56 protein-coding genes (2 of these 56 only partly in view) are annotated in these 55961 nt (G+C 70.1%); 32 read left to right on the forward strand and 24 right to left on the reverse strand.

Translation table 11 applies throughout. The features are described from left to right. Positions 1-211 carry the end of a 2'-5' RNA ligase family protein gene (locus ASE44_RS09200; protein ID WP_056779144.1) on the forward strand. Its footprint begins 290 nt before the window's first position, so only the last 211 of its 501 coding nucleotides appear in the window; its start codon lies off the left edge, out of view; the stop codon is at positions 209-211. A gap of 27 nt (positions 212-238) precedes the next feature. Here the strand turns inward: ASE44_RS09200 and ASE44_RS09205 are convergent, their stop codons facing one another. Beyond that, positions 239-1810, reverse strand: coding sequence for a DHA2 family efflux MFS transporter permease subunit (locus ASE44_RS09205; RefSeq protein WP_056779146.1), 1572 nt, complete (start codon positions 1808-1810; stop codon positions 239-241). Positions 1811-1959: 149 nt separating this feature from the next. Here ASE44_RS09205 and ASE44_RS09210 point away from each other — a divergent pair, with 149 nt between their 5' ends. Next, positions 1960-2904: a phosphoribosylaminoimidazolesuccinocarboxamide synthase gene (locus ASE44_RS09210; protein WP_056781008.1), complete on the forward strand. Its 945-nt coding sequence runs from the start codon at positions 1960-1962 to the stop codon at positions 2902-2904. A gap of 47 nt (positions 2905-2951) precedes the next feature. On the opposite strand, the gene ASE44_RS09215 is transcribed toward ASE44_RS09210, so the two are convergent. After that, positions 2952-3656: a hypothetical protein gene (locus tag ASE44_RS09215; protein WP_056008731.1), complete on the reverse strand. Its 705-nt coding sequence runs from the start codon at positions 3654-3656 to the stop codon at positions 2952-2954. Between the two features lie 181 nt (positions 3657-3837). Beyond that, on the reverse strand, positions 3838-4965 hold the full coding sequence (locus ASE44_RS09220; RefSeq protein ID WP_056779148.1) for an alcohol dehydrogenase catalytic domain-containing protein: 1128 nt from the start codon (positions 4963-4965) through the stop codon (positions 3838-3840). Between the two features lie 188 nt (positions 4966-5153). On the opposite strand from ASE44_RS09220, the gene ASE44_RS09225 reads away from it, so the two are divergent. Beyond that, on the forward strand, positions 5154-6290 hold the full coding sequence (locus tag ASE44_RS09225; RefSeq protein ID WP_056779152.1) for an alpha/beta hydrolase: 1137 nt from the start codon (positions 5154-5156) through the stop codon (positions 6288-6290). A gap of 19 nt (positions 6291-6309) precedes the next feature. Here ASE44_RS09225 and ASE44_RS09230 read toward each other — a convergent pair whose 3' ends face one another. Continuing rightward, positions 6310-7893 carry a PucR family transcriptional regulator gene (locus ASE44_RS09230; protein ID WP_056779156.1) on the reverse strand — a complete coding sequence of 528 codons (1584 nt, stop codon included), beginning with the start codon at positions 7891-7893 and terminating at the stop codon, positions 6310-6312. Positions 7894-8051: 158 nt separating this feature from the next. Here ASE44_RS09230 and gabT point away from each other — a divergent pair, with 158 nt between their 5' ends. The 13 genes from gabT (at position 8052) to ASE44_RS09295 (ending at position 22788) form a co-directional block, all read left to right on the forward strand. Further along, positions 8052-9416: a 4-aminobutyrate--2-oxoglutarate transaminase gene (gabT, locus tag ASE44_RS09235; RefSeq protein ID WP_056779159.1), complete on the forward strand. Its 1365-nt coding sequence runs from the start codon at positions 8052-8054 to the stop codon at positions 9414-9416. A 178-nt stretch (positions 9417-9594) separates the two neighbouring features. Further along, entirely contained in the window at positions 9595-11061 is a 1467-nt protein-coding gene (locus ASE44_RS09240) for an NAD-dependent succinate-semialdehyde dehydrogenase (RefSeq protein WP_056779165.1), read from the forward strand. A gap of 255 nt (positions 11062-11316) precedes the next feature. Next, the gene (locus ASE44_RS09245; protein WP_056779169.1) at positions 11317-12675 is read left to right on the forward strand and encodes an NAD(P)/FAD-dependent oxidoreductase; all 1359 of its coding nucleotides are present in this window, start codon (positions 11317-11319) and stop codon (positions 12673-12675) included. A 119-nt stretch (positions 12676-12794) separates the two neighbouring features. Next, positions 12795-13691: a universal stress protein gene (locus tag ASE44_RS09250; protein ID WP_056008746.1), complete on the forward strand. Its 897-nt coding sequence runs from the start codon at positions 12795-12797 to the stop codon at positions 13689-13691. Further along, positions 13688-15265 (forward strand): APC family permease, encoded by a 1578-nt coding sequence (locus tag ASE44_RS09255; RefSeq protein ID WP_056779171.1) that lies wholly within the window; start codon positions 13688-13690, stop codon positions 15263-15265. The genes ASE44_RS09250 and ASE44_RS09255 overlap by 4 nt, the downstream gene beginning before the upstream one ends. A gap of 104 nt (positions 15266-15369) precedes the next feature. Beyond that, positions 15370-15630, forward strand: a complete 261-nt coding sequence (purS, locus tag ASE44_RS09260; RefSeq protein ID WP_056779175.1) for a phosphoribosylformylglycinamidine synthase subunit PurS — start codon at positions 15370-15372, stop codon at positions 15628-15630. Then, positions 15627-16328, forward strand: coding sequence for a phosphoribosylformylglycinamidine synthase subunit PurQ (gene purQ / locus ASE44_RS09265; protein WP_056008754.1), 702 nt, complete (start codon positions 15627-15629; stop codon positions 16326-16328). Before purS ends, purQ begins: the two co-directional genes overlap by 4 nt. 109 nt (positions 16329-16437) lie before the next feature. Next, positions 16438-17139 (forward strand): FadR/GntR family transcriptional regulator, encoded by a 702-nt coding sequence (locus tag ASE44_RS09270; protein WP_056779177.1) that lies wholly within the window; start codon positions 16438-16440, stop codon positions 17137-17139. Positions 17140-17287: 148 nt separating this feature from the next. Beyond that, a complete protein-coding gene (locus tag ASE44_RS09275) occupies positions 17288-18172 on the forward strand; it encodes an NAD(P)-dependent oxidoreductase (RefSeq protein ID WP_157579837.1) in 885 nt (294 codons plus the stop codon). Positions 18173-18220: 48 nt separating this feature from the next. Next, a complete protein-coding gene (locus ASE44_RS09280) occupies positions 18221-19555 on the forward strand; it encodes an MFS transporter (RefSeq protein ID WP_056779180.1) in 1335 nt (444 codons plus the stop codon). Positions 19556-19627: 72 nt separating this feature from the next. Next, positions 19628-20521, forward strand: coding sequence for a transketolase (locus ASE44_RS09285; protein WP_056779182.1), 894 nt, complete (start codon positions 19628-19630; stop codon positions 20519-20521). Further along, a complete protein-coding gene (locus tag ASE44_RS09290; RefSeq protein WP_056779183.1) occupies positions 20518-21528 on the forward strand; it encodes a transketolase family protein in 1011 nt (336 codons plus the stop codon). The genes ASE44_RS09285 and ASE44_RS09290 overlap by 4 nt, the downstream gene beginning before the upstream one ends. Positions 21529-21534: 6 nt before the next feature. Continuing rightward, positions 21535-22788, forward strand: a complete 1254-nt coding sequence (locus tag ASE44_RS09295; protein ID WP_056779185.1) for a four-carbon acid sugar kinase family protein — start codon at positions 21535-21537, stop codon at positions 22786-22788. Here ASE44_RS09295 and ASE44_RS09300 read toward each other — a convergent pair. Further along, on the reverse strand, positions 22785-23156 hold the full coding sequence (locus tag ASE44_RS09300) for a helix-turn-helix domain-containing protein (RefSeq protein WP_056779186.1): 372 nt from the start codon (positions 23154-23156) through the stop codon (positions 22785-22787). The two genes, ASE44_RS09295 and ASE44_RS09300, sit on opposite strands and share 4 nt — an antisense overlap. 114 nt (positions 23157-23270) lie before the next feature. Here ASE44_RS09300 and ASE44_RS09305 point away from each other — a divergent pair, with 114 nt between their 5' ends. Beyond that, positions 23271-24128 carry an SDR family oxidoreductase gene (locus ASE44_RS09305; protein ID WP_056779187.1) on the forward strand — a complete coding sequence of 286 codons (858 nt, stop codon included), beginning with the start codon at positions 23271-23273 and terminating at the stop codon, positions 24126-24128. Positions 24129-24263: 135 nt separating this feature from the next. Here the strand turns inward: ASE44_RS09305 and ASE44_RS09310 are convergent, their stop codons facing one another. The 6 genes from ASE44_RS09310 to ASE44_RS09335 all read right to left on the reverse strand — a co-directional run bounded on the left by ASE44_RS09310 (position 24264) and on the right by ASE44_RS09335 (position 26916). Next, positions 24264-24482, reverse strand: coding sequence for a hypothetical protein (locus tag ASE44_RS09310; protein WP_056008777.1), 219 nt, complete (start codon positions 24480-24482; stop codon positions 24264-24266). 152 nt (positions 24483-24634) lie between these two features. After that, the gene (locus ASE44_RS09315; protein ID WP_056779188.1) at positions 24635-25258 is read right to left on the reverse strand and encodes a hypothetical protein; all 624 of its coding nucleotides are present in this window, start codon (positions 25256-25258) and stop codon (positions 24635-24637) included. Beyond that, positions 25255-25863 (reverse strand): DUF6286 domain-containing protein, encoded by a 609-nt coding sequence (locus ASE44_RS09320; protein ID WP_056008783.1) that lies wholly within the window; start codon positions 25861-25863, stop codon positions 25255-25257. The genes ASE44_RS09315 and ASE44_RS09320 overlap by 4 nt, the downstream gene beginning before the upstream one ends. Then, a complete protein-coding gene (locus tag ASE44_RS09325; protein WP_056008787.1) occupies positions 25860-26273 on the reverse strand; it encodes a hypothetical protein in 414 nt (137 codons plus the stop codon). Before ASE44_RS09325 ends, ASE44_RS09320 begins: the two co-directional genes overlap by 4 nt. Further along, entirely contained in the window at positions 26270-26461 is a 192-nt protein-coding gene (locus ASE44_RS09330) for a DUF2273 domain-containing protein (RefSeq protein ID WP_056008790.1), read from the reverse strand. Before ASE44_RS09330 ends, ASE44_RS09325 begins: the two co-directional genes overlap by 4 nt. Beyond that, a complete protein-coding gene (locus ASE44_RS09335) occupies positions 26458-26916 on the reverse strand; it encodes an Asp23/Gls24 family envelope stress response protein (protein WP_056008793.1) in 459 nt (152 codons plus the stop codon). Before ASE44_RS09335 ends, ASE44_RS09330 begins: the two co-directional genes overlap by 4 nt. Before the next feature lie 241 nt (positions 26917-27157). Between ASE44_RS09335 and purL the strand changes: the two genes are divergently transcribed. Then, entirely contained in the window at positions 27158-29491 is a 2334-nt protein-coding gene (gene purL, locus ASE44_RS09340) for a phosphoribosylformylglycinamidine synthase subunit PurL (RefSeq protein ID WP_056008796.1), read from the forward strand. A gap of 232 nt (positions 29492-29723) precedes the next feature. Here the strand turns inward: purL and ASE44_RS09345 are convergent, their stop codons facing one another. Both ASE44_RS09345 and ASE44_RS09350 read right to left on the reverse strand, forming a co-directional pair. Next, positions 29724-30167: an FCD domain-containing protein gene (locus tag ASE44_RS09345; RefSeq protein WP_157579838.1), complete on the reverse strand. Its 444-nt coding sequence runs from the start codon at positions 30165-30167 to the stop codon at positions 29724-29726. Positions 30168-30232: 65 nt separating this feature from the next. Next, positions 30233-30688 (reverse strand): hypothetical protein, encoded by a 456-nt coding sequence (locus ASE44_RS09350; protein ID WP_056779190.1) that lies wholly within the window; start codon positions 30686-30688, stop codon positions 30233-30235. A gap of 257 nt (positions 30689-30945) precedes the next feature. On the opposite strand from ASE44_RS09350, the gene ASE44_RS18675 reads away from it, so the two are divergent. Both ASE44_RS18675 and pnuC read left to right on the forward strand, forming a co-directional pair. Then, the gene (locus ASE44_RS18675) at positions 30946-31632 is read left to right on the forward strand and encodes a GntR family transcriptional regulator (protein WP_056779191.1); all 687 of its coding nucleotides are present in this window, start codon (positions 30946-30948) and stop codon (positions 31630-31632) included. A 107-nt stretch (positions 31633-31739) separates the two neighbouring features. Further along, a complete protein-coding gene (pnuC, locus tag ASE44_RS09360; protein WP_056779192.1) occupies positions 31740-32405 on the forward strand; it encodes a nicotinamide riboside transporter PnuC in 666 nt (221 codons plus the stop codon). Here pnuC and ASE44_RS09365 read toward each other — a convergent pair. After that, complete coding sequence (locus ASE44_RS09365) at positions 32336-33649, reverse strand: cell wall metabolism sensor histidine kinase WalK (protein ID WP_056779193.1); 1314 nt, start codon at positions 33647-33649, stop codon at positions 32336-32338. The two genes, pnuC and ASE44_RS09365, sit on opposite strands and share 70 nt — an antisense overlap. Continuing rightward, positions 33649-34311: a response regulator transcription factor gene (locus ASE44_RS09370; protein WP_056779196.1), complete on the reverse strand. Its 663-nt coding sequence runs from the start codon at positions 34309-34311 to the stop codon at positions 33649-33651. The genes ASE44_RS09365 and ASE44_RS09370 overlap by 1 nt, the downstream gene beginning before the upstream one ends. 195 nt (positions 34312-34506) lie before the next feature. Here ASE44_RS09370 and ASE44_RS09375 point away from each other — a divergent pair, with 195 nt between their 5' ends. From ASE44_RS09375 to ASE44_RS09390, 4 genes are read left to right on the forward strand one after another with little or no spacing between them, the layout of a single operon-like run. Beyond that, the gene (locus tag ASE44_RS09375) at positions 34507-35043 is read left to right on the forward strand and encodes a hypothetical protein (RefSeq protein ID WP_056779197.1); all 537 of its coding nucleotides are present in this window, start codon (positions 34507-34509) and stop codon (positions 35041-35043) included. Further along, positions 35040-36104, forward strand: coding sequence for a peptidoglycan-binding protein (locus ASE44_RS09380; protein WP_056779200.1), 1065 nt, complete (start codon positions 35040-35042; stop codon positions 36102-36104). Before ASE44_RS09375 ends, ASE44_RS09380 begins: the two co-directional genes overlap by 4 nt. Then, positions 36101-36832 carry an ABC transporter ATP-binding protein gene (locus tag ASE44_RS09385; protein ID WP_056779202.1) on the forward strand — a complete coding sequence of 244 codons (732 nt, stop codon included), beginning with the start codon at positions 36101-36103 and terminating at the stop codon, positions 36830-36832. Before ASE44_RS09380 ends, ASE44_RS09385 begins: the two co-directional genes overlap by 4 nt. An 8-nt stretch (positions 36833-36840) precedes the next feature. Next, the gene (locus tag ASE44_RS09390) at positions 36841-38037 is read left to right on the forward strand and encodes an ABC transporter permease (RefSeq protein ID WP_157579839.1); all 1197 of its coding nucleotides are present in this window, start codon (positions 36841-36843) and stop codon (positions 38035-38037) included. 79 nt (positions 38038-38116) lie between these two features. Here ASE44_RS09390 and ASE44_RS09395 read toward each other — a convergent pair whose 3' ends face one another. Further along, positions 38117-38797, reverse strand: coding sequence for a TetR/AcrR family transcriptional regulator (locus ASE44_RS09395; protein WP_162235745.1), 681 nt, complete (start codon positions 38795-38797; stop codon positions 38117-38119). Between the two features lie 159 nt (positions 38798-38956). Here ASE44_RS09395 and ASE44_RS09400 point away from each other — a divergent pair, with 159 nt between their 5' ends. Genes ASE44_RS09400 through ASE44_RS18810 form a run of 3 tightly spaced genes read left to right on the forward strand, consistent with a single transcriptional unit; the run spans position 38957 to position 44064 of the window. Next, positions 38957-41776 carry an MMPL family transporter gene (locus ASE44_RS09400; protein ID WP_056779208.1) on the forward strand — a complete coding sequence of 940 codons (2820 nt, stop codon included), beginning with the start codon at positions 38957-38959 and terminating at the stop codon, positions 41774-41776. After that, the gene (locus ASE44_RS09405) at positions 41773-43887 is read left to right on the forward strand and encodes a YhgE/Pip domain-containing protein (RefSeq protein ID WP_056779211.1); all 2115 of its coding nucleotides are present in this window, start codon (positions 41773-41775) and stop codon (positions 43885-43887) included. The genes ASE44_RS09400 and ASE44_RS09405 overlap by 4 nt, the downstream gene beginning before the upstream one ends. Before the next feature lie 36 nt (positions 43888-43923). Beyond that, on the forward strand, positions 43924-44064 hold the full coding sequence (locus tag ASE44_RS18810) for a hypothetical protein (protein ID WP_164488332.1): 141 nt from the start codon (positions 43924-43926) through the stop codon (positions 44062-44064). A 16-nt stretch (positions 44065-44080) separates the two neighbouring features. Here ASE44_RS18810 and ASE44_RS09410 read toward each other — a convergent pair whose 3' ends face one another. The 5 genes from ASE44_RS09410 to ASE44_RS09430 all read right to left on the reverse strand — a co-directional run bounded on the left by ASE44_RS09410 (position 44081) and on the right by ASE44_RS09430 (position 49594). Further along, a complete protein-coding gene (locus tag ASE44_RS09410; RefSeq protein WP_056008835.1) occupies positions 44081-45073 on the reverse strand; it encodes an NADP-dependent oxidoreductase in 993 nt (330 codons plus the stop codon). A 73-nt stretch (positions 45074-45146) separates the two neighbouring features. Then, positions 45147-45983: a carbohydrate ABC transporter permease gene (locus ASE44_RS09415; protein ID WP_056008838.1), complete on the reverse strand. Its 837-nt coding sequence runs from the start codon at positions 45981-45983 to the stop codon at positions 45147-45149. Next, positions 45980-46960 (reverse strand): carbohydrate ABC transporter permease, encoded by a 981-nt coding sequence (locus tag ASE44_RS09420; protein ID WP_056779213.1) that lies wholly within the window; start codon positions 46958-46960, stop codon positions 45980-45982. The genes ASE44_RS09415 and ASE44_RS09420 overlap by 4 nt, the downstream gene beginning before the upstream one ends. A gap of 6 nt (positions 46961-46966) precedes the next feature. Next, entirely contained in the window at positions 46967-48265 is a 1299-nt protein-coding gene (locus ASE44_RS09425) for a sugar ABC transporter substrate-binding protein (protein WP_056008845.1), read from the reverse strand. Between the two features lie 96 nt (positions 48266-48361). Then, a complete protein-coding gene (locus ASE44_RS09430) occupies positions 48362-49594 on the reverse strand; it encodes an aminotransferase class V-fold PLP-dependent enzyme (RefSeq protein ID WP_235522579.1) in 1233 nt (410 codons plus the stop codon). A 236-nt stretch (positions 49595-49830) separates the two neighbouring features. On the opposite strand from ASE44_RS09430, the gene ASE44_RS09435 reads away from it, so the two are divergent. Next, positions 49831-50523: a FadR/GntR family transcriptional regulator gene (locus ASE44_RS09435; RefSeq protein ID WP_056008848.1), complete on the forward strand. Its 693-nt coding sequence runs from the start codon at positions 49831-49833 to the stop codon at positions 50521-50523. Between the two features lie 21 nt (positions 50524-50544). Here the strand turns inward: ASE44_RS09435 and ASE44_RS09440 are convergent, their stop codons facing one another. From ASE44_RS09440 to aztA, 3 genes are all read right to left on the reverse strand, one after another. Beyond that, positions 50545-51486, reverse strand: coding sequence for an SDR family NAD(P)-dependent oxidoreductase (locus ASE44_RS09440; protein ID WP_056779216.1), 942 nt, complete (start codon positions 51484-51486; stop codon positions 50545-50547). 81 nt (positions 51487-51567) lie between these two features. Then, entirely contained in the window at positions 51568-51909 is a 342-nt protein-coding gene (locus ASE44_RS09445) for a chorismate mutase (RefSeq protein ID WP_056008853.1), read from the reverse strand. A 61-nt stretch (positions 51910-51970) separates the two neighbouring features. Then, positions 51971-52609 (reverse strand): zinc ABC transporter ATP-binding protein AztA, encoded by a 639-nt coding sequence (gene aztA / locus ASE44_RS09450; RefSeq protein ID WP_200921038.1) that lies wholly within the window; start codon positions 52607-52609, stop codon positions 51971-51973. A 104-nt stretch (positions 52610-52713) separates the two neighbouring features. Between aztA and aztB the strand changes: the two genes are divergently transcribed. The 4 genes in view from aztB to aztD are tightly spaced (at most 29 nt apart) and all read left to right on the forward strand, a layout consistent with a single transcriptional unit that may run on beyond the window. Next, on the forward strand, positions 52714-53697 hold the full coding sequence (gene aztB / locus ASE44_RS09455) for a zinc ABC transporter permease AztB (RefSeq protein ID WP_082455925.1): 984 nt from the start codon (positions 52714-52716) through the stop codon (positions 53695-53697). Further along, complete coding sequence (locus ASE44_RS09460) at positions 53592-54914, forward strand: hypothetical protein (RefSeq protein ID WP_056779217.1); 1323 nt, start codon at positions 53592-53594, stop codon at positions 54912-54914. The genes aztB and ASE44_RS09460 overlap by 106 nt, the downstream gene beginning before the upstream one ends. Before the next feature lie 2 nt (positions 54915-54916). Further along, the gene (gene aztC / locus ASE44_RS09465) at positions 54917-55849 is read left to right on the forward strand and encodes a zinc ABC transporter substrate-binding protein AztC (RefSeq protein ID WP_056779220.1); all 933 of its coding nucleotides are present in this window, start codon (positions 54917-54919) and stop codon (positions 55847-55849) included. 29 nt (positions 55850-55878) lie between these two features. Beyond that, positions 55879-55961: the start of a zinc metallochaperone AztD gene (aztD, locus tag ASE44_RS09470; protein WP_056779222.1), read on the forward strand. Its footprint extends 1165 nt past the window's final position; only the first 83 of its 1248 coding nucleotides appear in the window; it begins with the start codon at positions 55879-55881; its stop codon lies beyond the right edge, outside the window.

Below are 55961 nucleotides of genomic sequence, written 5' to 3' on the forward strand. Positions count from 1 at the left end.
GGTCGCCGCCGTGGTCGAGGGTGGGTTCGACCACACGCGACCGGGAGCCTGGACGCCGCACGTCACGCTCTCCCGACGGATCGTCGCCGAGCAGACCGGAGCCGCGCTCGAGGCACTGGCCTCGCTCGGGCCGCTTCCGGACGGTGAGGTCCTCGGCCTCCGGTTCTGGAACGGCGACACCAGGACGGTCATGGAGCTCGTGGGCCCCTGACCCGCCCGGTGCCGCCGCAGCGCTTGGCTACTCCGTCTCGACCCGCGCGGCCTCGGCAGCCGCAGCGGCCTGGCCGTGCTGCGTCTCGGGCGTCGACCACGCCGCAGCCTTCGGCTTCTGGAAGAACAGGACGATGATCGCGCCGAGGAGGGCGAACCCTGCCGGGAGGAGCAGCGACTGCGACATCGCCGCGGTGAAGCCCGCATGCAGGGCCTCGGGGAGCTCCCCGCCGGTCACCTCGCTCACGCCGCCGGTCGCCCCGCCGGGAGCCGCGGGGAGTTCGGCCGCCAGCCGGCCCTGGATGAGGGCGGCGATGGCCGCGCTGCCGAGGACGGCACCGATCTGACGGGTGGTGTTGAAGACACCCGAGCCGGCGCCCGCCTGGTGCTGCGGCAGACCACGGGTGGTGAGGTTCGAGACCGGACCCCACATGAACCCGTTCGCCAGGCCGAGGACGGCGCTCGGGAGCAGCAGCATGAGGATCGGCTGCTCCGGTGTCAGCAGGATCGAGTACCACCCGAGCGACAGCGCCAGCAGCAGGAGCCCGGCGAGCGCGAACCACTTCGGGTTCACGCGGTCGATGGCGCGGCCGACCACCGGTGCCAGCCCGGCGGACAGCACGGCCATCGGGACGAGCATGAGCGCCGACTGCGTCGGGGTCAGCCCACGCACCGTCTGGTAGAAGAACACGAGCGGCAGCGACAGGCTCGTCACCGTGAAGCCGATCGTCGAGATCGCCAGGTTGCCGACCGAGAAGTTGCGGTCGCGGAAGAGCGCCAGCGGGAGCAGGGGCTCGCCCTTCATGACGGCCTGCCAGACGACGAAGAGGGCCAGCACGACGACCCCCGCGATGATGAGGCTCCACACGGTGATCGGGCCGGCGATCGTCCCCCACTCGTAGCTCTGGCCCTCCTGGATGCCGAACACCAGCAGGAACATGCCGAGCCCGCTGAGCACGACGCCGAGGATGTCGAAGCGGTGCGGGTGGGTGGCGAGGGCGGGCACGTTGCGCCAGACCATGATGAAGCCGACGATGCCGACGGGCACGTTGATGAAGAAGATCCACTCCCACCCGAGGCCGTCGACGAGCACCCCGCCGAGGATCGGGCCGACGAGGGTCGCGACACCGGCGGTCGCACCCCAGAGGCCCATGGCCGCACCGCGACGGTCGGGCGGGAAGATGCGCGTGATGACGGCCATCGTCTGCGGGGTCATGAGCGCGGCGCCGAGCCCCTGCACGACGCGCGCGACGATCAGCATCTCGATGGTGCCGGAGAACCCGCACCAGAGAGACGCGAGCGTGAAGACGACGAGGCCGACGAGGTAGAGGTTCTTCGGCCCGAAGCGGTCGCCGAGGCGGCCGGTGATGAGCAACGGCACCGCGTAGGCGAGCAGGTACGCGCTCGTCACCCAGATGACGTTGTTGATGTCGGTGTCGAGGCCGCGCATGATCGCCGGGTTCGCGACCGACACGATGGTGGTGTCGATGAGGATCATGAAGAAGCCGATGACCAGGGACCAGAGGGCCGGCCACGGCCGCACCGCTCCCGGGGCCGGACCGCTGACACCCTGCGGTGGCGTGGACGAGGAGGTGGACATGGTGTCGCTTTCTGCGGGGAGGAGGAGGTCGCACGGGCTGCTCGTGGAGTGGGGCGCGGGCACCCGGCACATGCCAGGCGAGGGCGCGGGTGGAATATACGCCCATGCACCCACCCTCGCAAGCCCGCCGTCGGTCCCGCATGCCGCCGATGCAGGATACTGGTGGGGTGAGCGCATCCTCGGACACCAACGACTGGAACCACGTCTACTCGGGCAAGGTCCGAGATCTGTACGAACCGGCCGAGGGCCCCGAGGACGTCCTGCTCGTCGTGGCGAGCGACCGCGTGAGCGCCTTCGACCACGTGCTCGAACCGGGCATCCCCGGCAAGGGCGAGCTCCTCACGAGCCTGAGCCTCTGGTGGTTCGACCAGCTGCGGGACGTCCCGAACCACCTCGTCCCCGACCACCGACTCGACGCCTCGGGTGTCGCCGTCGCGACGATCCCCGACGCGTTCGCCGGCCGGGCGATGCTCGTCCGGAAGCTCGACATGTTCCCCGTCGAGTGCGTCGTGCGCGGCTACCTGACGGGCTCCGGTTGGAAGGAGTACGTCGCCAGCCGCACCGTCTGCGGCATCCCCCTGCCGGACGGACTGCGCGACGGCGACCAGCTGCCCGAACCACTCTTCACGCCCGCCTACAAGGCACCGCTCGGCGAGCACGACGAGAACATCTCGTTCAGTCGCATGGTCGAGCTCATCGGCGAGGACGACGCGGTCGCCCTGAAGGATCTGTCCCTCGAGATCTACCGGACGGCGTCAATGACCGCCGAGCGCCACGGGGTGATCCTCGCCGACACGAAGTTCGAGTTCGGCCGGAACCCGGAGACCGGCGCCATCACCCTCGGGGACGAGGTGCTCACCTCCGACTCCAGCCGCTACTGGGATCGCGACGTCTACCTCGCCGGCGACGACCCGACCGAGCGGATGGCCAGCTTCGACAAGCAGATCGTGCGCAACTGGCTCGCCCACAACTGGGACCAGCACGACGAGGCGACCCCCACGCCGCCGACGCTGCCGTCCGAGATCGTCACGCAGACCGCGGCACGGTACCGCGAACTCCTCGAGCGCCTCACGGGCCTCCCGCACGCTCGCTGACCACGGCGAGGGTCTCGACGACGCCAGCTCAGCTCAGCGCAGGCCGCTCAGAGCATCCGTCGACGGGCTCGGAGTCGCGCGCCGTCGGCCGCGATGGCCTGTGCGTCGGGCAGCGGCCCCTCCGGCACGATGACGCCCATGAGCTGGGCCGTCTTCTCGAGCGCGTCGCGCGCGTCGTCGGCAGCGAGCTGCGCCTCGACGAGGTCGCACTCGTCGTCGGCTCCCACCTCGCGTCGAGCCGCGCTGCGCTCCATCAGCTCGCGCTGCAACCGTTCGGCGGTGGCGTACATGCGGGTGAGCGTCCAGAGTGACGTCCAGGAGACGTCGTCGCTCAGGCCGATCAGGTGGTCGTTGAGCGGGTCGACCCAGCGCGACGGCTGGTGACCGCCGTCCAGCCGACGATGGTGGTTCCGCCGCTCGGCCCAGACGAGGAGGAGGACGGCGACGAGGATCACGCCGAGCAGTGCGCCGACGACGTCGAGTCCCGGGGCCCATTCCGGGTCGAAGCCGGGGAGTGAGACGGACCGGGTCTCGTCGTGGACGAGCATCCACTCCACGAGCACACCCACGGCCGCACCGACGATGAAGCCGACCAGAAGGAGGAACGTGCCGAGGAGGATGGTGATCCGACGTCGGAGCTGGTGGACGCGCTCCTGACCCGCGGTGAGCTCGCCTCGTTCCGCGAATGGATCCACGATCATGAGGCGGCCACCCACCCGGACCACACCGGGGTGGCGAGTCGTGACCGTCATGGCCCGAGGATACCCCACAAGGTGGGTGATCCGGGGCGTTTCGAGGCCCGGGATCGGCGGGAATCCGCGGAAAAGCCCGTGTGCTGGCCCCCGGAATGGGGGGCGCCCGAAGGGGTCACGTCGTGCGACGGCGATGGCCGGGCGGCGCACCGAGTCATGCGCGGCTCCGAGCGCTGGTGACTCAGGGCCGTACCCCGACCCGCGGGAACGCACCGGACGCGGCGGCGACGAGCGCCTCGTCGACGTCGTCCAGCGTGAACTCGGCACCGACGAGCTCGGCGAAGGGGTAGCGCCGCCAGGCACCGGTCAGGAAGTCGACCGCTCGCTGCAGGTCGCGCGGTCGGGAGTCGTGCACGCCGCGCACGGTCAGGAGACCGCGCACGATGCGTTCGGCGTCGATGCCGAGCGGCGCGCCGGGTGACTCGCTGCCCACGAGCACCGCGGTTCCGCCGATCGACAGCGCCCCGATCGCGGCGTCGATGCCGCTCACCTCACCGGACACCTCGAGGGCGACCGGGAACCCCTCGACACCAGCCGCGAGACGCGCGAGGTCGAGGTGCTCGGCCTCGCCGGCGGCCGGGTCCACGGTGGCGACCGCCCCGAAGCGCCCCGCGAGTGAGCGACGGGCCGGGTCCGGGTCGCTCACCACGACGCGCGCGCCGGCATCCGTCGCGATGGCCGTGACCGTGAGCCCGAGCATCCCCGCGCCGGTGACGAGGACCGCGGTTCCGGTCAGGTCGCGCCCGGCGGCGTCGAGTGCGGCGATCGCGGTGGCCGTTGCACAGGAGGCGGGTGCGAAGACGGCGGCGGGCGGCGTCTCCCCCACGATCACGATGGCCGTGCCCTCCAGGAGCTCGACGTGGGTCGCGAACCCACCGCTCAACTCCCACCCGCGGTGCACGCGGTCGTGTCCGTACGTGGCGCGTCGGCGGCAGGTCTGCTGGAGATCGGCCGAGCACCGGTCGCAGACGCCACAGCTCACGACGACCGACCACACGACGCGCATGCCGGCCACGAGGAGCGTGCCGTCCATCGCCGTCACCGGGCCGCCGACCGCGACGACACGACCGACCTGCTCATGCCCGAGGACGAGGGGCGTCGCCGCTTCACGGTGCCCCAGGACGGTGTGGACGTCGGAGCCGCACACCGTCGCGAGCTCCACCTCCACGAGCACGTCTCCCGACCCGAGGGTGACACCCGGGACCGCCATCGCCTGGTGACGCGTGCCGGGCCCCTGCCAGACCATGGCGACGGGCGACGGCCGGACGAAGACGTCCTTGCCGACGTGAGCGGTGAGCGTCGTGTGCATGGTTCCCCCGTTGCCGTCTCCGCCACGCTATGAGTGGCACCCGAACAGGGCCGGGACGCCCGGTGAACAGCAGGTGAACCAGCGGCGACGGATGCGACCGACCGCCTCAGCGCCACGGCTCGAACGCCTCGGGCCACCAGCCCTAGACTGCTGTGACCCACTGTCCCGATGAGAGCAGGCGAGCTGACATGCCCCTCGATCCGATCTTCGTGGAACGGGCGCGGACGCACCGTGCCTACCTCATCTCGAGTGCGCTCGAGCAGGCGAAGGCGTTCTTCCTCCGGCCGAAGACGACGACCGTGAAGCGGCCGCAGCCGACCCCGGGCACGACGCCGGAACCTGGTCGACCGAAGGCGACGGCGAAGGCGACGGCGTCGGCCACCACGGCGGCCCCTCGCCGGAAGAAGACCCGCAAGCAGCACCGCAAGGCTGCCCTCAACTGGGACAAGAAGGAACTCGCGACGGTCGGTGTGCCCGGCCCGGCCTTGCGCATCGAGGAGCACACCGTCCCCGTCACCGGGTTCCCCGACGTCCGTGTGCGGCTCTACTACCCGCCGGGCTCCGACGCCTGTACACCGGTGCCCGCCGTCCTGTCCTGCTTCGGTGGCGCGTTCCGGATCGGCGGCATCGACTACCCGACGACCGACGCGGGCTTCCGGCGGCGGGCGGCGGACGCGGGCGTCGTGATCGCGGCCGTCGACTACGCGCTCGCGCCGGAACACCGGTACCCGACGCAACTCGAGCAGGCCCACGCGGCGCTCGAGTGGCTCTTCACCGAGGCGACGACGCTCGGGGTCGACGCCGAACGCATCGCCGTGGCCGGGGTGTCGGCCGGCGGCAGCATCGCAGCGGCGCTCACCCTGCTGAATCGCGAGCGCGGCCGGCGCCCGATCCGTCTCCAACTGCTCGAGGTGCCCGTCACCGACCTCACCGGAGGCCACATCGACCTCCGACCCGTCCGGGAGATGGGCATACCGCGGTTCTTCGCGATCAAGGAGCTGCGGTCCGTGGCGAAGACGTACCTCCTCGACCGCCGTCAGGCGAAGGAGCCCCACGCGTCGCCGCTGCTCGCCCGTTCTCACGCCGACCTCCCGCGCGCGGTGATCCTCACGGCCGAATACGACCCGCTGCGCGGCGACGGTGCGGCCTACCTCGCCGCCCTCCGGGCCGACGGCGTCGATGCGAGTGGGGTGCTGTACCTCGGAGCGACCCACGACACGCCCATCTTCGGCGGGGTGCTGCCGGCCGCGCGCCGCTGGCACGACGACGTCGTCACCGCGCTCCGCTCGCTCCACGAGGAGCACCCGCCGGCTTCGGCCGAGTAGCCGACCGGACGTACGCTGGTCAGTCCCGCGCGCTGCCCGAGCCTGAGCCCGAGCCCGCATCGTCGAGACTCACGAGCGCGAGCCAGACCTCCGTCCGCGCCGCGAAGGTGTCGAGCGGGCGCTCCAGCAGCCGCTCCACCCTGGTGATCCGGTTCCGCAGCGTGTGCCGATGGATCCCGAGGCGTTTCGCGGCCGGATCCCACTGCCCGTTGGCCTCAAGCCACTGCCGGAGACTCTCGACGAGTACTGAGCCCTCCTCGCGGTCGGCGAGCATCACGGGCCCCAGGAGGTCCTCCGCGACCGGACGTGACCGTGCGGCGTCGAGGAGGCCGGTCATCCCACCGACCGCGAGCGCCCCGAACCGCTCGATCGACCGCCCCTCGGCCGCCGCCTGCGCGTGGGCCGACACCGCCTGGCCGACACCGAGGGCGAGGTCCGCGAGTCCGACCGCCCGGGACAGCCCGAGGTGACGGCCTGGCGTGCCGCCGAACAGCCCCTCGAGCACGGCGTCCGTGCCGGGCGTGTCGGAAGCGAGCAGGGACAGTCGGCCGTCGTGTTCCGCCACGAACAGGTCCCCGACGGCGAGCGCCGCGGCACGCTCGAGCTCGCTGAGCAACGCCTCCCGGCCGTCGTCGGCGGCGGTGGCCACGCCGACGCGGACGGCGCCCGACGGGAGGGGCGTCGCGAGTTCCTCGGCGACGGTTCTGGCGGCATCGGACTCACCGGCGAGCAGCAACCGCCAGACGCCGAGCCGTAACGCTCGACCGGCCCGTCCGAGCGCCCCGCCCTGTTCCAGGGTGAGGCCGGTGATCGCGACGACGGAGGTCACGACGCCCTGGGCAGCGGCGTCGAGCGGACCGTCGGCGCCGCCGATCGCGAGCACTCCGCGGAGGTCGCCGCGGCGGCCGAGCGTCTGCAGCGAGACCGTCCCGCTCGGGCTCGTGAACGTCGCCCCGGATCGCTGGCCGCGTCGGAGGAGCCCCTGCGCCTCCTCCGCGACCCGCTCGACGAGGCGGTCTCGGCCGCGGAGCCGCCCTCCGTCGGCAGCGGCGTCGGCGATGGTCGCGGCATGGGCGTCGAGCAGCACGACCCAGGCGCCGAGCGCGCGGGCGAGCTCGGTCACGACCGCGTGCGAGGCGTCCGGGCGGAGCGCCGCGAAGGCGATGGACCGCTGGGCGGCGAGGGCCCAGGCGTCCCGTTCCCGGTCGGCTTCGGCGATGAGGTCGGCGGCGTAGCGGATGACCGCGATGAAGGGTGTGCGGTAGGGCACCTCGAACAGCGGGACGCCGTGATCGGCACAGGCCTGGGCGAGTTCCGACGGCGGGCCGGCGGTGATGACCTCGGTGCCGAACCCGAGGGCGGCGACGCCCGCCGCGGCGAGGCGTGCCACGTACGCCTCCACCTGCGTGGCGGACACGGCCGTACCGAACTGGGTGCCGGTCGTCAGGACGATCTGGTCCGCGATCAGGAACGGGGTCGGGTCCGGGAGGTCGGAGCTCGACACCCACGCCACCGGACGCTCGAGCGATCCGGCCGTCCCGGCGACGACGAGTCGGAGACCGAGGGCGTGACGATCGAGGAGGTGCTGCAACGACGGGGCCATGGCGTGAGTCTACGTCGCGGTGCCAGTCCGTCCAATGGCGATGCTCGACATCGACGAACTGTCGAGTGTCCCGGGGATCGGCGCTGCCTAGCATGGCTGCATCACGAGCGGTCGACGTCGAGCAGCGGCGGCCGACCGCCAGATCGAACGGAGCATTGATGACGAGCATGAGCAGCGCCCCCACGACCGACGTCCTCGGCGGACCTGCACTCCCCCAGGAACGTCGTCTCGTCACCGCCATCCCCGGACCGATCTCCGAAGAACTCATGGCCAGGAAGCACGCCGCGGTGGCGTCCGGGGTCGGCACCACGATGCCCGTCTTCGCAGCGGGCGCCGGCGGCGGCGTCCTCGTCGACGTCGACGGCAACTCGCTCATCGACCTCGGATCCGGGATCGCCGTGACGGGTGTCGGCAACAGCAACCCACGCGTGGTCGAAGCGGTGACCCGTCAGCTGCAGGAGTTCACCCACACCTGCTTCACGATCACCCCGTACGACTCCTATGTCGAGGTCGCCGAAGCCCTGAACCGACTGACCCCCGGCGACCACGCGAAGCGCACGGCGCTGTTCAACTCCGGCGCGGAAGCCGTCGAGAACGCCGTGAAGATCGCTCGGAGCCACACGAAGAAGCAGGCGGTCGTCGCGTTCGACCACGCCTACCACGGCCGCACGAACCTCACGATGGCCCTCACCGCGAAGTCCATGCCGTACAAGAGCGGCTTCGGGCCGTTCGCCTCCGAGGTGTACCGCGCGCCACTCTCCTACCCGTTCCGTGACGGCGGGCTGTCCGGTGCCGAGGCGGCGCAGCGGGCGATCACGCAGATCGAGAAGCAGATCGGCGCGGACAACCTGGCCGCGATCATCATCGAACCCATCCAGGGCGAGGGTGGCTTCATCGTCCCGGCGGACGGCTTCCTCCCCGCCCTGCTCGACTGGGCCCGCGCGAACGACGTCGTCTTCATCGCCGACGAGGTGCAGACCGGGTTCGCCCGCACCGGCGCCATGTTCGCGTCCGAGCACTTCGGTGTCGTGCCGGACCTCATCATCACCGCCAAGGGCATCGCGGGCGGGCTGCCGCTCTCGGCCGTGACCGGACGTGCGGACATCATGGATGCCCCGCACGCCGGCGGTCTCGGCGGGACCTACGGCGGGAACCCGCTCGCCTGCGTCGCCGCGCTCGCCACCATCGAAGCGTACGAGGAGGAGGACCTCGCCGCTGCGGCCCGAGCGATCGAGACGCGCATCGTGGACCGGTTCACCGCCGCGCAAGCGACCGACCCGCGCATCGGCGACATCCGCGGACGCGGTGCCATGATGGCCGTCGAGTTCGTCGACCCGGCCACCGGCGAACCGGATGCGACGCTCACCGCGCGCGTCGCGAAAGCTTCGCACCAGGCCGGCGTGATCGTGCTCACCTGCGGCACCTACGGCAACGTGGTCCGGTTCCTCCCGCCGCTCACCATCCCACTCGAGCTGCTCGACGAGGGACTCGACGTCGTGCTTGAGGCACTCGCCACGAGCTGACGCCGCGCCCTTCGGCGAGCGGTCCCTGAGCCGGTCCGAAGGGCGGAACGGCACGAGCCCGCTCCCCAGCACCCCGGCGACTCCACGACATCGCAACCCCGCTCACCGAGCTTGTCGAGGGGCACGCACGCTGAAACACTGTCACCGACGCCATCGACCCCAGCAAGGAGCTCCACCCATGACCGATGCACGCGAAACCGAACTGCTCAGCAAGGTCCCGAGCGGCCTCTTCATCGGCGGCGTCTGGCGCGACGCGTCCGACGGTGGCACCCTCACGGTCACCGACCCGTCCACGGGCGACGTCATCAAGACCATCGCCGACGCCTCGGTCGCCGACGGCACCGCCGCGCTCGACGCCGCCGTCGCCGCGCAGGACGACTGGGCGGCGACCGCACCCCGTACGCGTTCGAACATCCTCAGGAAGGCGTTCGACCTCCTCCAGGAACGCCGGGACGAGTTCGCGCTGCTCATGACGCTCGAGATGGGCAAACCGCTCGCCGAGGCGAACGGCGAGGTCACCTACGGCGGCGAGTTCCTCCGCTGGTTCTCGGAAGAGGCCGTCCGCATCTCGGGCCGCTACGGCTCCAACCCCGAGGGCACCGGCATGATGACCGTCTCGCAGCACCCCGTCGGGCCCTGCTTCCTCATCACACCGTGGAACTTCCCCCTCGCGATGGCGACCCGCAAGATCGCACCGGCGCTCGCCGCCGGGTGCACCGTCGTCGTGAAGCCGGCGGAGCTCACCCCGCTGACGACCCTCTACTTCGTAAAGCTCCTCGAGGACGCCGGTCTCCCGGCGGGGGTCGTGAACGTCATCACCACGGCCAGCTCCTCGACCGTGTCCGCACCGATCATCGCCGACCCGCGCCTCCGGAAGCTCAGCTTCACCGGCTCGACGCCGGTGGGCCAGAAGCTCATCGAGCAGTCGGCGAAGAACGTCCTCCGCACCTCCATGGAACTCGGCGGCAACGCCCCGTTCGTGGTGTTCGAGGACGCCGACCTGGACAAGGCTGTGGACGGCGCGATGGCGGCGAAGTTCCGGAACATCGGACAGGCGTGCACCGCGGCGAACCGCTTCATCGTCCACCGCGACGTCGCCGATGAGTTCGCCAAGCGGGTCACCGAACGGGTGCGCGCGTTCCGTATCGGCCGCGGCACCGAGGACGGCGTGACCATCGGCCCGCTCATCGACGACCGCGCCGTCACGAAGGCGAAGACGCTCGTCGCCGACGCCGTTGGACGTGGCGCCCAGGTGCTCACCGGTGGCGAGGCGGTCGAGGGCGCCGGGACGTTCTTCCAGCCGACCGTCGTCACGGGTGTCGTCCCGGGGTCCGACATTCTCCGCGAGGAGATCTTCGGCCCGGTCCTCGCGATCGTCCCGTTCGACGACGAGGATGACGCCGTGCGCCTCGCGAACGACACCGAGTACGGCCTCGTCTCCTACGTCTTCACCACCGACCTCGCGCGCGGACAGCGCATGATCGGCAGGCTGGAGACCGGCATGATGGGCCTGAACGTCGGCGTCATCTCCAACGCGGCGGCGCCGTTCGGCGGGGTCAAGCAGTCCGGCATCGGCCGAGAGGGCGGGCTCGAGGGCATCCACGAGTACCTGTACCCGAAGTACACCATGACGCCCATCGAGTGACGGTCGCCACCACCCGCCCGGCGGACGACGACCGAAAGCGTCGCCGTCCGTCGGATCGACCGTCGAGATCGACACCGACGGTTCCATCCGACGGCGCGAACCGCCATACTCGACTATCGACGCGGATCCCGACCGGCTGGCCCACCCGAGCGTCCCGGTCCCCGAGCACCACCCCGGTCCACCCGCACCACCCGATCCCCGAGCACCACCCCGGTCCCTGAGCTTGTCGCAGGGCCACGAACAGGAAGACACCTCATGAGTGCTATCGAACGCGACGTCGTCATCATCGGCGCCGGGGCCTCCGGGCTCACCGCCGCCACCAAGCTCCGCGCAGCCGGCCTGTCCGTCGCCGTCCTCGAGGCTCGCGACCGCGTGGGTGGCCGCCTGTGGACGAACCACATCGACGGCGCGATGCTCGAGCTCGGCGGGCAGTGGGTCTCCCCCGACCAGACGGCGCTCCTCGCGACGCTCGACGAGCTGGGACTCGACACCTACTCCCGCTACCGCGAGGGCGACAGCGTCTACGTCAACGCCGACGGCGTGCGCACCCGCTTCACGGGCGACATCTTCCCCGTGGCCGAGTCGACGGCCGCCGAGATGGAGCGACTGATCACCCTCCTCGACGAGCTCGTGGAACAGGTCGGGGTCACCGAGCCGTGGGCGCACGAGCAGGCGACCGAGTACGACCGCATCTCCTGGAGCGCCTGGTTGGCGGAGCAGACGGACGACGTCGAGGCGCGCGACAACATCGCCCTGTTCATCGCGGCTGCGATGCTCACGAAGCCCTCGCACTCCTTCTCGCTGCTGCAGGCACTGCTCATGGCGGCGTCGGCGGGTAGCTTCACCCACCTCGTCGAGGCGGACTTCATCCTCGACAAGCGGGTCGTCGGCGGCCTGCAGCAGGTCCCGATCAAGCTCGCCGAGGCCCTCGGCGACGACGTCCACCTGTCCTCCCCCGTCCGACGACTCGAGTGGTCCGACGCCGGCGTCTCCGCCGAGGCCGACAAGGTGACGGTGAACGCCCGCTACGCCATCGTCGCGGTCCCGCCGAACCTGTACTCGCGGATCGACTTCCAGCCGCCGCTGCCGCGACTCAGCCACCAGATGCACCAGCACATGTCGCTCGGTCTCGTCATCAAGGTGCACGCGGTGTACGAGACGCCGTTCTGGCGCGAGGACGGGCTCTCCGCGACCGCGTTCAGCCCGTACGAGCTCGTCCACGAGGCGTACGACAACACCAACCACGAGGACCCACGCGGCACCCTCGTCGGGTTCGTCTCGGACGAACGCGCAGACGAGGTCTTCAAGCTGAGCGCCGAGGAGCGCCGGGAGCGCATCCTCACCTCGCTCTCCCACTACTACGGCGAGCAGGCACTGTCGCCCGTCGTGTACTACGAGAGCGACTGGGGCAGCGAGGAGTGGACCCGCGGCGCATACGCGGCCAGCTTCGACCTGGGCGGCCTGTCGCGATACGGCGCCATGCAGTCAACGCCCGTCGGACCGATCTTCTGGTCGACGAGCGACCTCGCGGCCGAGGGCTACCAGCACGTCGACGGCGCGATCCGCAAGGGCGCCGACACCGCCGCAGCGATCATCGCCCGGCACCAGGCGTAGCGTCTCCCGGTCCCTGACCTTGTCGAAGGGCCACCCCCGTCGATACCCTGCACCAACGAAACACCCGCACACCGCCGTGCAGTCCGGCACCTTCGCACCCGATCGAAAGCGAACACCAGATGAGATACATCGTCGGCTACACAGACACTCCGGCCGGTCGCGATGCGCTCGCGCTCGGCATCAGGATCGCGAGGACGACGGGCGCCCGTCTCGACATCGTCCTCGTGCTCGCCAACGAGGAGCGGCCGACGATCACACCGGCCGACCCCGGTTATGAGCGGTTCCTGCGCGAGACCGCCGAACGCTGGCTCGCGGAGGCCTTGGCCGCCGTCCCGTCCGACGTCATGGCGAAGACCCACCTGGTCTACGACGAGTCGTTCGCGGAGGGGCTGCTGGAGGCCTCCCGCATCCTCGAGGGCGGTCTCATCATCATCGGTGCGGCTCGCGGCGGGCTCCTCGGGCGCTTCACCCTCGGCAGCGTCGCGAACACGCTCCTCCACTCCGCGGTCGTGCCGGTCGCCCTCGCACCGGTCGGGAGCCGCGACCTCCTCGAGGCGCAGCCCACCGGCGGCACGGTGAGCCGCATCACCTGCGCCATCGGCACCAGGGCCGGCGCACACCAACTGCTCGACGCCGCTATCGTCGTCGCGAAGAACGCGGTCATCCCGCTCCGCCTCGTGTCACTCGTCGCCCTCGACCAGCCGGAGGGCGCCGAGCACCCCGAGGCGACCACCCGGGCCGAGGCCCATGCGGCCGAGGTGCTCGCGTACGCGACCGAGCACCTGCCGTCCGACGTCGACGTCACCACGGAGATCGCCTCGGGCACCCGCATCGAGGACGCCGTCGCCGGTCTCGACTGGAAGCCGGCGGAGATCGTCCTCGTCGGCTCCAGCCGACTCGCCACCCCGAAGCACCTCTTCCTCGGCTCCACCGCAGCGAAGATGCTGCGCGAGCTCCCCGTACCCATGGTGGTCGTGCCCCGCGACTCCGTGCTGACCCTCGGAGACCCGACATGACTCCTCCCGAATCCACCCCGGCGCGCGACGTCGCCCACCCCGAGACGACGGCGACCGGCGCCCTCTCCAAGAAGGGACTCGGCGCCGGGACCGTCGGCCTCGTCGGCGCGATCGTCATCGGCATCTCGTGCATCGCGCCCGCGTACACCCTCACCGGGGCGCTCGGCCCGACGGTCGCGGAGGTCGGCACCCATGTGCCCGCGATCTTCCTCGTCGGCTTCATCCCGATGCTGCTCGTCGCCTTCGGCTATCGCGAACTCAACAGCCGCATGCCGGACTCCGGCACCTCGTTCACGTGGGCGACCCGCGCCTTCGGTCCCTGGGTCGGGTGGATGGCCGGGTGGGGCCTCATCGCAGCGACGATCGTCGTGCTCTCCAACCTCGCCGGCATCGCCGTCGACTTCTTCTACCTGATGCTGTCGCAGATCTTCCAGAACCCCGACATCGCCGGCCTGACGTCGAACCCGTTCATCAACGTGATCACGTGTCTCGCGTTCATGCTCGGGGCGACGCTCATCTCCTACCGCGACATGCAGACGACGCAGAAACTCCAGTACGTGCTCGTCGGCTTCCAGCTCCTCGTCATGGTGCTGTTCGGCATCGTCGCGTTCGCGCACGTCGCGGGCGGCGACGCGTTCGACGCCCTGCCGATCTCGCTCGACTGGTTCAACCCCTTCGCGGTCGGCTCGTTCAGCGCGTTCGCCGCCGGCCTGTCGCTCTCCATCTTCATCTTCTGGGGTTGGGACGTCACCTTGACGATGAGCGAGGAGACGAAGGGGTCGAGCTCGACGCCCGGCAAGGCGGCCACCGCCACCGTCGTCATCATCGTCGTCCTGTACCTGTTCCTGTCGGTCGCCCTCATCAACTACGCGGGTGTCGGCGACGGCGAGTTCGGACTCGGCAACGAGGACATCCAGGGCAACGTGTTCTTCTCGCTCGCCGGTCCCATCCTCGGCCCGTTGGCGGTCCTCGTGTCGATCGCCGTGCTGTCGTCCTCGGCGGCCTCCCTGCAGTCGACCTTCGTCTCGCCGGCGCGTACCCTGCTCGCCATGGGCCACTACGGCGCCCTGTCGCCGAAGTTCTCCAAGGTGCACCCGAAGTTCTTCACGCCCGGCTACGCGACAATCGTCTCGAGTGTCGTCGCGTCGGTGTTCTACGCGGTCATGCGCTTCATCTCGGAGGACGTGCTCTGGGACACGATCACCACGCTCGGCATGATGATCTGCTTCTACTACGGACTCACCGCGTTCGCGTGCGTCTGGTACTTCCGGAAGCAGTGGTTCTCGAGCGTGCGGAACTGCTTCTTCCAGTTCGTCGCCCCGCTCCTCGGTGGACTCATCCTGGGGGTGCTGTTCTTCACGACGATCATCGAGAGCGCCGACCCGTCCTACGGTTCGGGGTCGAACATCGGTGGTGTCGGCCTCGTGTTCATCCTCGGCATGATCATCATCGTGGCGGGCATCGTCATCATGCTCATCCAGGCGAAGCTCCGGCCCGACTTCTTCCGCAACAAGACCCTCGCACGCGGCATCGCGGGCGACGCGAACGAGGCGGACGCCGCACTGCCCGAGTGACCGATCGAGCCCGACACCCGTCCGACGCATCGCATCGGACGGGTGTCGTTCGCTCGACGCTAGACTGTTCGCATCCCCGCCGCGTCGCAACGAAAGAGACCTCCGTGCCGACCATCGTCGTAGAAGTCATGCCGAAAGCCGAACTGCTGGACCCCCAGGGCAAGGCCGTCGCCGGCGCCCTCGCGCGTCTCGGCAAGAGCGAGTTCACCGATGTCCGCATCGGGAAGCGCTTCGAGCTGACGGTCGAGGGCCCCATCACCGACGCGACGCGCGCGACCGTGCAGCAGATCGCCGACGACATCCTGTCGAACGCCGTGATCGAGGACGTCGTGGCGATCCACTACCCCGAGGGCTCCGAGGCATGACCACCCGCGTCGGCGTCATCACCTTCCCGGGCTCGCTCGACGATCGCGACGCCCAGCGCGCCGTCCGCATGGCCGACGCGGAGCCCGTCGCGCTCTGGCACGGCGACCACGACCTCAAGGGTGTCGACGCGGTGATCCTCCCCGGCGGGTTCAGCTACGGCGACTACCTGCGGGCCGGCGCGATCGCCGCCGTGTCGCCGATCATGACGGAACTCAAGGAGGCGGCCGCCAAGGGCATGCCCATCCTCGGGATCTGCAACGGCTTCCAGATGCTCGTCGAGGCGCACCTGCTGCCCGGCGGCCTCATCCGGAACGCCCACCAGCAGTTCATCCGTCGAGACCAGCTGCTCACGGTCGAGAACGCCGACACCGCTTGGACCCACCAGTTCTCGAAGGGGCAGGAGATCACGATCCCCCTGAAGAACGCGGACGGTGGCTACATCGCCGACGCCGAGACGCTCAAGCGCGTCGAGGGCGAAGGGCTCGTCGCGTTCCGCTACGCGGGCGTCAACCCGAACGGCTCGCTCGACGACATCGCCGGCCTCACGAACCCGGCCGGCAACGTGGTGGGGCTCATGCCGCACCCCGAGCACGCCATCGAGCCGGGCTTCGGGCCCGACACCCCGCTCGCCATGCGTTCCGGCGTCGACGGCCTCGCCTTCTTCACCAGCGCGGTGCAGGCCCTGCAGGCCGTCTAGCCCGTTCGTTCACCCATTCTTGGGCGAGGGAGCGTTCGGTAGCCCAAACTTGGGCGAACGAACGCACCGGCTACGATCGAAGCTGGTCGGACCAATCGAGGGGGCGGATGTGGCTGAACCGCTCGAGGCGCTCGTGAGCCGCCTCATCGAGCTCTCCACCCCGGAGCCGGACACGACGGCGAGACGGCTCCCTCCGGAGCGCGAACTCGGCGAGGCACTGGAGATGAGCCGCGGCGCGCTCCGCGAACAGCTCGCCGTGCTGGAGCGACTGGGCTTCCTGTATCGGACGCAGGGACGCGGCACCTACCTGGACGCCCCCGGCGACGACTTCGTCCGGAGCTGGTTCACGATCTCCCGCCAGCTCGGCCATCTGACGGACCAGCAGTTCGCCCGCTCGCGGATGCTCCTCGAGGAGACCGTCGCGGAGGCCGCGGCCAGCCTGGTGACCGATGAACAGATCGCCCTCCTCCGCTCCGACGTCGACCGGATGATCGAGGCAACGCGAGCTGGTGACCATGAGGACGCCCTCGAGGCGGACGTGACGTTCCACAGCCGCTTGAACGCGATCGTCGACGATCCGATCTTCCGGCTCATGCACGAGGGCTTCAGCCACGTCCTCCGCGAGGCGATCCGCACCAGGCGGCTGCAGGCCATCGCCGTCGAGGAGCCCGACGAACACGGCGTCCGCAACACCGACAGCGTCCACTACGCCGTCGTCGACGCCCTTGTCTCCCGCGATCCCGAAGCCGCGCGCCGAGCCATGCACCAGCACTTCGTCGATTGGCTGCGGCTCGGCGTCGACGCGCACTGACCGTTGCGGCCCCACGCCTGGACGACCGTGCGGCCTCACCATTGGTCCAACCAATGCTTGACAAGCGCGAGAGGGGCTCCGTAGGATCGTCCGCAGCAGATTGGTTCAACCAATCATCCGCTCACCCCGCGCACCGATGGAGGACGCCATGGCGACGACGCCACAGCCCGCAACCACGCTCACCTTCGTCGGCATCGGCGCGATCGGGCTCCCGATGGCCGCCCAGCTCGTGGCCGCCGGCCACCGCGTCACAGGCGTCGACCCGTTCCCCGCAGCGCACGAGCGCGCCTCCGCCGTCGGCGTCGACGCCGTGTCCTCGATCGCTGAAGCACCCCGGGCCGAGGTCGTCATCGTCATGGTGGCGACCCCGGACCAGCTCTCGACCCTCGTCGACCAGGCGCTCGAGGCCACGGACGTCGCCGGACAGACCTGGGTGGTCATGAGCACGGTCGGCCCCGCGTCCGTCGCCGAGCAGGGCGCCCGCCTCGCCGGAGCCGGGGCAGCCGTCGTCGACGCGCCGGTCACCGGCGGCGTCGCCCGGGCCCGTACCGGCGAACTGACCCTCTTCGTGTCCGGCCCCACCGCGGCGACCGACGCTGTGTCGGGCGTGCTCGGGGCGCTCGGCGCCGTCCGGATCGTCGGCGAGGCCGTCGGCGACGGTCAGGGCATTAAGGTGGTCAACCAGCACCTCTGCGCCGTGCACATCGTCGCGGCCGCCGAAGCGCTCGCCCTCGCCGAATCGCTCGGCCTCGACCCGGCGACCGTCCTCCCCCTGGTCGAGTCCGGCGCCGCGGCGTCTTGGATGCTCTCCGACCGCGGGCCGCGGATGCTGCAGGGCACCGACGTCGAGGTCACGAGCCAGATCAACATCTTCGTCAAGGACGCCGGACTCGTGGCCGATGCGGCGAGCGCTGCGGGGGCGTCGACGCCCGTCCTCGACGCCGCCCGCGCGCGGTACCTGGCCGCGGCCGAAGCCGGCCTGGGCACCCGCGACGACTCCCGCGTGATCGAGACCTACCGCCAGAGCATCTGAGCGTCGCACGACCGCACGACCCCGCACCATTCGTTCAAGGAGGAACCCATGGCACACCCCACCCCAGCACCGGCTCCGGCTCCGGTGAAGGACAACCCGATCAAGGTCTCGACGGCCTCCATGATCGGGACGGCCGTCGAGAGCTACGACTTCTTCATCTACGGCACCGCAGCGGCCGCCTACTTCGGCACGGCCTTCTTCCACGCGGAGAACGCCTTCGTCGGTGTCCTCGCGAGCTTCGCGACCCTGGCGATCGGCTTCCTCTTCCGTCCGCTCGGCGGCTACCTCGCGGGCCACTTCGGTGACCGGATCGGCCGCAAGACCATCCTCATCTGGGCGCTGTCGATCATGGGCGTCGCGACGTTCCTCATCGGTGTCCTCCCGACCTACGCGTCCGTCGGTGTCCTCGCGCCGATCCTCCTGATCGTTCTGCGCGCGGTGCAGGGCATCGGATACGGCGCCGAGTGGGGCGGCGCCGTCCTGATGGCGGTCGAGCACGCTCCCCTCCGCCGTCGCGGGTTCTTCGGCGCGGTCCCGCAGATCGGCATCCCCGCCGGCCTGCTGCTCGCGAACGGTTCCTTCCTCCTGAGCGCCGCATTGTTCGAGGGCGACTGGGTGTGGAGGGTGCCGTTCCTGTTCTCCATCGTGATGGTCGCCATCGGCCTCTGGATCCGCCTCGGCATCCACGAGTCGCCCGACTTCGAGCAGATGAAGGCCGCCGGCGAGATCCACAAGCGCCCCGCGGTACAGGTCATCAAGCAGGACTGGCGGATCATCCTGCGGATCATCGGCCTGCGTCTCGCCGAGACCGGCGGCTACTACATCACGACGAGCTTCGCCCTGTCGTATGTCGTCCTCGCCGGTGTCTCCGACAAGCAGTACGTCCTGTACGGCACGCTCGTCGGCTCGGCGCTCGGCCTCGGGACGCACCTCGCCTACGGCGCGCTCAGCGACCGTATCGGCCGTCGGAACGTCTTCCTCATCGGCTCGATCTTCACGATCCTGTTCGGCATCCCGATGTTCCTGCTCATCAACACGGGCGCGGTCATCATGATCATCGTCGCCGTCACCCTGAGCCTGATCCTGAGCCACGACCCGATCTTCGCCGTTGAGGGGTCCTGGTTCGCCGAGCAGTTCGACCGCAACGTTCGTTCGTCGGGCATCTCGCTCGGCTACAACGGTGCGAGCGTCATCGCGGGCCTCCTGCCCTTCATCGCGACTGCTCTCTACGGCTGGATCGGTTGGATCGGCCCCGCTGTGCTCCTCAGCGCACTCGGGATCGTCTCCACCCTCTGCGCGCTCACCGCCCGCGAGACCGCGCCCATCAAGACGGGGCAGCTGTCCCGACCGGACGGCCGTCAGGCCGAGCTCCTCCGCCGCTGATCCCGCTCCACGATCCACCGGGTGGTGGCGGGCGACCGACGCCGTCACCACCCGATCCGGAAGGAACCCCGCATGACCTCCACCATCACCAGCGCGGTCGACCAGACCGCGACCCGCTCGTCGCGAAGCGCCGCCGTCGCGGCGGCCGCTTACCGCATCCGTCACCACATCCTCGACATGGGCGAGGTGCAGGGCCAGGGTTACGTCGGCCAGGGACTCGGCGCCGCCGACATCCTCGCCACCGCCTACGCCGACCTCCTGCGGCTCCGCCCGTCCGACCCGCACTGGGAGGGTCGCGACCGCTTCCTGCTGTCGACCGGTCACTACGCGATCGGCCTGTACGCGGCGCTCGCCGAAGCGGGAGTCGTCCCGGTCGAGGAACTGGAGACCTACGGTTCCGACGACTCCCGCCTCCCGATGTCCGGCATGGCCAGCTACACCCCCGGCATGGAGATCTCCGGCGGTTCCCTCGGCCACGGGCTGGGCGTCGCTGTGGGCATGGCCCTCGGCCTCCGTCTGCAGGGGAACGACGCCCGCGTCGTGAACTTCCTGTCCGACGGTGAACTCGACGAAGGGTCCACCTGGGAGGCCGCGATGGGCGCGCACCACCACCGCCTCGGCAACCTCCTGGCCTTCGTCGACATGAACGCTCTGCAGGCGGACGGCCCCACGGCCAGCGTCCTCAGCATCGAACCGGCCCACGAGAAATGGGCGTCGTTCGGCTGGTTCACCCAGCGCGTCGACGGCAACGACGTCGACGCCCTGCTGACGGCCGTCGACCGGGCGACCGCGGTCTCCGCCGCCGACGGCACCCCGGCCGTGATCCTCTGCGACACCCTCGTCGGACGCGGCGTACCACTGCTCGAGCAGCGGGAGAAGGCGCACTTCATGAAGATCGACGAACACGAGTGGCAGCTGTGCCGCGACCAACTGACCGCAGGATTCGACGGGACGGACCAGGCATGAGCACCACGATCACGACCCCGAGGCTCAAGACGTCCGCGATGATCGCGTCGTTCGCCGACCCCGGTCAGCGCACCTCGCCTGCGCCCTTCGGACACGCGCTCGCGAAGCTCGCCGAGACGGACCCCCGCGTCGTCGGCCTGTCCGCCGACCTCAGCAAGTACACCGACATGCACGTCTTCGCGAAGGCCCACCCGGAGCGCTTCTTCCAGATGGGGATGGCCGAGCAGTTGCTGTACGGCACCGCCGCCGGCATGGCGGAGACGGGTCTCGTCCCCTTCGCGTCGACCTACTCCGTCTTCGCCGCCCGTCGGGCGTACGACTTCATCTGCCTCGACATCGCCGAGCCGAACCTCAACGTCAACATCGTGGGCGGGCTCCCTGGACTCACGACGGGGTACGGACCCAGCCACCAGGCGACCGAGGACGTCGCGATCTTCCGCGGCATGCCGAACCTCACGATCGTCGACCCGTGCGACGCCCTCGACATCGAGCAGGCCGTCCCGCAGCTCGCCGCCCATGAAGGCCCGACCTACCTCCGACTGCTCCGAGGGAACGTCCCGATGGTCCTCGACGAATACGACTACACCTTCGAGCTCGGTCAGGCGAAAGTCCTCCGACCCGGTGCCGACGTCGTGCTCATCTCCAGCGGGCTCATGACGATGCGGGCCCTGCAGGCGGCGGAGGCGCTCGCGGCACATCATCTCGATGTCTCGGTCGTCCACACGCCGACGATCAAGCCGTTCGACGAGGCGACGGTCCTCGCCGAGATCGATACGCCGCGCCTTGCGGTGACCCTCGAGAACCACACCGTCGTCGGTGGGCTGTTCGAGACGGTCGCGAGCGCGGTCGTGCGCCGCGGGCTCGGGAAGCGGGTCGTCCCGATCGGCCTCCCCGACGCGTTCCTCGACGCCGGGGCGCTCCCGACCCTTCACGAACGCTACGGACTCGCGACGACCAGTATCGTCGATCGCGTACTCACCGAACTCCGTCGCGACGACACCGCTTAGGACGCCATGAAGACCCTCATCCTCGACGACGACCCCACGGGCACGCAGTCGGCGTCCGGCGTCGACGTCCTACTGGAGTGGGACGCCGACCTCCTGGAGACCGCGCTCGGCTCTGCCGACGCCGTCTACCTGCTCACCAACACCCGTGCCGTCCCGGAGGACGAGGCCGTGGCGCTCCTGGAACGCACCCGTGACCAGGCGGCGGAGGCCGGTCGTCGTCTGGGAGAACGTATCCATGTCGTGCTCCGCGGCGACTCGACCCTGCGCGGGCACGTGTTCCCCGAGACCGCCGTCTTCACCGGAGACCGCAGCGTCATCGTGTTCGTCCCGGCCTTCCCGGAGGGTGGGCGCACGACGATCGACGGCACCCACTACGTCCGGATCGGTGACGAGACACTGCCCGCCCACGAGACGGAGTACGCCCAGGACCCCGTGTTCCCGTTCCGCTCGGGACATCTGCCGGACTATGTGCGCGAACAGTCCGGGCGGGAGGCCACCCACTTCGATCTTGCGGGTCTCCGCGACGGCGCCGCCGAGTTCCGAGCAGCCCTCCGTGATGCCGTTCCCGGAACGGTGCTCCTTCCGGACGCGGAGACCGGAGACGACGTCCGGATCATCGCCCAGGCCATCACGGCAGCCTGGGCCGACGGAGCCGACGTGGTCGTCCGGTCCGCGTCACCCCTCGCCGCGGCCATCGCGGGGGTCGAGAGCGACGGCCTGCTCCCCTCGCCGCTCGTGGCGGAGCCGGTCGCCGTGCTCCTCGTCTGCGGCTCCCACACCATCGGTGCGACGCGACAGCTCGCGCCCGTCGAGGCGGCGTTCGGCCCCGCCGAGATCGTCCCCACGAGCGACGCCCTCCAGGATGCGGTCGCCACCGGACGGGCGGTGGCGGAGGTCGCTCGACCGAGACTCGCCGCGACGGGGTTCGCCGCCATCTCGTCGGAGCGGGAACGGGACGCCTCGCACAACACGCTCGACCACGGCGAGCGCGTGATGATCGCGTTGACGTCGGCGACCGCTGCGCTCCGACGATCGGTGGAGGTCGTCGTGTCGAAGGGCGGCATCACCTCAGCCGAGGTCGCCCGGGTCGGACTCGGTGCACGGCGCGCACGGGTGCTCGGCCAGGTGTTGCCGGGAGTGAGCATCTGGAGCGTGGTCACCCCGGAGGACGAGGAGAAGCTCTACGTCGTCGTGCCGGGCAACGTCGGCGATCCGTCGACCCTCGTCGACGTCCTTGCGGCGCTCGGCCGGACCGCCTAGCGACCGAGGATCTCCGACGCGTTCCCGTCGATCCACGCCATGAGCGGCATCAGGTGCTCGTTGAGGTCCCGGCCCCGATCGCTCAGGCTGTATTCGACCCGGGGCGGGATCTCGGGGTGGGCGACCCGGACGACGAGTCCGTCCTCCTCGAGGGTCCGCAGGGTCTGCGCGAGCATCTTCTCGCTGATGCCCTGGACCACTCGCCGGAGCTCACCCCAGCGGTGGGTGCCGTCGGACAGGGCGAGCAGGACGAGCACGCCCCACTTGCTCGTGACGTGGTCGAGCACCGTGCGCGACGGGCATGCCGCGGGCAGGACGCCGTCGGTGAATCCCGGGCGTCTTCCCAGCTGGACGGTTCCGCTTGTCATGGCTCATTCCTTACGTCGAAGACAGTAGCTTACCTGAAAGTGGGTACTGCAGATCGGGAAGTAATGTGATGACGAGCGGGTTCCTCCTCAGCGAACCCCAACGAAAGGACCATCATGTCTCTCGTCGTCACCGGAGCCACCGGCCACCTCGGCCACCTCGTCGTCGAGCACCTGCTCGCCCGTGGAACCGATCCCGCCTCCATCGTCGCCACCGGCCGCCGCACCGAGGCCCTCGCCGACCTCGCCGCACAGGGTGTGCGCACCGCGACGGTCGACTTCGCCGACCCGAGCACGCTCGACGCCGCCCTCGAGGCCGGCGACACCGTCCTGCTCGTCTCCAGCAGCGAGGTCGGTCAGCGCGTCGCCCAGCACGCCAACGTCATCGACGCCGCCAAGCGCGCCGGCGTCGCCCGCATCGTGTACACGAGCGCCTCGAAGGCCGACACCTCGCCCCTCATCCTCGCGCCGGAGCACAAGGCGACCGAGGAACTCCTCCGCGCCTCCGGCGTCCCGTTCACCATCCTGCGCAACGGTTGGTACACGGAGAACTACGGCCAGGCCGTCGACCAGGCCAAGGCGACCGGGTCCTTCGTCGGGAGCGTCGGCGACGGACGCGTGTCGAGCGCGTCCCGCACCGACTACGCGGAGGCGGCAGCCGTCGTCCTCACCACCGACGGCCACGAGGGCGCCGTCTACGAACTCTCCGGAGACGTCGCCTGGACTCAGCCCGAATTGGCCCAGGCGATCGGCGAGCTCATCGGTCGCGAGGTCACCTACCAGGACCTCTCCCCCGAGGACCACTCGAAGGCGCTCCTGGCCGCCGGTCTCGACGAGGGCACGGTCGGCTTCGTCGTCGCGCTCGACGGCAACACCCGCGACGGCCTGCTCGGGGACACCTCCGGCGACCTCAGCCGCCTGATCGGCCGGCCGACGACGCCGCTCGTCGAGGGGCTCCGCCCGCTCGTCGGCTGATCGACGCCGTTCCACGACAGAACGCCGTCCACCCGCCTGAACTCAGGCGGGTGGACGGCGTTCTCGTTGCGGCGGGCCGACTCGGCGACCGACCCAGGGGCCGGCGCAGCTCAGCTCAGCTCAGCTCAGCTCAGCTCAGTGCAGCTTCTTCTGGACTTCCTTCTGCGCCTTCGCCGTGGCCTTCTTCGCCTTCTTCACGGCCTGCTTGCGGGCCTTCTCGACGCGCGGGTCGTTCCAGAACTCTTCGGCGGCGTGCTTGATCTCGCGGTACCGCGTGCGCCCGGCCTTCGCGCCGAGCGTGTAGGCGCCGAAGGCGACGAGGCCGACGATGATGAGGAGGATCTTCTTACCCATGGTGTTGCTCCCTCTCCCACGGATGCGCCGTGGGGCGTTGATGTGTCCCGATGGTTCATTCCGCGACACTGGCATTCTGCGACGCGGGGCTGCGGATCAGCCGATTCGGACTGGGGCTTGCAATTGCACCGGCGCGTCCTGCGCAGTGACGATCACTGCAGGACGCGTTTCGGTTTGGCGGCTCGGAAGCCACCACCGACCTCGACGAGGACGGGGAGCTCGACGCCGAGCAGGCGGTCGAGGGACTCGACGGCCGAGCTGACGGTCTCCACTGCCGTGCGGGGCGAGACGCCGCGCCGGCAGGTCACGGCGACCTTGAGCGCCTGCGCCCGGTTCACGTCCCATGCGGAGACCCGGACGGCCGAGAACGCCTCCGTGTCGTCGAGCGCATCACCGAGGGCGTCGGCCGCGACGTCCGTCTGGAGCACGATGTCGCCGTGGTCGACCGAGGCGCGATGCACGATCCCGGAACGGCCACGCCCCTGTCGCAGGACGAACGAGATGAGCAGGGCGGCGACGATCACGAGCAGCACGATCCCGGCGATCGGGACGAGGATCGGGGCCGTCTGACCGGCGTCCGTGCCCGGCACCGCGGCGAACGGGTTCCAGGCGAACCAGCCGTCGATCGTGTCGAGCACGGAGCCACGGTTGTCGCGCCACCAGTCGGCGACGACGGGCACGGTGACGACGGCGAGCGCCGCTGCCCCGAGGACGACGAGGAGGAGTCCGACGATGAGGATGAGCAGACGGTTGAGTCCGCGGTTGGTGGAGTTCACTGTCCGACCTTCCCGTTCGACGAGATGGAGGTGGTAGCGCGGAGCGACGGCTGCAGGCCGAACGCGTCGAGGTCTGCTGCGACGGCGCGGTCGACCTCCGAGCGGTCGACGGGCATGCCGCTGGCCGGGGTGATGCGGATCGCCGCGCTGCGTCGCCCGACGGCCACCGAGGTGCCGTCCGGGTGCGTGGCGGCCGTCGTCGAGGCGCGTTGTGCGAGGGCGGAGGCGATGACCTCGTCGTCGACGACCGCGAGGACGCGACCGGTCGACAACAGGTGACGGTGCCGACGCCCGGGTCCGATGGCGATCCCGAGGAGGATCACGCCGAGGACGAGCACGAGTGCCCCCGCGACGCCGAGGATGACGGGCTGCGTGGTCGGCAGACTCGCCGCAGCGCCCGGGATCTCGCCAGGAGCGACGAGGAGCGGGCGGACGCCGATGAGGGCGAGCAGCGTCTCGACGGCGATCCAGAGCGCGACGAGCACGAGGAGGACGGCGAGGAGGATCGCGGCGGTGGAACGTGGCGAGTGCAGCTCGCGGCGAGCCAGGCGACGGAGCACCTTGGTCGGACCGGCGGCCGGGGTCGTGGCTGCGGTGGCGGTCATGAGACCCGTCCTTCCTGGTCGATCTCGAGTCCGCTCACGCGGATGGAGACGCGCGAGACGCTCGAGCCGGACAACTGTTCGACGCGCGCGGCGATGGCTGCGGTGGCGGCCGAGACCCGCTCGACGATGGAGCCCCCGGAACGCTGGAGCGCCTCCGGGGCGGCCGAGACGCGCGCCAACGGGATCGCGCGCATCGGCGAGGTGACGATGAGCGCGAGCGCGCCCCGGTCGTCGGCGAGGTCGACCTTCACGCGTCCCGCCGGGACCCCGAGCGATTCGGCCGCGATGTTGACGGCGACGTGCTCGAGGGCCTTCGCGGTGATCCGCGTCCGGCCCGGCCCGCCGTGCGGGTGCACGACGGGCGCTTCGGCGACCGGGGTGACCCCGCGGTCGAGGACGGCGGTGGTCATGACGAGACGCGCTTCCCGCGGACGGCGTCGACGATCGCGTTCAGGTCGGTCTGGCCGGTGACGATGCGGGCCACGAGAGCACCGATCCCCATCGCGACAGCGACGAACACGAACGCCCAGAACCCGAAGGCCACCCAGCTGAGGGCGAGGACGGCGCCGATCAGGATGCCGGTGTTGGTCGCGGTCACTGGACTCGCGCCTCAGCGTCCTGGTCCTCGTCCTCGGACGGGATGAAGACGTCGCTGACGGTCACGTTGACCTCGGTGACCTCCATGCCGACGAACTGCTCGATCGCGCGGATGATCGAGGCGCGGACCTCGCCGGCGACGGCCTGCAGGTCGACCGGGTAGTCGGCGACGATCACGACGTCGACGGCGACCTGGGTCTCGCCGACCTCGACGCGGATGCCCTGCGACAGGTCGGAGGAGCCGATGGCGTCGCGGATGGCACCGAAGGCGCGGGCTGCGCCGCCACCGAGGGCGTGCACACCGCGGACCTCGCGGGCGGCGATGCCGGCGATCTTCGCGACCACACCGTTGTCGATCACCGTCTTGCCGTAGGTGTTCGCCTGGGTCGCCGCGTTGTTCTCACCGACGACACCCTTCGTGACGGTGGGCTTCGGGGAGGAGGTGGTGTTCGACATGGTGTTGCCCTTCCTGGTTCGTCTCGAGCGAGCGGTTGATCGCTTCGTTGGTGATAGGACGCAGCCATCACGCCGTTCGTCACGGTCGATCTCGAAGCTCGTGAAGCGACCCCGAATCCAGCACCACGCCGTGACGAATCGGCCTCGACCTCCGACGCCCATCCGAGGATCTGTTCGTCACCGCGCGCCGCTAAGATTGGTGGGTCCGGCATCCCCCCTCTTCCTTTGGAGTCCTGCCCTCGTGACGACCACCACCCCCACCACTTCCGCCGTCGCCGACACCGTCGAGAACGCGATCGCGACCCCGGATCGCGAGCAGCCCTACGGCGCGCTCGGTCTGAAGGCCGACGAGTACGCGAAGATCCGCGAGATCCTCGGCCGGCGTCCCACGAGCGGCGAACTCGCGATGTACTCCGTCATGTGGAGCGAGCACTGCTCGTACAAGTCCAGCAAGATCTACCTGCGCCAGTTCGGGCAGAAGGTCACGGACGAGATGAAGAAGAACCTCATGGTCGGCATGGGCGAGAACGCGGGCGTCATCGACGTCGGTGAGGGCTGGGCCGTCACCTTCAAGGTGGAGAGCCACAACCACCCCTCCTACATCGAGCCCTTCCAGGGTGCGGCGACGGGCGTCGGCGGCATCGTGCGCGACATCATCTCGATGGGTGCACGTCCGGTCGCGATCATGGACCAGCTCCGCTTCGGCGACATCGACCACCCCGACACGGCGCGCGTCGTGCACGGGGTCACCGCCGGCATCTCCTCCTATGGCAACTGCCTCGGCCTGCCGAACATCGGCGGCGAGACCTACTTCGACAAGGTGTACCAGGGCAACCCGCTCGTCAACGCCCTGTCGGTCGGCGTCCTGCGTCACGAGGACCTCCGCCTCGCCAACGCCTCGGGCGTCGGCAACAAGATCGTCCTGTTCGGTGCCCGCACCGGTGGCGACGGCATCGGTGGCGCCTCCATCCTCGCGTCGGACTCGTTCGACGCCAACGGCCCCACGAAGCGACCGGCCGTCCAGGTCGGCGACCCGTTCGCCGAGAAGGTGCTCATCGAGTGCTGTCTCGAGCTGTACCGCGACAGCCTCGTCGAGGGCATCCAGGACCTCGGCGCCGCCGGGATCTCCTGCGCCACGAGTGAGCTCGCGGCCAACGGCGACGGCGGCATGTTCGTCGAGCTCTCGCACGTCCTCCTTCGCGACCCCTCGCTCACGCCCGAGGAGATCCTCATGTCGGAGTCGCAGGAGCGCATGATGGCCGTCGTCGAGCCGGGCAAGCTCGACGCCTTCCTGGCCGTCACCGACAAGTGGGACGTCGAGACCTCCGTGCTCGGCGAGGTCACCGACACCGGCCGCCTCGTCATCAACTGGCACGGCGAGGAGATCGTCAATGTCGACCCCTCGACCGTCGCGGTCGACGGCCCGGTCTACGAGCGCCCGGTCGCGTATCCCACCTGGATCGACGCCCTGCAGGCCGACTCCGCGTCGGCGCTCCCCCGCACCGACGCACCGGCCGAGCTCGAGCAGCAGTTCCGTGCCCTCCTCGGTTCCGCGAACCTCGCCGACAAGAGCTGGATCACCAACCAGTACGACTACTACGTGATGGGCAACACGGCGCTCTCCTTCCCCGACGACGGCGGCATGATCCGTGTCGACGAGGAGTCCGGTCTCGGCTTCGCGATCGCGACCGACGCCAACGGCCGCTACTGCCAGCTCGACCCCCGCCAGGGCGCGCAGCTCGCCCTCGCGGAGGCGTACCGCAACGTCGCCGTCACCGGCGCGGTGCCCGCAGCCGTCACCGATTGCCTGAACTTCGGCTCACCGGAGAACCCCGAGGTCATGTGGCAGTTCTCCGAGGCTGTCGCCGGCCTGTCGGACGCCTGCCTCGAACTCGGCGTGCCCGTTACCGGTGGCAACGTGTCGTTCTACAACCAGACGGGCGACGTCCCGATCTTCCCGACGCCCGTTGTCGGCGTGCTCGGCGTGATCGACGACGTCGCGCGCCGCATCCCGAGCGGCTGGCAGGACGAGGGCGACAACCTGTACCTCCTCGGCACCACGGCACTCGAACTCGACGGTTCCGCCTGGGCCGGCACGATCCACGACCACCTCGGCGGACACCCGCCCAAGGTGGACCTCGCGGGCGAGAAGACGTTGGCCGAGCTGCTGCACGCCGCGGCGAAGGAGGGCCTCGTGTCCTCCGCCCACGACCTCTCCGACGGTGGCCTTGCTCAGGCGCTGGCCGAGAGCGTCATGCGCTTCGGTGTCGGCGCGCGCGTCTTCCTGGGCGAGGTGCTCAGCCGCGACGGCGTCGACCTCACCACGGCGCTCTTCTCGGAGTCCACGGGCCGGGTGCTCGTCTCCGTTCCGCGCGAGGACGACGTGAAGTTCCAGGGGCTGTGCGAGGGCCGCGGGTACCCCGTGCTCCGCATCGGTGTGACCGACGCCTCCGCCGTCGGCGAGGCGACCGAGCCCGCCCTCGAGATCCAGGACGTCTTGACCATGACGGTCTCCGAGCTGCGCCAGGTGTCGAAGAGCGTCCTGCCGCAGCGCTTCGGGCCGGTCATCGGCTGATCCACCATCGGCTGATCAGAAGCCGTGACACAGCCCCCGCGCCCGAAGGCGCGGGGGCTGTTCCGTCGGGTGGGCGGATACCCGAAACCCACCCACCCGACTCACCCACGGGCGCTCAGGCCGGGAACCCGAATGTCCGGGCCGGCGTCTCCATGGATGTGGTCGCAAGCGACCTCTTCAGCATATCAGATGTTGGAATGCGTCCGGGTCATGCGTCATGCATCGAAGGGCATCATGCAGGAGAAGCAGCCATGCCGAAGAGACGCTCGACGGCCAACTCCGCCGCGATCGCGTCACCCTCGGCGACGGCATCGCGAAGGATCGGGAAGTCGACGCCCAGCTCGGCCCAGTCGAGCCATTCAGTCTCGGCGGTCACCGACAGGTGCGGCGACAGGAGCGCGAGGGCGTCGCGGGCGGTCGTGACGAGGATGCGGTTCGGGCAGCAGGCCACGAGATGGTCCATGAGCCGCCAGGAGTGTTCGGCGTAGCCCACGGGGTCGGCCCGCCCGATCAGTCGTACGATCACATCCATCTCCGCCACCAACGCGGCGCGTTCGGCATCGCCGAGCGAGGGGACGGTGACCCGGGTCACGCCACCGATGAGCGCGCCGAGGGTCTGGAACAGGTGGATCCGCCGAGGACGCACCCCATCCCCCTCCGCAGCTGCGACCGACATGAGTCCCGCCTTCCCGCGATGCTGGGGGTGCATGCGTGCGCGCCAGGATAGCAAGAGCCCGGCCCTCAGGCCGTGAGGAGCGATGCCGACGGCAGGGGCCGGAACCGGTCGAAGTACCCGGCGCGGACGAACCGGATGAGATTCCCCGCCGGGTCGACGAGGCCGAAACCCGGGTAGCGCTCTCCGTGTCGACCGCCATGGTCCTCCGGGAGGAGCGCCGGTACACCGACCTCGAACACCTCACCGCAGTGAGTCAACATGCGTCGGGCGAACTCCAGGTACAGCGCCTTCGGGCTCACCGCCGCGAGGATGCAGACCGAGTCCCGCTCCCCGCCCGTCGACACCGGTACGCTCCCGCGTCGCTCGATGTAGAGGAGCTCACCGCCACCCACCGAGACGTGGAGGCGGCGTTCGGTCGCGGCGTCCAGCCGACTGATGCGCGCCCCGAGCATCGCGTAGAAGCCCGCCACCTCAGGGACCGAGGGGCATTCGAGCACGCTGACGGCAAGACCGGTGGACATGGTGACTCCAGTGATCGAGCGCTCGGAAGACCTCCTGGCGGGCGAGGGAAGCGCCCGGGTGCAGCTGAGCGGGAACGGGTGCAGAGGCTGATGGGAACCGCCCATCGAGTGAATGGCACACCTAGAATATCAAATACTTGTCAAGATGTCGATGTTTCCCCGCATGATCCACAACACATGAGGCGTGAAACTGTCCAACACACCTCGGATATCGGTATCCTGAACAGGTCACATCCCAGCTCGACGATCGGAGACCCATGCCCGTGCCCAAGACCGTCGAGTCGAGCCCTCGGAAGCTCCTCCGCGACATCGTGTTCGACCAGCTGCTGACCGCCATCGAGGACGGCACGCTCGAGCCCGGGGAACGCCTGAACGACGAGGAACTCGAGAAGTGGCTGGGGGTGTCGCGCACCCCGATCCGCGAGGCCATCAGCAAGCTCGCCGACATCGGCCTCGTCGAGACCGCTCCGCAGCGGTACACCCGCGTCGCCAAGCCGACGTTGGAGCAGTACGCGGAAGCGCTGCGACTCCTGAACGGGTTCCACGAGCTCAGCGCGCGCTGGAGCATCCCGCACTTCACGGACGAGGACGTTGAGACGTTCCGTGCGCTCGGCGACGCCGTCCTCGCCGACATCGAGGCCCGCGACAAGCACGTGCTCCGCTCCTCCTCCGACTTCGCCGACTTCATGGTCGAGCGCTCCGGCAACTCGCTGCTGCAGCAGGTCGCCCGCCAGATGAACACGAGGGTGACCTACACCGCGCTGCCCACGATCGAGTTCTTCCAGTGGGACATCTTCGCCGCGTACGTCGCAGGCCTCGTGGCGGCCGCCGAGGCGCGGAGTGCCGAGGACGCCGAGCGGGTCATGCGCGCCCAGGCGAAGGCCACCGACGCCTTCCTCGAGCAGGTCGTCGCGGCCGGCGGCGGAGTCCCCTCCGCGAGCTAGCCGCTCCACGCCGTCCCGGAGCCGCCTCCCGATCGGGAGGCGGCTCCGCTCGTTGTACGGTGGACCGTCGGCCGCGTGGCCGCGGGTCGTCGGAACGGAGCACAGCAGTGGGATTCCTCCTCTGGCTCTTCGACGCGACCTTCACGATCGGCGACCAGGTGGTCCTCTGGCGCGAGGTCGTCGGCAACCTGTTCGGCCTGGCGAGCGCCCTCGGCGGCATGCGTCGCCGAGCCTGGGCCTGGCCCGTCGGGATCATCGGGAACGCCCTACTGCTGACCGTCTTCCTCGGTGCCGTGTTCCACACACCGAACCCGACGAACCTCCTCGGCCAAGCCGGCCGGCAGCTCATGTTCATCGTCGTCTCGGTCTACGGGTGGGTGCAGTGGCGGCGCAACGAGCACGTCGAGACGGCGACCGGTCCCGTGTCGGTCATCAGGCCCCGATGGGCCGGTGCGCGCGCCCGCCTCGTGCTCGTCGCCCTGCTGGTGGGTGGGACACTCCTGTTGACGCCGCTCTTCCGCGCGCTCGGCTCCTACGAACCGGTCTGGGCCGACGCCTGGATCTTCATGGGCTCCCTGCTCGCCACCTGGGGCATGGCGAAACGGTGGGTCGAGTTCTGGCTCATCTGGGTGGCGGTGGACATCGTCGGGGTGCCGCTCCTGTTCGGAGCCGGGTACTGGGTCTCGGCGTCGATGTACCTGTTCTACGGTGCGTTCACACTCGCCGGCTTCTTCGTGTGGGCGCGCGGCGAACGAGCCGAACCGGCGAGGTGAGCCGACGCCTCGGTCGCCGCGTCTCCTCGACCCGCCGGGAACGTGACGGTGACGACGAGGCCACCCGAGGGGCGGGCGGCGAGGCGCATCTCCGCACCGTGCACTTCGACGATGCTCTCCACGATGGCGAGTCCGAGTCCCCGTGACCGCTCGGCGTCGCCCGCGACACGGCCACCGACGCGGTAGAACGGCTCCGTGAGCCGCGCGACGGCCTCGGCCGGGAGGTACTCGCCGGAGTTCTCGACCCGGAGCACCACGGCATCCTCCGGTGTGCCCGCGCGGGCCAGCGACACGTGCACGAACCCGCCGTCGACATTGTGCCGGACGGCGTTCTGGACGAGGTTCCCGCACAGGTGCTGCAGCATCCCCGCGTCGCCCAGGACGGAGCACTCCTCGAGATCGGTGGTGCACCGGAGACCACGGGCCGCTGCGGCCGTGGACACCGCGGCGACGGCGTCGGCGACGATCTCGTCGAGCTCGACCTCCGCGACGCCGAGCTCGGTGTGTCCGAGGTCGGCGAGGTCGAGGACGGCCTCCACGGTCCGGATGCTGCGCGTGTTCGTGTCGCGCAGGCGGGTGATGAGTTCGCGGACGGTCGCTTCGTCGAGGTGCTCGTCCTGTGCGGCGACGTCGAGCGGCGTCCGCAACTCGTGCGAGGCGTTCGCGGCGAACCGCTGGTGGGCGTGGAACGCGCGCTCGAGTCGTTCGAGCATGTGGTCGACGGTGTCGGAGAGGTCGGTGATCTCGTCGCGTGGTCCCGCGAGCGCGACCCGGTGGTCGAGCGAGCCGGCGGCCGCGCGCTGCGCCGCCCGGTTGATCTCCTGCAGCGGCCGGAGGAGTCGACCCGACATGAGCCACCCGACCCACGCGCTCGCACCGGCGAGGACGACGAGGACGATGAGGGACCACACCAGCAGGGTGTTCAGGATGTCCCCCTGGTCGGACACGATGAGCGCAGCGCCGCCGTCGGCCGAGGTCAGGCCTTCCACCGGTCGGTAGGTCGCGGCGTCACCAGGGCCGTCGGTCGGTGTCGCCGCCTCCAGGCGTGTCGCGTCGACGGTGCCCGTCGTCGTGCGGATCGAGGTGATCGCGTAGGTCGGGACGTACCGCATGAAGGTGTAGATGAGGACGAGCATGACGGACCCGGCGATCGTGAACAGCGCAGCGTAGGTGAGCGTCAGGCGGAGGCGGACGGTCAGGCGGCTGGGTCGGGCGGCCCGGCCCGCGGCGGCGGTGCGCGGCATCAGTCGCCCTCGATCCGGTATCCGACACCGGGTACCGTCGTGATCACCCACGGTCGGCCGAGGCGACGGCGGAGGTTCGAGATCGTCACGCGGATGGTGTTCGTGAAGGGGTCGACGTTCTCGTCCCACGCCTTCTCGAGGAGCGTCTCCGCGCTCACCACACCGCCGTCGGCGAGCAGCAGTTGCTCCAGGACGGCGAACTCCTTGCGCGAGAGCTTGACGTAGGCGCCGTCGCGGAAGACCTCCCGTCGGAACGGGTCGAGTCGGACGCCGGCGCGCTCCAGGACCGGAGGACGGGACTCGGTGGTGCGGCGGGCCAGGGCTCGGAGGCGGGCGATGAGCTCGGGGAACTCGAACGGCTTCGCGAGGTAGTCGTCGGCTCCGAGCCCCAGCCCGGAGACGGTGTCGTCGAGTCGGCGGGCGGCCGTGAGCATCATGACGCGGACCTCGGGGTGCTCGGCGACGACGATGCGGCAGACGTCGTCGCCATGGGTGCCCGGCAGATCGCGATCGAGGAGGATGACGTCGTAGTCGTTGATCGTGAGCGCCTCCAGCGCGGCGTCGCCGTCGAGCGCGACGTCGGCGGCGATCGCGGCCTGCCGGAGACCCGAGCGGATCGCTTCGGCCAGGTAGGCCTCGTCCTCGGCGATCAGGACGCGCATGGGGGTTCCTTTCGATGAGCGGGTGGGTGGGTGACCCGGCGAGCGTACGGACACCGATCGGGCGTACCCCGAATGTCGGTTAGTCATCGTGCGCTGCGCGATGTTCCGAGAACGTCAACGGTTTCCTTGACGCCCGGGCAACGCGTCACCGAGTGGACTGGTCGTCACCAGTCAGCACGCAACGAAGGAGCGACCATGCCCGTGCACACCACCACCACCACCCGTCCCGTCCGTCGGCCGTTCAGCACGCTCGCCGCGCTGATCGCCATCCCGTTCCTCGTCGGATCGCTCGCCGCCTGCGCGTCAGGCTCACCCGAATCCGAGTCCCCGTCCAAGACCCCGTCGACCGTCCAGAGCTTCGAGGACTGGCAGCTCGCCTTCGCCTCCTGCATGCGCGACGAGGGGGTGGACCTCCCCGACCCCGGCAAGGACGGCTCCGGCGCAGCCATCAGCCTCGGCGACGCTGACCCGGAAGCCTTCACGGCCGCGTCCAAGACGTGCACCGACAAGCTCGGAACCCCGCCCGCACCGTCAGGCGGCGACGTACCCGTCTCGGACCGGTTCGACGAGCAGCTCCAGATGGCCGAGTGCTTCCGCGAGCACGGCATCGACGTCCCCGACCCGGTCAAGGGCGAGGCGATGAACATCCCGAGTGACGTCCCTGAGGATGTGCTCGACGCCTGCGGCCTCGACCTGAGCAACGGCAGCTCGACCGGCTCGACCGGCCGATGAGCATCCGTCCTCGGATCGTCGCAGCCCTCTGCGTCGGCGCCGTCCTGATCTCGGGCGGCGCCGTCGCGAGCATCGCGGCTCTGTCCTCGGCCGGACCAACCGGCCAGGAGGAGCCGTCGAACACCGTCCGCACGGGTACCGCACCGATCACGACAGGCGAGCTCGCCGGTACGACCCAGGCGACCGGCACCCTCGACTACGCCGATCAGCGGACCATCGGCGGCGGGGCCGGCATCGTCACCGCGGTCCCCGCCCCTGGCAGCACGGTGTCGCTCGGCGGCACCCTCTACGCCGTCGACAACGTCCCGGTCACACTCCTGCACGGACCGCTCCCCGCCTGGCGTGCGTTCGGGTCGGGCATGAGCGACGGACCGGACGTCCGGCAACTCGAGATGAGCCTCGCGGCGCTCGGGTACTTCGACCGCGAACCGGACGACGAGTTCGCCGCGTCCACCGCGCGTGCCATCGAGCGGTGGCAGGAGGCCCTCGGCGTCGAGGAGACGGGACGACTGGAGCTCGGCTCCGTCGTCTTCATGCCGGGCGACGTCAGGATCGCGTCGGTGGACGCCGCGGTCGGCACCGCCGCCTCGGACAAGGTCGTCACCGTGTCGTCGCTGACCAAGCGCATCGACGTCCCGCTCAAGCTGGCGGATCAGCGTCTCGGCGTCGTCGGGACGACGGTCGACGTGAACCTCCCCGGCGGCCAGCGCACGACCGGCACGGTGAGCGATGTCGGCGTCCCGACCGAATCGGACGCGGACGGTCAGAAGAAGGTCACGATCCCCGTCGGTGTCACCCTGGACGACCCTGCGGCGGCCGCGGAGCTCCAACGCGCGACCGTCACGGTCGGCTTCCCCACGGAACGACGCGAGAACGTCCTCTCCGTGCCGGTCGAAGCGCTCATCGCCATCGACGACACGACCTTCGGCGTCGAGGTCGTCGACGGGAAGGGGAAGCATCAGCAGGTCCCCGTCACGACGGGGCTGTTCGCCGACGGGCGGGTCGAGGTCTCGGGAGACGGTGTCCGCGAGGGTCTCGACGTCGTGGTGCCGGTGTCATGACGGGCCCCAGGACGGTATCGCCCGCCGCACCGGCACGGGCGGCCAGACCACCGATCATCCACCTCGAGGGAGTCACCCGCGAATACGGAGAGCCACCCACCCTCGCGCTCGCCGGCGTCGACCTGGTGGTCGAGGAGGGTGAGTTCGTCGCGATCGTCGGACCGAGCGGCTCCGGGAAGTCGACGATGCTCAACCTCATCGGGACGCTCGACCGTCCCACCAGCGGCACCGCGCGGATCGCCGGCTCGGACGTCGGGCGCCTCTCGGACGCGAAGCTCTCGGCGCTCCGCGCGTACCGCATCGGCTTCGTGTTCCAGCAGTTCCATCTCGCCGACGGCTCGACCACGGTCGACAACGTCGCCGACGGCCTCATCTACGCCGGCGTCCCCCGGGCCGAGCGCCGTCGACGAGCGGTCGTCGCCCTCGAACGCGTCGGCCTCGGCCACCGACTCGGTCATCGTCCCACGCAGCTCTCCGGCGGTGAGCGGCAGCGGGTCGCGATCGCACGCGCCGTGGTCGGCGACCCGCCGCTGCTCCTCGCCGACGAACCCACCGGCAACCTGGACTCCGTGTCCGGGGCGAGCATCGTCGACCTCCTGCACGAACTCCACGGGGCGGGGACCACCGTCGTGGTCATCACGCACGACGCCGAACTCGCAGCGCGACTGCCCCGGCAGGTGGCGATCCGTGACGGCCACATCGTCAGCGACTCGGGGCGCGCCGCATGAGCGGGTCCATGAATCTCGACCACGACCGTCGGTCACGGCTCCTCGGTCGCGACATCCTCCGGCTCGGGACGACGGGTCTCCGGGCACGGCCGACACGTGCGGTCCTGTCCGCGCTGGGGATCGCGATCGGTATCGCGGCGATGATCGCGGTCGTCGGGATCTCCTCGTCCAGTCAGGCGAAACTGCAGGCGCAGCTCTCCGCCCTCGGGACGAACCTGCTGACCGTCCAACCGGGCAAGAACCTCTTCGGCGAGGCGGCGACCCTGCCCGCGAACACCGTCGGCAAGGTGGGGCTGATCGACGGCGTCGAACACGCCGGCTCGGCAGCGGCGCTCGACGGTGTGCTCGTCTACCGCAGCAGCCTCATCGACCGAGCGTCGAGCGGCGGCCTCTGGGCGGCCGCGGTGTCGGAGGGCCTGCTCGACGTCGTCGGCGGGAAGCTCGCCTCCGGCGACTGGCTGAACCGGGCGACGGGGAGCTACCCCGCCGTCGTCCTGGGGTCCAAGGCCGCAGAACGACTGGGCATCACGACGGTCGGTTCGATGATCCAGCTCGGCGACCAGTACGTCACGGTGGTGGGCATCCTGGAGCCGCTCGACCTCGCACCGGAACTCGACACCGCGGCGATGATCGGCGAGACCGTCGCCGCCGAACGCTTCGGGTACGACGGCGAACCGACCACGGTGTACGAACGGTCCACCGATGAGCGCGTCGAGGCCGTCCGCGACCTCCTCCCCCGCACGGTGAACCCCGCGGCGCCCGAGGAGGTCGAGGTCTCCAGACCGTCGGACGCCCTCGCCGCCAAACAGGCCGCCGATCAAGCCTTCACCGGCCTCCTCCTGGGGCTCGGCTCGGTCGCCCTCCTCGTCGGCGGGATCGGGGTCGCGAACACGATGGTGATCTCCGTGCTCGAACGTCGACGGGAGATCGGCCTGCGTCGAGCGCTCGGTGCCACCCGCGGCCACATCCGATCGCAGTTCCTGACCGAGGCCCTCCTGCTCTCCGCCCTCGGCGGGGTCGCGGGCGCAGGCCTCGGAACGGCGGTGACGAGTGTCGTCGCCGCGATGAACGACTGGCCGACGGCCGTACCGCCGGAGGTACTGCTCGCGGGGGTCGGCGCCACGCTGGTGATCGGCGCGATCGCCGGCCTCTACCCGGCGATCCGCGCAGCCAGGACCCCACCGACCTCGGCCCTCAGCGGCTGAGCCGGGCCGGAACCCGACACCACCGTCCCGGGCCCGCTCACGGAGACACCGGAGCGGGCCCGGACGAGCGGAACCGCCTTCAGTCGTCGACGGCCTCGGTGAGGGCCCGGACGATGGCCGGGAGCGTCCGCATGGCGAGTTCGCGCGGCGAGCCCTCGTCGCCGTCCGGGTCCATGAGGACCGCCGTCTGGATCGCCGACTCGTAGAGGGCGACGACGATGTTCGCGATGTCGGGCGTCGGGATCGTGAACCTGACGCGCGCCAGCCCGGCCGCCTGGTCGAGCCACGCGGCGAGCTGCCGGCCCGCGCTCTCCTGATGCTGGAGGTACCGGGCGGCGACGCCGGAGTCGCGCATCGCGAGCATCCGGAACTCCGACTGCACGAGGCACCAGCGGCGGTCGTCCGGCTGGAGTTCGAGGAACGCGCGGATCAGGGCTTCGAGTGATCCCTCGGTGTACCGGCCCGCTGCGTCGAGGAGCGACGGGCTGACGGTCTGCAATCCGGCCTCCAGCCGGTCGAGGCGGAGCTGGTTCTCCCGCGACTCGAGCGCGAAGAACAGCTCCTCCTTCGATTCGAAGTTGGAGTAGAAGGCACCTCGGGTGAACCCGGCGCGCTCACTGATCTGCTCGACCGAAGCCGCATGCACCCCGAGTTCGGCGAACACCTCGTAGGCGGCGTCGACGAGCCGCTCGCGGGTCCGTTGCCGGCGAGCCGATTCGACCGGCGCCTCGTCGTTCGGGGACTCGACTCCTTCGCGCACGTGCATCCTGACACCTTACTGACAGCAGTTCCGGCCCCTTGCCGATACACGAGTGTATCGAATACAGTCATGTATCGGATACACCGCTGTATCGAATCTGTCCGAACCCGTCGGCCGGTCCGACTGCTCGCAGTGCACCGGCCTCGCTAGGAGCGACGCGTGTCCTCACTGCTGTACACCCTCGGCCGCTGGGCCTTCCGCGCCCGGAAGCTGGTGCTGATCCTCTGGATCACCGTGCTCGCGCTCGCGGGCGCTGGAGCGCTCCTCCTCAACCAGGGCACCGACAACGCCTTCTCCATCCCCGGCACCCAGTCGCAGGAGGCGCTCGACTCGCTCGAGCACACCTTCCCGCAGGTCAGCGGCGCGTCCGCTCAGATCGTCGTCGTCGCCCCCGCCGGCGACACCGTCGAGGACACCGCTGTCCGGTCCGCCATCGACGACGCCGTCACCTCGATCGGCCGCATCGATCAGGTCGAGCAGGCGGTGTCGCCGTTCGACGAGAACATCACCGGTGCCGTCTCCGACGACCAGCGGGCCGCCCTCATCTCGATCCAGTTCGACAGCGCCCAGTCCGACATCACCGCGAAGACCGTCGCCGACCTCGAGCGCGCGGAGGCGGACCTCGCCGACAGCGTGCCGACGGGTGCGCAGTCGTCGCTCGGCGGGCAGTTGTTCAGCAACAGCCTGCCCACGCTGAGCATCATCGAGCTCATCGGCGTCGTCGTCGCCCTCGTCGTGCTCGTCCTCACCTTCGGTTCCTTCCTCGCGGCAGGCATGCCCCTCATCACCGCACTGCTCGGGGTCGGCATCTCGATGGCGCTCATCTTCGTGGCGACGGTCTTCGGACCGATCTCCTCCACCACGCCGATGCTCGCACTCATGCTCGGCCTCGCCGTCGGGATCGACTACGCCCTCTTCATCATCTCGAGGCACCAGGACGGTCTGCGCACCGGTCTCGATCCGGAGGAGTCGACCGCCCGCGCCACCGCCACGGCCGGGTCCGCCGTCATCTTCGCGGGCCTCACCGTCATCATTGCGTTGCTCGGCCTGGCGGTCGCGAACATCCCCTTCCTCACCACGATGGGCGTGGCAGCGGCGGTCGGTGTCGCGATCGCGGTCGTCATCTCGCTCACCCTCATCCCCGCCATGCTGGGCTTCGCCGGCGAACGGCTCCGGCCGAAGGTGAAGCGCGCCAAGCGCGCGAAGCGGCAGGCGACGGCCGGAGACCCGGTCCCTGAGCACCACGACCCGGCCCCTGAGCAGCAGCACCCGGTCCCCGAGCCTGTCGAAGGGCGCCCCAACCGCTTCTTCCTCGGCTGGGTCCGCGGCGTCACCCGCCTGCCCATCGTCACGATCGTCGCCGTCGTGGCCGTGCTCGGCGCCCTCGCCATCCCCGCCCTGTCCCTCCGGCTCGCGCTCCCCGACGCGGGCTCACTCCCCGAGAGCGACAGCGCCCGCATCACCTACGACCTCGTCTCCGAGCACTTCGGCGAAGGCTTCAACGGCCCCCTCGTCGTCACCGGGAGCATCGTCGGCAGCACCGACCCGCTCGGGCTCATGGCCGACCTCAAGCAGGAGATCGAAGGACTCGACGGCGTCGCAGCCGTCCCACTCGCCACCCCGAACGCGACGGCCGACACGGGCATCATCCAGGTGATCCCGAGCGGTAGCCCCGATTCGCAGGCCACCAAGGACCTCGTCGCCGAGATCCGCGGCCTGCACCAATACTTCCTCGACGAGTACGACGTCGACCTCAAGGTCACCGGGTTCACGGCCATCGGCATCGACATCTCCGACCGACTCGGCGGCGCGCTCCTCCCGTTCGGCCTCATCGTGGTCGGCCTCTCGCTCGTGCTGCTGACGATGGTGTTCCGGTCCATCTGGGTGCCGGTCAAGGCGACCCTCGGCTACCTCCTGTCCGTCGCCGCCTCCTTCGGGGTCGTCGCGCTCGTGTTCGAGCACGGCGTGTTCGCCGAGGCGCTGCACGTCGCACGCACGGGGCCGGTCATCAGCTTCATGCCGATCATCCTCATGGGCGTGCTGTTCGGACTCGCGATGGACTACGAGGTCTTCCTGGTCTCCCGCATGCGCGAGGACTTCGTCCACTCGAAGCTCGCCCGCCGATCGGTGGAGACCGGCTTCCTCGGCTCGGCGAAGGTCGTCACCGCGGCCGCCGTCATCATGTTCGCCGTGTTCGCCGCGTTTGTACCGGAGGGCGACACGAACATCAAACCCATCGCGCTCGGGCTCGCCGTCGGGGTGTTCGTCGACGCGTTCATCGTCCGGATGACCCTCGTCCCTGCGGTGCTCGCCCTCCTCGGCGACCGCGCCTGGTACCTGCCGAGATGGCTCGACCGGGTCCTCCCCTCGTTCGACGTCGAGGGCGAAGGGCTGCAGCGGGAACTGGAGCTGCGGGCCTGGCACGGCGGGGCCGACGTGGCGATCGCCGCCGACGGGCTCACCCTCGAGGGCCCTGGCGGTCCGCTGTACCGCGACGTCGAGACGACGGTGGCGGTCGGCGATGTGCTCGCCGTCCGAGGATCCCGACCGGTGTCCGTCACCGCGCTCCTCCTCACGCTCTCCGGTCGTCTCGAGCCGGACCGCGGACGGCTCAAGGTCGCCGGACTGGTCCTGCCCGTCCGGGCCGGGGCCGTCCGGGCCCGCGTCGCGTACGTGCGGCTCGACCACGGCGAACCGGTCGCCACCCTCAGCTCAGCGCTCGCCGAGCGTCCGGCGGTCGTCGTCCTCGACGGTGTCGACACGGTGCCGGACCAGGACACGAGACGTGCCCTGTACGAGCGGCTCCTGGTCGCGAAGCAGGCAGCAGCACGGGCGGCCCGGCCGCTCACGGTCGTCATCGGCACCGACGACGTCGCGTCGCTGTCGGACGTCCTGCCCAGCGGCGCGACCGAGGTCCTCGACCTCGATCCCGCCACCTCCTCCCCCACCGCCAGTGCTGAATCGAAGGTCGACGCATGAGCACCATCCTGAACCGTCTCGAACGGGCCCGCTCCGGCAAGGGCGTCACGGTCGTCTCCATCATCGGCCTCATCCTCGTGCCCCTCGTGATCGCCGGCGGCCTCGTGTGGGCCCTGTGGAACCCGGCGGAGCGCCTCGGCCAGGTCACGGCGGCGATCGTCAACGAGGACGAGCCGGTCACCGTCGACGGACAGACGGTGCCACTCGGTCGACAGCTGTCGGCCGGGCTCGTCGACGGCGACCAGGAGACCAACTACACCTGGGTCATCACCGACGCCTCGGACGCGAAGGCCGGGCTCGCCGACGGGTCCTACACCGCCGTGGTGACGATCCCGGAGAACTTCTCGAAGGCCGCGACCTCCTTCTCGGGCGACGCGGCCGACGCCGAGCGGGCGCGCCTCGACGTCACGACGAGCGACCGCAGCAAGCTCGTCGACGACGCCATCTCGCAGACCATCACGCAGACCGCCGCCTCGCTCCTCGGGCGCCAGCTCACGACCACCTACCTCGAGAACGTCTATGTGGGGTTCAACACCCTCCACGACCAGCTCGGGACGGCCGCCGACGGCGCTGAACAGCTCTCCGTCGGCGGGCTGTCCCTGGCGCAGGGTGCGCAGCAACTCGCGAACGGCACCACGCAGCTCGCCACCGGTGCGGCACAACTGTCGACGGGTGCGACGCAGCTGAGCGACGGGGTGGGGGCGCTGGCCGACGGCGCGACGCAGCTGTCGTCCGGTGCGACCCAGCTGAGCGGCGGCGCGGGTCAGCTCGCCAGCGGCGCCGCGACACTGAACGCCGGGGCGCAGGGTGACGGGACGACCGAGAACCCGGGCCTGGTCGGTGGAGCGGCGGGGCTCGCGAGTGGTGCCGGCAAGGTGTCGACCGGGCTCGCGGCCCTCTCGACGGGCGCCGAGGGCACCAAGCAGCTCACGGCATCGGTCGCCGCTCAGCTGGCCAAGCTCACGGCTGAGTGCGCCGCGTCCGGGGCGTCCGCGAGCTACTGCGGGGACGTCGCGGCGGCGAGTGGACTCGCCACCACGGTCGCGACCGGCGGGCCGATCGGCGCGCCCACGGACTACCCGGGGACCGCGTCGCTGGCCGAGCGCACCGCCCAGGCAGCCGGCGGTGCGGCCGGTCTGGCGGCCGGGGCGACGCAATTCTCCTCCAAGATGCCGGCCCTCGTCGAAGGCATCGCGCAGCTCAACACGGCGGCGGCGCAGATCGCCGCCGGTGCGGCCGGACTCGCCGACGGTGCCTCCCAGGCGGCCACCGGGACGGCGCAGCTGCAGACGGGTGCGTCCGCGCTCGCCGACGGCGCCGGCCAGACGGCCACGGGCACCACCCAGCTCGCCGACGCGTCGAGCCGGCTCGCGTCGGGCGCCGGGACCCTGTCCGGTGGGATCACCTCGCTCTCCTCCGGCCTGCAGAGCGCCGTCGACAGCCTGCCGACCTACACGAGCGACGACCGGAAGAACCTCGCCGACGTCGTCGCCGACCCGGTGTCCGCCGGGGACTCCGCGACCGTTTCGTTCGGGACGAACAGCGCGCCCTTCTACGCCGTCCTCGCCCTCTGGCTCGGGGCGCTCGCGAGCTTCCTCGTGCTCCGGCCGGCGCCGACGCGGGCGTTCGGCTCCACCCGCTCCTCCCTGCGACTCGCGCTCGGCGCCTTCGTCCCCGCCGGTGCGATCGGGATGCTGCAGGGCCTCCTCGTCGCCGTGATCACCGCGCCGCTGCTCGACCTCGATCCGGCGGGGTGGTCCGCGTACGCCGGGATCGCCGTGCTGGCCGGGCTCGCGTTCGCCGCGGCGAACCAGGCGCTCAACGCCCTGTTCGGTGGCGCGGGTCGGTTCGTCTCGATGATCGTCGCGATCGTCGGTCTGGCGACGGGCATCATCGCGACCGTCCCCCAGGTGCTCGACCAGCTCCTCGCCTTCCTGCCGATCGCCCCAGCGCTCGGCGGCCTGCAGGCGATCGCCATCGGGGACACGGGAGCCGCGGCCGGTGTGGTGGGCCTCGTCCTCTGGCTCCTCGGGTCGCTCGCCGCGACGACCTTCGCGGTCGCCCGGGCGAGGACCACCTCGGTCAAGGCGCTCGTCCCGGCCACCGCCTGATGCTGGGGTGAACCCACTCGCCGATAGGCTGGGACGATGAGTGATGGCGAAGACCGGGAACTGGCCGAGTGGGGCGAGCAGCGCAAGCGCCGTCAGCGGCTGATCGCCTGGGTGCTCGTCGTCGCGCTCGTCCTCGGTGGAGGCGGCGCGACCGTCCTCGGCTTCATCTTCAACTAACCGAGAGCGACGGAGGCTACGGCCTCGCGTCGTGCAGGTCTCGCTGCTTCACGATGCGGTCGGGGTTCGCCGGTCGCATGCCGACGATGATCTTGCCGCGGGCGTGCAGACGCTCGAGGTCCTCGAAGGCGTCGATGATGAGGTCGAACGGGTAGAACGCCGAGACGACGACCTTCAAGGCATGGTCGGCCGCGTACTCCGCGAGTCGCTCGAGTTGCTTCGTGGCGTGTGCGGCGAACTCCTCGTCGGGCTCGAGAGCGGCGAGCTCGATCGCCTTCCGATCCTCGCTCGACCGGTACTTCTCCGACGGGACACCGAGCTCGGCGGCGAGCTGCTGCCCGTCCTGGCCGAAGTTGTCGATGAACGCCGTCACGCCGTTGGGAGCGAGGGTCCGGATCCGATCGGCCATCCCGTCGCCGTAGACGACCGGCTTGACGCCCTGTTCGCGGAGGAAGTCGTGGTTCCGTTCACCGCAGGTGCCGATCACGCGCACGCCCGCGAAGGTCGCCAACTGCGCCTCGATGTTCCCGACGCCGCCGGCCGCAGCGGAGATCACGAGCGTGTCGCCGCGCTTCAGGTGCAGACCGTCGAGGGTCTCGAGCGCGGTGAGCCCGGCGAGGTACAGACCGCCGGCCTCCTCCCAGCTCACGCGCTTCGGCTTGCGGACGAGGGACGACGCCGGGACGACGACCTGGGTGGCGTGTGCCCCACGGACGGCGTGGCCGATCACCTCGTCACCGCGTCTCCAGCCGGTGACGCCGGTGCCGACCTCGCGGATCAGCCCGGCGAAGTCGCTCCCCTGCCCGGTCGGCAGCTCGATCGGGACCGTGTCCGCGAGGTTCCCCTCGCGGACGAAGGCCTCGATGTGGTTGATGCCGCTCGCCAGGACGTCGACGACGACCTCGCCCCACCGCGGGTGCGGCATCTCGGACTCGACGAACTCGAGGACGTCGGGGCCGCCATAGCGGGCGTAACGGAGGGACTTCGTCGTCTGCTTCGAACCGAACATGGTTCATCTTCCACCTGGAGGTCGCTAGAGAGACGAACTACCAGCTCGCTTCCAGGTTCGATTCGCTGCGGCGTCAGCCCTTCACCGCCCCCGAGGTCAGCCCCTGCACGATGTACCGGCTGGCGAAGGCGAACAGGACCATCGTCGGGATGATCGTCAGCACGGCCGCCGCCGACATGGAGCCCCAGTCGATGTTGTAGCTCGTGATGAAGCCGTTGAGCGCCGTCGGGATTGTCTTGTTCGCGTCGCTGTTGATGAGCGTCACCGAGAGGAACAGCTCGTTCCAACAGTTGACGAAGTTGAAGATGAACGCCGCGACGATGCCGGGCTTCAGCACCGGGACGAGCACCCGGAACAGGGCCCCGAACCGCGAGCAGCCGTCGATCATGGCCGCCTCCTCGAGCGCATCCGGGATGTTCTCGAAGAACCCGCGGAGCATCACCGTGCAGAACGGGATGCACACCGCGATGTAGATGAGGATGAGCCCGAACCGGTTGTCGACGAGCTTCAACTGCGTCATCAGCAGATACAACGGTCCCAGCGCGATGAACGACGGGATCATCTGGGTGGCGAGGAACGCGAGGAGGATCGCTCCCTTGCTCCGGAACTCGAACCTGGCCAGCACGTAGGCCGACAGCATCGAGATGAAGGTCGCCACGACGGCCGCGACCGTCGCGACGATGAGGCTGTTCAACACGTAGGTGCCGAACTGCGCCTTGCTGAACAGGCCCAGGTAGTTCTCGATCGAGAACACCTCCGGCCAGTACGTCAGCGGGTAGGAGAAGATCGCCCCCGGCTTCTTGAACGAGGTCACGACGATCCAGTACAGCGGGAACACCGTGATCACGAGCCAGAGCCCGAGGAAGAGGAACTTGACGACCTTCGCGGTCCGGGTCTCCTGGTCGATCATGCCTTCACCTTCTTTTCGCGCATGGACAGCAGGTAGAACGCCGTGAAGACGAGCAGGATCGCGACGACGATGAGTCCGATCGCGGACGCCCGGCCGTAGTCACCGCGCTGGGTGGTCGCGATCATCCACGTCGTGAGGATGTGCGTCTGGTTCGCCGGACCGCCACCCGTCATGCCGTAGATGATGTCGGGGAAGTTGAAGATCCAGATGACCCGCAGCAGCACCGTGAGGGCGAGCGTCGTGCGGATGTACGGGATGGTGATCTGGAAGAGCATGCGCGCCTTGCCCGCACCGTCGAGCGCGGCGGCCTCGAAGAGGTCCTCCGGCACCGACTGCAGGGCGGCGAGGATCATGATCGCGAAGAAGGTGACGCCGTACCAGACGTTCGCCACGATGACGGCGAACATCGCGGTGTTCGGGTCGGCCAGCCACGGGATCGGGGTGTCGATGAGCCCGACCTTCTGGAGGAGGTCGTTGATGACGCCGAACTCGCTGTTGAACATCCAGCGGAAGAGGATGCCGATGAGGAATCCGGAGATCGCCCACGGGAAGAAGATCATCGCCTGGTAGAGCCCACGGAAGCGGAACTTCCGGCGCAACCAGAGGGCGATGCCGAAGCCGATGACGAACTGCGGGACGATCGAGGCGACCACCCAGAGGACGGTGTTCGCGACGACCTTGCCGAACGCCGGGTCGGCGAACACGGCCAGGAAGTTCGCGAAACCGACCCACGAGGTGTCGGTGAGGTTGGCGAGGTTCCAGTTGCGGAACGCCATCTGGGAGCCCGCGATCATCGGGTAGTAGATGAAGATCGCGACGAAGATGAACGCCGGAGCGAGGAACGCGAGGAGGCCGAAGCCGCGGCGCACCGTGAAGGTGCGCCGCCGACGCCCGCCGGCGGTCCGCGAAGGACCGGCCGGGGGTGTCGGGGCCGCAGGCTGCTGCCTGCGACCCGCTTCGTCAGTGGTGGTCGTCATGGACGGTTACTCGCTCTTCCACTTCTCGGTCCAGTACTCGTCCCAGCCCGCGAGGAGCTTCTCCGGCGTCAGCTGGCCGATGAGGACCTGCTGGATCTCGGAGTCGGACTTCTGGATCCACTCGGTCCACCAGGAGGAGCCGCGCGGCTGCGTGACGCTCAGGTAGGTGTCCGGGTTCTCGTTCATCGTGACGTAGCTGGCCCAGGGGCCGGTCTTGTAGAAGTCGCTCTCGGCGGCGCTCTTCACGATCGGGACGAGGCTGTTCTCCTGAGCGAACGTCGTCGCCTGCTTGTCCTCGGACAGGAACTCGATGAGCTTCGCCGCCTCCGCCTTGTGCTCGCTCGACGCCGCCGTGCCCCAACCCGCGGTCGCCATGGGCTGGGCGGCCTTGCCGGTCGGTCCGGTCAGCAGCGGAGCCGTGCTCCACTGCTCGGCCGTGATCGCCTCGGACTGTTCGACGGTCGCGATGACCTCGGGGTCCTGCAGCAGGAACGCGGTCGAGCCGTTGGAGAAGCCCTCGACCATCTCGGGGTAGCCCCACGCGACGGACGACGGCGGCGAAGCCTCCTTGAAGAGGTCGAAGTAGGTGTTGACCGCGTCGAGCGCCTCCGGTGCGGAGAAGATCGTGTCGCCGTTCGTCAGCTTGAACGCGTTCTCGGTGTCGAGGTCGTCGGCGACGTAGGCCTCGATCGCGGCGACGACGTTGCTGTTGGCGTTGGTGCCGCCGCGGAAGGCGTAGCCGAACTGGTTCTTCGAGGGGTCCTGGATGGCCGATGCCTGCTCGAGGAGGTCCTCCCAGCTCGCGGGCGGGCCGTCGAACCCGGCCTCCTTCACGAGGTCGGTGCGGTAGAAGAGGCTGAGGCCGTAGAAGCCGTAGGGCACGTACCAGACCTTGCCGTCCTCACCCTTCGCGTACTTCGTCGCGTTGTCGGTGAGGTCGTCCCAGCCCTTCCAATCCTTCAGCTCGCTGTCCATGTCGGCGAGCCAGCCGTTGGTGGAGAAGGGACCGACGGTGATGTCGCGGACCTCGAGCACGTCGACCCCGGAGCCGGACTGCAGCATCTGGGTGATCTTCTGGTCGGCCTGGTCGGTCGGCGGCGAGATGAGCTCGACCTTGATCTTCGGGTTCTCGGCCTCGAAGTCCGCGATGAGCGTCTTCAGGACCTCGGTCCGGGCGGGGTTGGTCAGACTCTCGACCATCTGCAGGGTGACGGTGCCGTCGCTCGCTCCGCCGGCGCAGGCCGACAGGGCGAGGCCGGCGACGACGGACAGGCCGATGGCGGCCGATGCACGTGACTTCCTCATGCTCGCTTCTCCTTTGAGTGGTGCTGGTGGGGGTGCTGTGTGGGGGTGCTGGTGTGACGATGTGGGGTGCTGATGTGACCGGCGTGCTCTCGACGCTCAGCTCGTGGCCGCGCGCTCCTGCTCGGCCCATCGCGCGAGGACCGGGACGGCGTGCTCGGCGAAGTCCTCGAAGTCCTCAGGGGTGTTGTAGACGTGGGTCGAGAGGCGGACGTAGCCGATCCCGTCGAGGCTCGTGAACGCCCCTTCGACACCGAGTTCGGCCGAGACGCGGTCGCGGAGGCCGTCGGCGGTGGCGTGCGTCGTCGCGAGACCCGTCGGCAGCTTCACGAGTCGGAGGGCGTTGACGGGCATCCCGACGTCGACCCGGCTGTCCTCGCCGGTGATGGCGGAGACCGCGTCGGACACGACCTCGACGGCGTAGTCCGCGAGCTCCGTCATGTAGGTGCGCGCCTCGTCCCAGCCCCAGCTGTCCTCGATAAACCCGAGCGAGGTGCCGGCCGCGAGGTAGCTCGTGACGTCGACGGTTCCCTGGGTGTCGAAGCGCTCAGGGAACGGGTACGGCGAGCCCCACGAGTCGATGAGCGGGTACAGCTCCTGCGCGAGCGGGCTGCGGGCGACGAGGACGGCGGCCCCTCGGGGCGCACACCCGAACTTGTGGAGGTTGCCGACCCAGAAGTCGCAGTGGAGGTCGCGCATCGGATCGGCGTACAGGCCGGGGACGTGGGCGGCGTCGACGAGGGTGGGGATCCCGGCAGCGCGGGCGGTGTCCGCGATCTGCTGGACCGGCAGGAGGCGGGCCGTCGGCGAGGTGATCTGGTCCATCACCACGAGGGCCGTGCGGTCGCTGAACTCGGCGACCACGGCGTCGTGGGCGGCCTGGGCGTCGGCGTCGAGCGGGATGCGCGCGGTCCGGACGGTGCCGCCCCACCGGCGTGCGAGCCGCTCGGCTCCCATCGTGACGGCGCCGTAGCCGTGGTCGGTGACGACGATCTCCAGGCCGCGCTGCACCGGGAGGCTGGAGAAGACGACGCTGGCGCCGGCGCTCGCGTTCGGGACCATCGCGAGCTGGTCGACCGATGCGCCGAGGAAGTCGGCGATACCGACGCGCGCGGCGGCGACCTTCGCGGGGAGTGCGGGGAACCAGGTGAGCGGCGCGGCCTCCATCTCGCGACGGAGCGCCTGCTGGTGGTCCTGGGCGACGATCGGGACTGCACCGAAGGAACCGTGGTTGATGTGGCGCTTGGTCGGATCCAGCGTCCACGCGGCCGTGGCAGGTCGGCCGTCGCCGAGCATGAGCGGCGCTGGCCGTGCGATGGTGCGAGTGTCCACAGTGACGTTCCTCCGAGTCGATTATGCAGTGGATTGTCCGATAACCATAGAGGTCACGTTTGATGACTTTGGTTTCTATCGTGTTACAACTGGTCGAAAGCACGTCTGCGAGGGCTAGTCATCCGATGACTTGTGTCGGAGGCGTACAGTCATCGGATGTCTCGACGCCCCATGTGCTCCCCGGCGCACCGCGGCACGGCCGCTACGATGGCGTGACGACCCTTGGGAGGACCGGCATGTCAGCAGTCGACACCGCGTTCCACGGGCTTCGGCACATGATCGCCTCCGGTCGCCTGGTCGCCGGCCAGCGGTTCCCCGCCGAGAGCGAGCTGTGCGACGAACTCGGTGTGTCCCGCGGCTCCTTGCGCGAGGCCGTCCGCATGCTCGCGGCGCTCGGCATCATCGAGTCACGCCACGGCTCGGGCACCTACGTGTCGATGCTGCGTCCTGAGGAGATCATCGGCAGCCTGTCACTCACCGTCGACCTCCTCCCCCTCGACGGGCTGCTGCAGATGTACGAGCTCCGACGGGTCCTCGAGACCCATGCGGCCTCGCAGGCGGCCGCCCGCGCCGGCGAGCAGGTCCACGCCGAGCTGGCATCGCTCGTCGCGGCGATGGAGGAGACGACGGACCCCGCCGAGTCGAGCGAACTCGACCACCGGTTCCACGAACTGATCGCTCGGACCGCCGGCAACGCGACGCTGACGGCGCTCCTGCAGGTGTTCCGCTCCCGCTCGCGGGCCTACGACGTCTTCAGCCTGCCGGACGGCGACGAACTGCGGCGGGTGAGCAACCGAGGCCATCGCTCGATGACGGAGGCCATCATCGCCCGCGACCCAGTGGGTGCGGCCGGCGCGGCCTCCGCGCACGTCGCGCAGACCGAGGAATGGCTGCGCGTGCTGCAGCCTCCGGCCACCCCCGCCGACTGAACGGCCCGACTCGGACGCTGGTCAGCGCGTCGGGAGGATGGGCGTGCCGATGAGCCGCTCGAGCTCGGTCCAGAGTGCCGAGGCGACGTCCCGGTCGGTCGCGATCGCCGCAGGGGTCTGACGCACGGCGTCTCCCTTCGTCAGCCACCGGGGGCCGTAGAACCAACCACCGTCGGCCGACTCGTCGGTGACCGCCCGGAGCGTCGGCTCGGCCCCGCGTTGCTTGCTCTGCGCGTAGACGGACTGCAGCGTGTCGGAGCAGCGACGTCCGCGCGTCGGCTCGTTCACACCGGGGACACGACGGTCGAGTCCGTTGACCGAGTAGCCGGGGTGCGCGACCAGCGCCCGGACGGTGCTGTGCGACGCGGCGAGCCGGCGGTCGAGCTCGAAGCCGAGGGACGACAGGGCGATCTTCGACTGGGCGTACGCCTGCCAGCCGCTGTATCCCTCACGGAGCTGCAGGTCGTCGCCGTGGAATCGGACGAGCAGGGTGGACAGACTGCCGAGGAGCACGACGCGCGGCGCGGTGTCGTGCTCGTCCGCCGTGCGCTGCAACACGGGCAGCGCTTCGGCGAGCAGGGCGGCATGCCCGACGACGTTCGTCGCGAAGACCAACTCGATGCCGTCGGCCGTCTCCTGGCGGTCCTTCGGCATGTGCACCATGCCGGCGTTCGCGACGAGTGCGTCGAGCCGGTCGAGCTCCGACAGCCGGCCGGCGGTCGCGCGCACCGAGTCGAGCGAGGAGGTGTCGAACGGGAGGTGGCTGAGTCGGGCGTCGGGCACCTTCACCCGGATGGCGCGCATGGCCGCTTCGGTCTTCGATGCATTCCGCGAGGCGAGGATCACCTCCGCGCCAGCCTGTGCGAGTCCGAGGCTCGTCCAGAAGCCGAGGCCGGCGTTCGCTCCGGTGACGAGGACGACGCGTCCGGTCTGATCGGGCAGGGAGTCGGCGTTCCAGGTCATGGACCCATCCTGGCGCAGGACACTGGACGCCGTCCGAAGGGGGTCACCCCTTGCGCGGCGGGATGCGAGGGGTGCCTGGGATCAGTGCTGGTTGGCGAGGCGCTCGTGGTGGTGGATGACCTCGGCGACGACGAAGTTGAACCACTTCTCGGCGAAGGCCGGATCGAGGTGCGACTCCTCGGCGAGCGCCCGCAGCCGGGTGATCTGGCGTTGCTCCCGCGCCGGGTCGCTCGCGGGCATGTCGTGTTCGGCCTTCAGCCGGCCGACCTCCTGCGTGCACTTGAAGCGCTCGGCGAGGAGGTGGACGAGGGCCGCGTCGATGTTGTCGATGCTGCTCCGGAGCCGGCCGAGCCGTTCGGTGGCCGCTGGATCCGTCGCGGCTGCGCCGGCGGTGGGTTCGGGGTGCTGGTCGGCCTGGCTCATGCCGAAACTCTAGCAACGCGCCGGGCCCGCGCAGCAGGCGACCAGGCGATACGCAGCCGGTTCACCGCAACGCCGGGACGAGGTGTCCGGACTCGAGGTGCAACCGCGCGTCGGCCTCCGTGACCGCGAGCGGATCGTGGGTCACCTCGACGACCGTCGCGCCCCGCTCCGCCTCCGCGCGGAGGACCGCTCGGATCGCCCGTCCTGCGGCCAGGTCGAGGCCGACGGTCGGTTCGTCGAGCAGGAGGACGTCGGCTTCGCGGGCGAGCGCCTGCGCGACGAGGACCCGTTGACGCTGGCCGCCCGAGAGCTCTCCGAAGGAACGCGGCGCGAGGGGGAGGACGTCGAGGCGGTCGAGACTCGTGTCCACGATGCGGCGATCACGGGCGTCGAGCCGCGCCCAGCGGTGACAGAGCGCCGGCCACCGCCCCATCGAGGCGACGTCGCGCGCGGTCACCGGGAAGTGTTCCGGCACGGCGCTCCGTTGCGGGACGTAGGCGAGGGACCGCCCGGCCAGGCCGTCGACCTCGCCGGTGGTCGGCTGATGGAGCCCCGCGAGGACCGCGAGCAGTGTCGACTTCCCGGCTCCGTTCGCGCCGGTGACCACGGTGATCGCACCCGAGCGGAGCTCGGCGGAGATCCCGTGGAGGACCCGCTGGCCGTCGTATTCGGCTGTCACCTGGCGGAATCGGATGGTCACGACCCTCGGGCGGCCGGGCGCTGCCGGAACAGGACGGTTCGACGGGGTTCGCATGGCTTCACCCTATCAATACTGAGAATCATTTTCATGTAGAGTGCTCGACCATGACCTGGATCACCGAGCCGTTCACCGCGGCCTTCCTCCTCCGCGCCCTCATCGGCGGCGTGCTGGTGGCGGGGATCTGTGGGGTCGTCGGCACCTGGGTCGTGCTCCGTGGGCTCGCCTTCCTCGGCGAGGCGATGGCCCACGGCATGCTCCCCGGCGTCGCCACCGCAGCGCTGCTCGGCCTCCCGCCGGTCGCCGGGGCAGCCGTGAGCGCCGTGGTCATGAGCGCCGGTATCAGCCTCGTCTCCCGACGCGGCAGGCTCTCCCACGACACCTCCATCGGACTGCTCTTCGTCGGCATGCTGGCACTCGGGGTCATCATCGTCTCGTCGAGCCGATCGTTCGCGACCGACCTCACGGCGATCCTCTTCGGCGACATCCTCGCGATCCGGGACGCCGACCTGCTCGGCCTCGCCGTCGCCCTCGTCGTCACGGTGCTCGTCGCGATCGCGTTCCACCGACCGTTCGTCGCCCTCGCGTTCGACCGCCGGGTCGCCGCGACGATGGGCCTCCGTCCGCGTCTCGCCCACGCAGCGCTCGTCGGCCTGGTGACCCTCGCCGTCGTCGCCTCCTACAGCGCCGTCGGCACACTGCTCGTCGTCGCGCTCCTCCTCGGCCCCGCGGTCGCCGCCGCCCACTGGGCACGATCCATCCCGCTGACCATGCTGCTCGCGACCGTCTTCGGCGCGCTCGCCGTCCTCCTCGGCCTGCTCGTCTCCTGGCACGGCGACACCGCCGCCGGGGCCTCGATCGCCGCCTGCTCGATCCTGCTCGCAGCGGCCTCGTGGGCCGTGCGGTCGCTCGTCGCACGCATCCGGCGGCCGGGCAGCCCCCACCTCGAACCATCGACCGATCCGACCCACCTGGAAAGCGCACCGTGCACCGACTCCCCCGACCGATCATCCGAACCGGCACTCCCCGGACCGACCGCCGCGGCCCCGGCCCCGCGCGGACCGCGCTCGCTCTCGGAGCGCTCGCGCTGACCCTCACCGCCTGTGCCCCGCCCGGCGGGGCGTCGCCGACCCCCACCGCCACCGGCGAAGCTCGTGGCCACGGCTACGTCGAGGGTGCGAGCGAACTCCCCGAGCCGCAACTGCACCTCGCGACGGCTGACCAGGCCGGCACCGTGGAACTGACCGACCTCCTCAGCGAGGAGCGCACGACGATCGTCGAGCTCGGCCCGCTCGCAGCGCTCACGGGCGACGGGCGGTTCGTGGCCGCGCACTCCGAGCCCGCGGGGACCGTCACGATCATCGACACCGGTGTGTGGACGGTCGACCACGAGGACCACCAGCACTACTACCGGGCCGAGCCGCGCGTGGTCGGCGAGGTCGAGGGTGACGGACCGGCGGACGTCATCGCCGGCTCGACGACGACCGCCGTGCGGTTCGCGGGCTCGGGCGAGACCGTCCTCCTCGACACCGCCGCGCTCGGCGCTGGCGACATCGCCGAGTCCGGGCGGATCGAGAGCTCCCCCGGCGCCCCCGGGCTGGCCGTCCCGATCGGCGAGACCGTCATCGCCACCGACGGCAGTGGGAAGCTGCGCGTCCACGGCACCGACGGTGAACTCCTCGACCCCGCGTCGACATCCGTGGCCGCGGCCGACGTCGTGCTCGCCGGCTGCACCGAACCGGCAGGCAGCATCGCGACCAACGTCGGCGTCGTCATCGGCTGCGCCGAGGGCGCGCTCCTCGCCGTCGTCGACCGCAGCTCGAGTGACCCCGACCCGGTCCCCGCGTTCGAGGCGATCCCCTATCCGCAGGCCGTCGCCGCCGACGAGCGGGCGACGTCCTTCCATGCGCGTCCCGGTCGCCCGACCGTCGCCGCCGTCGCCGGCACCTCCGGTGCCTGGCTCCTCGACACCCGCGAACGCCGTTGGGCCCTGCTGCCGACGCCAACACCCCTACGACTGGTCACCGCCGTGGACGACCGCGACCAGCACGTCGTCGGCCTGACGACGACCGGCGACCTCCTCGTCCTCGACGGTGCCACCGGTGCCGTGACCGGGTCTGCGACCGCGCTGGCGGGCGCGCCCGACCTCGCCGCCGGGGTCCAGCTGGAGGTCGACCAGAACCGCGCCTACCTCAACCTCCCGAGCTCCCGCACCGTGGTCGAGATCGACTACGGCGACGCCGCGCGGATCGCCCGCACCTTCACCTTCGACACGCCACCGGCGTTCTTCGCCGAGACGGGACGCTGACCATGCGTGTGACCATCCCCCGCCGGACCACCGTCCTCCGCACCGCAGCCGTGCTCGTGTCCGGCCTCGTGCTCGGCGCCGGTCTCACGAGCTGTGCGGCGAGCGCCGACGACCGCCCGCTGGTGGTGGCGACGACCAACATCCTCGGTGACGTCGTCGGCGAACTCCTCGGCGCGCAGGCCGAGGTCATGACCCTCATGCCGCCGGACGCCGATCCGCACTCCTTCGAGATCTCGGCCAAGGAGGCGGCTCGGATCACGGGTGCGCAACTGATCGTCTCGAACGGGCTGGGGCTCGAGGAGGGGCTCACCCAGCACCTCGAGACCGCGGCCGACGAGGGGGTGCCGCTCGTCGAGGCGGGGTCACTCGTCGACGTCCTCGAGACGGAGTCCGGCGCGGCCGATCCGCACTTCTGGACGGACCCCGTGCAGATGGTCGCGGTCGTCGAAGGGGTCACCGAGGCCGTGATCGACGAGGTGCCCGGTGTCGACGCCGCCGAGGTGCGGTCGAACGCCGAGGCGTACACCGCGGAGCTCGAGGCGCTCGACGCGGAGATGGCCGAGGCCTTCGCCGCCATCCCGGTCGAGCAGCGGAAGCTCGTCACCAACCACCACGTGTTCGGTTACCTGGCCGCGCGATACGACTTCGCGGTCGTCGGAGCCGTCATCCCGAGCGGCACGACGCTCGCGGCACCGAGCGCGTCCGACCTCGACGAGCTCGCCACCGCGATCGAGACGGCTGGGGTCCGCACGATCTTCGCGGACTCCTCGCAACCCGACCGGCTCGTCCAGGTGCTCGCCGACGAGGCGGACGTCGACGTCGCCGTCGTCCCGCTTTTCACCGAGTCGTTGACCGCCGGATCGGGCGAAGCCCCCACCTACCTCACCATGATGCGCGCGAACACCGAGCGCATCGCCACCGGACTCTCGCCATGAGCGGGCGTCCACGAACCCAGAAGGAAACCATGCAGCAGCACCACCGCAGTCCCCTGGCCTCGCGCACGAAGCGCGGCCGGGCCACGTTCCTCGCCGTCGGCACCGCCGCGGC

It is taken from the genome of Plantibacter sp. Leaf1 (assembly GCF_001421315.1).
Taxonomy (GTDB): domain Bacteria; phylum Actinomycetota; class Actinomycetes; order Actinomycetales; family Microbacteriaceae; genus Plantibacter.

What these genes read in the sequence shown, in the direction of transcription:
- ASE44_RS09435 (WP_056008848.1), top strand. Translation starts at nt 49,831, where the DNA reads ATGTCAGCAGTCGACACCGCGTTCCACGGGCTTCGGCACATGATCGCC.
- ASE44_RS09230 (WP_056779156.1), bottom strand. Translation starts at nt 7,893, where the DNA reads ATGGCCCCGTCGTTGCAGCACCTCCTCGATCGTCACGCCCTCGGTCTC.
- ASE44_RS09210 (WP_056781008.1), top strand. Translation starts at nt 1,960, where the DNA reads ATGCAGGATACTGGTGGGGTGAGCGCATCCTCGGACACCAACGACTGG.
- ASE44_RS09205 (WP_056779146.1), bottom strand. Translation starts at nt 1,810, where the DNA reads ATGTCCACCTCCTCGTCCACGCCACCGCAGGGTGTCAGCGGTCCGGCC.
- ASE44_RS09390 (WP_157579839.1), top strand. Translation starts at nt 36,841, where the DNA reads ATGAATCTCGACCACGACCGTCGGTCACGGCTCCTCGGTCGCGACATC.
- ASE44_RS09240 (WP_056779165.1), top strand. Translation starts at nt 9,595, where the DNA reads ATGACCGATGCACGCGAAACCGAACTGCTCAGCAAGGTCCCGAGCGGC.
- ASE44_RS09365 (WP_056779193.1), bottom strand. Translation starts at nt 33,649, where the DNA reads ATGCCGCGCACCGCCGCCGCGGGCCGGGCCGCCCGACCCAGCCGCCTG.
- ASE44_RS09440 (WP_056779216.1), bottom strand. Translation starts at nt 51,486, where the DNA reads ATGACCTGGAACGCCGACTCCCTGCCCGATCAGACCGGACGCGTCGTC.
- ASE44_RS09410 (WP_056008835.1), bottom strand. Translation starts at nt 45,073, where the DNA reads ATGTTCGGTTCGAAGCAGACGACGAAGTCCCTCCGTTACGCCCGCTAT.
- aztB (WP_082455925.1), top strand. Translation starts at nt 52,714, where the DNA reads ATGACCTGGATCACCGAGCCGTTCACCGCGGCCTTCCTCCTCCGCGCC.
- ASE44_RS09300 (WP_056779186.1), bottom strand. Translation starts at nt 23,156, where the DNA reads ATGACAAGCGGAACCGTCCAGCTGGGAAGACGCCCGGGATTCACCGAC.
- ASE44_RS09345 (WP_157579838.1), bottom strand. Translation starts at nt 30,167, where the DNA reads ATGTCGGTCGCAGCTGCGGAGGGGGATGGGGTGCGTCCTCGGCGGATC.
- ASE44_RS09290 (WP_056779183.1), top strand. Translation starts at nt 20,518, where the DNA reads ATGAGCACCACGATCACGACCCCGAGGCTCAAGACGTCCGCGATGATC.
- ASE44_RS09385 (WP_056779202.1), top strand. Translation starts at nt 36,101, where the DNA reads ATGACGGGCCCCAGGACGGTATCGCCCGCCGCACCGGCACGGGCGGCC.
- ASE44_RS09350 (WP_056779190.1), bottom strand. Translation starts at nt 30,688, where the DNA reads ATGTCCACCGGTCTTGCCGTCAGCGTGCTCGAATGCCCCTCGGTCCCT.
- purQ (WP_056008754.1), top strand. Translation starts at nt 15,627, where the DNA reads ATGACCACCCGCGTCGGCGTCATCACCTTCCCGGGCTCGCTCGACGAT.
- ASE44_RS09220 (WP_056779148.1), bottom strand. Translation starts at nt 4,965, where the DNA reads ATGCACACGACGCTCACCGCTCACGTCGGCAAGGACGTCTTCGTCCGG.
- ASE44_RS09425 (WP_056008845.1), bottom strand. Translation starts at nt 48,265, where the DNA reads ATGAGGAAGTCACGTGCATCGGCCGCCATCGGCCTGTCCGTCGTCGCC.
- ASE44_RS09215 (WP_056008731.1), bottom strand. Translation starts at nt 3,656, where the DNA reads ATGACGGTCACGACTCGCCACCCCGGTGTGGTCCGGGTGGGTGGCCGC.
- ASE44_RS09380 (WP_056779200.1), top strand. Translation starts at nt 35,040, where the DNA reads ATGAGCATCCGTCCTCGGATCGTCGCAGCCCTCTGCGTCGGCGCCGTC.
- gabT (WP_056779159.1), top strand. Translation starts at nt 8,052, where the DNA reads ATGACGAGCATGAGCAGCGCCCCCACGACCGACGTCCTCGGCGGACCT.
- ASE44_RS09275 (WP_157579837.1), top strand. Translation starts at nt 17,288, where the DNA reads ATGGCGACGACGCCACAGCCCGCAACCACGCTCACCTTCGTCGGCATC.
- ASE44_RS09415 (WP_056008838.1), bottom strand. Translation starts at nt 45,983, where the DNA reads ATGATCGACCAGGAGACCCGGACCGCGAAGGTCGTCAAGTTCCTCTTC.
- ASE44_RS09335 (WP_056008793.1), bottom strand. Translation starts at nt 26,916, where the DNA reads ATGTCGAACACCACCTCCTCCCCGAAGCCCACCGTCACGAAGGGTGTC.
- ASE44_RS09225 (WP_056779152.1), top strand. Translation starts at nt 5,154, where the DNA reads ATGCCCCTCGATCCGATCTTCGTGGAACGGGCGCGGACGCACCGTGCC.
- ASE44_RS09325 (WP_056008787.1), bottom strand. Translation starts at nt 26,273, where the DNA reads ATGACCACCGCCGTCCTCGACCGCGGGGTCACCCCGGTCGCCGAAGCG.
- ASE44_RS09255 (WP_056779171.1), top strand. Translation starts at nt 13,688, where the DNA reads ATGACTCCTCCCGAATCCACCCCGGCGCGCGACGTCGCCCACCCCGAG.
- ASE44_RS09445 (WP_056008853.1), bottom strand. Translation starts at nt 51,909, where the DNA reads ATGAGCCAGGCCGACCAGCACCCCGAACCCACCGCCGGCGCAGCCGCG.
- ASE44_RS18675 (WP_056779191.1), top strand. Translation starts at nt 30,946, where the DNA reads ATGCCCGTGCCCAAGACCGTCGAGTCGAGCCCTCGGAAGCTCCTCCGC.
- ASE44_RS09320 (WP_056008783.1), bottom strand. Translation starts at nt 25,863, where the DNA reads ATGACCGCCACCGCAGCCACGACCCCGGCCGCCGGTCCGACCAAGGTG.
- ASE44_RS09285 (WP_056779182.1), top strand. Translation starts at nt 19,628, where the DNA reads ATGACCTCCACCATCACCAGCGCGGTCGACCAGACCGCGACCCGCTCG.
- ASE44_RS09310 (WP_056008777.1), bottom strand. Translation starts at nt 24,482, where the DNA reads ATGGGTAAGAAGATCCTCCTCATCATCGTCGGCCTCGTCGCCTTCGGC.
- ASE44_RS09245 (WP_056779169.1), top strand. Translation starts at nt 11,317, where the DNA reads ATGAGTGCTATCGAACGCGACGTCGTCATCATCGGCGCCGGGGCCTCC.
- ASE44_RS09375 (WP_056779197.1), top strand. Translation starts at nt 34,507, where the DNA reads ATGCCCGTGCACACCACCACCACCACCCGTCCCGTCCGTCGGCCGTTC.
- ASE44_RS09405 (WP_056779211.1), top strand. Translation starts at nt 41,773, where the DNA reads ATGAGCACCATCCTGAACCGTCTCGAACGGGCCCGCTCCGGCAAGGGC.
- aztC (WP_056779220.1), top strand. Translation starts at nt 54,917, where the DNA reads ATGCGTGTGACCATCCCCCGCCGGACCACCGTCCTCCGCACCGCAGCC.
- ASE44_RS09370 (WP_056779196.1), bottom strand. Translation starts at nt 34,311, where the DNA reads ATGCGCGTCCTGATCGCCGAGGACGAGGCCTACCTGGCCGAAGCGATC.
- ASE44_RS09280 (WP_056779180.1), top strand. Translation starts at nt 18,221, where the DNA reads ATGGCACACCCCACCCCAGCACCGGCTCCGGCTCCGGTGAAGGACAAC.
- ASE44_RS09305 (WP_056779187.1), top strand. Translation starts at nt 23,271, where the DNA reads ATGTCTCTCGTCGTCACCGGAGCCACCGGCCACCTCGGCCACCTCGTC.
- ASE44_RS18810 (WP_164488332.1), top strand. Translation starts at nt 43,924, where the DNA reads ATGAGTGATGGCGAAGACCGGGAACTGGCCGAGTGGGGCGAGCAGCGC.
- ASE44_RS09420 (WP_056779213.1), bottom strand. Translation starts at nt 46,960, where the DNA reads ATGACGACCACCACTGACGAAGCGGGTCGCAGGCAGCAGCCTGCGGCC.
- ASE44_RS09295 (WP_056779185.1), top strand. Translation starts at nt 21,535, where the DNA reads ATGAAGACCCTCATCCTCGACGACGACCCCACGGGCACGCAGTCGGCG.
- ASE44_RS09250 (WP_056008746.1), top strand. Translation starts at nt 12,795, where the DNA reads ATGAGATACATCGTCGGCTACACAGACACTCCGGCCGGTCGCGATGCG.